This is a genomic window from Streptomyces sp. NPDC002795 (genome assembly GCF_042888725.1).
In the GTDB taxonomy this organism is placed as follows: Bacteria; Actinomycetota; Actinomycetes; order Streptomycetales; family Streptomycetaceae; genus Streptomyces.
Genome location: NZ_JBIAQB010000002.1, coordinates 620,397 through 677,870 on the forward strand (window position 1 = coordinate 620,397; position 57,474 = coordinate 677,870).

Annotated in this window: 49 protein-coding genes (2 of these 49 running past the window's edge); 15 read left to right on the forward strand and 34 right to left on the reverse strand. The window is 70.1% G+C overall.

Annotated features, from left to right (window positions below; translation table 11 throughout):
• The 8 genes from ACFYWS_RS07485 to ACFYWS_RS07520 all read left to right on the forward strand — a co-directional run.
• A protein-coding gene (locus ACFYWS_RS07485) for a sensor histidine kinase (protein ID WP_389270732.1) crosses the window boundary here: on the forward strand, nt 1-1,144 show its 3' portion. 50 nt of this gene lie to the left of the window's left edge; the window shows 1,144 of its 1,194 coding nt (coding positions 51-1,194); its start codon lies off the left edge, out of view; its stop codon occupies nt 1,142-1,144.
• A 145-nt stretch (nt 1,145-1,289) separates the two neighbouring features.
• Entirely contained in the window at nt 1,290-2,696 is a 1,407-nt protein-coding gene (locus tag ACFYWS_RS07490) for a sensor histidine kinase (RefSeq protein ID WP_389270735.1), read from the forward strand.
• Nucleotides 2,697-3,181: 485 nt separating this feature from the next.
• Complete coding sequence (locus ACFYWS_RS07495; RefSeq protein WP_389271753.1) at nt 3,182-3,841, forward strand: LuxR C-terminal-related transcriptional regulator; 660 nt, start codon at nt 3,182-3,184, stop codon at nt 3,839-3,841.
• Between the two features lie 240 nt (nt 3,842-4,081).
• A complete protein-coding gene (locus ACFYWS_RS07500; protein ID WP_389270739.1) occupies nt 4,082-6,028 on the forward strand; it encodes a 2-oxoacid:acceptor oxidoreductase subunit alpha in 1,947 nt (648 codons plus the stop codon).
• A gap of 121 nt (nt 6,029-6,149) precedes the next feature.
• Nucleotides 6,150-7,151 carry a 2-oxoacid:ferredoxin oxidoreductase subunit beta gene (locus tag ACFYWS_RS07505; protein ID WP_389271756.1) on the forward strand — a complete coding sequence of 334 codons (1,002 nt, stop codon included), beginning with the start codon at nt 6,150-6,152 and terminating at the stop codon, nt 7,149-7,151.
• Between the two features lie 222 nt (nt 7,152-7,373).
• Entirely contained in the window at nt 7,374-8,378 is a 1,005-nt protein-coding gene (gene rarD, locus ACFYWS_RS07510) for an EamA family transporter RarD (protein WP_389270742.1), read from the forward strand.
• Complete coding sequence (locus tag ACFYWS_RS07515) at nt 8,375-8,824, forward strand: VOC family protein (RefSeq protein WP_389270745.1); 450 nt, start codon at nt 8,375-8,377, stop codon at nt 8,822-8,824. Before rarD ends, ACFYWS_RS07515 begins: the two co-directional genes overlap by 4 nt.
• Before the next feature lie 244 nt (nt 8,825-9,068).
• Nucleotides 9,069-10,685 carry a hypothetical protein gene (locus ACFYWS_RS07520; protein WP_389270748.1) on the forward strand — a complete coding sequence of 539 codons (1,617 nt, stop codon included), beginning with the start codon at nt 9,069-9,071 and terminating at the stop codon, nt 10,683-10,685.
• 19 nt (nt 10,686-10,704) lie between these two features.
• Here the strand turns inward: ACFYWS_RS07520 and ACFYWS_RS07525 are convergent, their stop codons facing one another.
• The 4 genes from ACFYWS_RS07525 to ACFYWS_RS07540 form a co-directional block, all read right to left on the reverse strand.
• Nucleotides 10,705-11,574 (reverse strand): ABC transporter permease, encoded by an 870-nt coding sequence (locus ACFYWS_RS07525; protein ID WP_389270751.1) that lies wholly within the window; start codon nt 11,572-11,574, stop codon nt 10,705-10,707.
• Nucleotides 11,561-12,505 (reverse strand): ABC transporter ATP-binding protein, encoded by a 945-nt coding sequence (locus ACFYWS_RS07530; RefSeq protein ID WP_389270754.1) that lies wholly within the window; start codon nt 12,503-12,505, stop codon nt 11,561-11,563. The genes ACFYWS_RS07525 and ACFYWS_RS07530 overlap by 14 nt, the downstream gene beginning before the upstream one ends.
• A gap of 73 nt (nt 12,506-12,578) precedes the next feature.
• Nucleotides 12,579-13,850, reverse strand: a complete 1,272-nt coding sequence (locus ACFYWS_RS07535; RefSeq protein WP_389270757.1) for an outer membrane lipoprotein carrier protein LolA — start codon at nt 13,848-13,850, stop codon at nt 12,579-12,581.
• Between the two features lie 244 nt (nt 13,851-14,094).
• Entirely contained in the window at nt 14,095-15,105 is a 1,011-nt protein-coding gene (locus ACFYWS_RS07540; protein WP_389270760.1) for a polyprenyl synthetase family protein, read from the reverse strand.
• 224 nt (nt 15,106-15,329) lie between these two features.
• On the opposite strand from ACFYWS_RS07540, the gene ACFYWS_RS07545 reads away from it, so the two are divergent.
• Both ACFYWS_RS07545 and ACFYWS_RS07550 read left to right on the forward strand, forming a co-directional pair.
• Nucleotides 15,330-16,826 carry a peptide MFS transporter gene (locus ACFYWS_RS07545; RefSeq protein ID WP_389270762.1) on the forward strand — a complete coding sequence of 499 codons (1,497 nt, stop codon included), beginning with the start codon at nt 15,330-15,332 and terminating at the stop codon, nt 16,824-16,826.
• Between the two features lie 9 nt (nt 16,827-16,835).
• Complete coding sequence (locus tag ACFYWS_RS07550; protein ID WP_389270765.1) at nt 16,836-18,860, forward strand: CocE/NonD family hydrolase; 2,025 nt, start codon at nt 16,836-16,838, stop codon at nt 18,858-18,860.
• A 241-nt stretch (nt 18,861-19,101) separates the two neighbouring features.
• Here ACFYWS_RS07550 and ACFYWS_RS07555 read toward each other — a convergent pair whose 3' ends face one another.
• From ACFYWS_RS07555 to ACFYWS_RS07565, 3 genes are all read right to left on the reverse strand, one after another.
• Nucleotides 19,102-19,905 (reverse strand): HAD family hydrolase, encoded by an 804-nt coding sequence (locus ACFYWS_RS07555; RefSeq protein ID WP_389270768.1) that lies wholly within the window; start codon nt 19,903-19,905, stop codon nt 19,102-19,104.
• Between the two features lie 158 nt (nt 19,906-20,063).
• Nucleotides 20,064-21,266 (reverse strand): FAD-dependent oxidoreductase, encoded by a 1,203-nt coding sequence (locus ACFYWS_RS07560; RefSeq protein ID WP_389270771.1) that lies wholly within the window; start codon nt 21,264-21,266, stop codon nt 20,064-20,066.
• Nucleotides 21,267-21,314: 48 nt separating this feature from the next.
• Entirely contained in the window at nt 21,315-22,583 is a 1,269-nt protein-coding gene (locus ACFYWS_RS07565) for an ATP-grasp domain-containing protein (RefSeq protein ID WP_389270774.1), read from the reverse strand.
• 263 nt (nt 22,584-22,846) lie between these two features.
• Between ACFYWS_RS07565 and fahA the strand changes: the two genes are divergently transcribed.
• Nucleotides 22,847-24,139 (forward strand): fumarylacetoacetase, encoded by a 1,293-nt coding sequence (gene fahA / locus ACFYWS_RS07570; protein WP_389270777.1) that lies wholly within the window; start codon nt 22,847-22,849, stop codon nt 24,137-24,139.
• A 59-nt stretch (nt 24,140-24,198) separates the two neighbouring features.
• Here the strand turns inward: fahA and recQ are convergent, their stop codons facing one another.
• The 15 genes from recQ to ACFYWS_RS07645 all read right to left on the reverse strand — a co-directional run bounded on the left by recQ (nt 24,199) and on the right by ACFYWS_RS07645 (nt 42,386).
• On the reverse strand, nt 24,199-26,133 hold the full coding sequence (gene recQ / locus ACFYWS_RS07575) for a DNA helicase RecQ (protein ID WP_389270780.1): 1,935 nt from the start codon (nt 26,131-26,133) through the stop codon (nt 24,199-24,201).
• 183 nt (nt 26,134-26,316) lie between these two features.
• Nucleotides 26,317-27,966: an NADH-quinone oxidoreductase subunit NuoN gene (gene nuoN / locus ACFYWS_RS07580; protein ID WP_389270783.1), complete on the reverse strand. Its 1,650-nt coding sequence runs from the start codon at nt 27,964-27,966 to the stop codon at nt 26,317-26,319.
• Nucleotides 27,963-29,537 (reverse strand): NADH-quinone oxidoreductase subunit M, encoded by a 1,575-nt coding sequence (locus tag ACFYWS_RS07585; protein ID WP_389270786.1) that lies wholly within the window; start codon nt 29,535-29,537, stop codon nt 27,963-27,965. Before ACFYWS_RS07585 ends, nuoN begins: the two co-directional genes overlap by 4 nt.
• 5 nt (nt 29,538-29,542) lie before the next feature.
• The gene (gene nuoL / locus ACFYWS_RS07590; protein WP_389270790.1) at nt 29,543-31,438 is read right to left on the reverse strand and encodes an NADH-quinone oxidoreductase subunit L; all 1,896 of its coding nucleotides are present in this window, start codon (nt 31,436-31,438) and stop codon (nt 29,543-29,545) included.
• A gap of 13 nt (nt 31,439-31,451) precedes the next feature.
• Nucleotides 31,452-31,751: an NADH-quinone oxidoreductase subunit NuoK gene (gene nuoK, locus ACFYWS_RS07595; RefSeq protein WP_389270793.1), complete on the reverse strand. Its 300-nt coding sequence runs from the start codon at nt 31,749-31,751 to the stop codon at nt 31,452-31,454.
• On the reverse strand, nt 31,748-32,590 hold the full coding sequence (locus tag ACFYWS_RS07600; RefSeq protein ID WP_389270796.1) for an NADH-quinone oxidoreductase subunit J: 843 nt from the start codon (nt 32,588-32,590) through the stop codon (nt 31,748-31,750). Before ACFYWS_RS07600 ends, nuoK begins: the two co-directional genes overlap by 4 nt.
• A complete protein-coding gene (gene nuoI / locus ACFYWS_RS07605; RefSeq protein ID WP_389270799.1) occupies nt 32,587-33,246 on the reverse strand; it encodes an NADH-quinone oxidoreductase subunit NuoI in 660 nt (219 codons plus the stop codon). Before nuoI ends, ACFYWS_RS07600 begins: the two co-directional genes overlap by 4 nt.
• Nucleotides 33,239-34,612 (reverse strand): NADH-quinone oxidoreductase subunit NuoH, encoded by a 1,374-nt coding sequence (gene nuoH / locus ACFYWS_RS07610; protein WP_389270802.1) that lies wholly within the window; start codon nt 34,610-34,612, stop codon nt 33,239-33,241. The genes nuoI and nuoH overlap by 8 nt, the downstream gene beginning before the upstream one ends.
• On the reverse strand, nt 34,609-37,134 hold the full coding sequence (locus tag ACFYWS_RS07615; protein WP_389270805.1) for an NADH-quinone oxidoreductase subunit G: 2,526 nt from the start codon (nt 37,132-37,134) through the stop codon (nt 34,609-34,611). The genes nuoH and ACFYWS_RS07615 overlap by 4 nt, the downstream gene beginning before the upstream one ends.
• On the reverse strand, nt 37,131-38,498 hold the full coding sequence (gene nuoF / locus ACFYWS_RS07620) for an NADH-quinone oxidoreductase subunit NuoF (protein WP_389270808.1): 1,368 nt from the start codon (nt 38,496-38,498) through the stop codon (nt 37,131-37,133). Before nuoF ends, ACFYWS_RS07615 begins: the two co-directional genes overlap by 4 nt.
• The gene (nuoE, locus tag ACFYWS_RS07625) at nt 38,498-39,358 is read right to left on the reverse strand and encodes an NADH-quinone oxidoreductase subunit NuoE (RefSeq protein ID WP_389270811.1); all 861 of its coding nucleotides are present in this window, start codon (nt 39,356-39,358) and stop codon (nt 38,498-38,500) included. The genes nuoF and nuoE overlap by 1 nt, the downstream gene beginning before the upstream one ends.
• Complete coding sequence (locus tag ACFYWS_RS07630; RefSeq protein WP_389270814.1) at nt 39,355-40,689, reverse strand: NADH-quinone oxidoreductase subunit D; 1,335 nt, start codon at nt 40,687-40,689, stop codon at nt 39,355-39,357. Before ACFYWS_RS07630 ends, nuoE begins: the two co-directional genes overlap by 4 nt.
• Nucleotides 40,689-41,441, reverse strand: coding sequence for an NADH-quinone oxidoreductase subunit C (locus ACFYWS_RS07635; protein ID WP_389270817.1), 753 nt, complete (start codon nt 41,439-41,441; stop codon nt 40,689-40,691). The genes ACFYWS_RS07630 and ACFYWS_RS07635 overlap by 1 nt, the downstream gene beginning before the upstream one ends.
• Nucleotides 41,438-41,992 carry an NADH-quinone oxidoreductase subunit B family protein gene (locus ACFYWS_RS07640; RefSeq protein WP_016640165.1) on the reverse strand — a complete coding sequence of 185 codons (555 nt, stop codon included), beginning with the start codon at nt 41,990-41,992 and terminating at the stop codon, nt 41,438-41,440. The genes ACFYWS_RS07635 and ACFYWS_RS07640 overlap by 4 nt, the downstream gene beginning before the upstream one ends.
• 34 nt (nt 41,993-42,026) lie before the next feature.
• Nucleotides 42,027-42,386 (reverse strand): NADH-quinone oxidoreductase subunit A, encoded by a 360-nt coding sequence (locus ACFYWS_RS07645; protein ID WP_007383963.1) that lies wholly within the window; start codon nt 42,384-42,386, stop codon nt 42,027-42,029.
• Nucleotides 42,387-43,095: 709 nt separating this feature from the next.
• Here ACFYWS_RS07645 and ACFYWS_RS07650 point away from each other — a divergent pair.
• Nucleotides 43,096-43,926: a C40 family peptidase gene (locus ACFYWS_RS07650; RefSeq protein ID WP_389270822.1), complete on the forward strand. Its 831-nt coding sequence runs from the start codon at nt 43,096-43,098 to the stop codon at nt 43,924-43,926.
• A 242-nt stretch (nt 43,927-44,168) separates the two neighbouring features.
• Here ACFYWS_RS07650 and ACFYWS_RS07655 read toward each other — a convergent pair whose 3' ends face one another.
• Nucleotides 44,169-44,495, reverse strand: coding sequence for a putative quinol monooxygenase (locus ACFYWS_RS07655; RefSeq protein WP_389270825.1), 327 nt, complete (start codon nt 44,493-44,495; stop codon nt 44,169-44,171).
• A gap of 37 nt (nt 44,496-44,532) precedes the next feature.
• Nucleotides 44,533-45,825, reverse strand: a complete 1,293-nt coding sequence (locus ACFYWS_RS07660; protein ID WP_389270828.1) for a geranylgeranyl reductase family protein — start codon at nt 45,823-45,825, stop codon at nt 44,533-44,535.
• A 188-nt stretch (nt 45,826-46,013) separates the two neighbouring features.
• On the opposite strand from ACFYWS_RS07660, the gene ACFYWS_RS07665 reads away from it, so the two are divergent.
• Both ACFYWS_RS07665 and ACFYWS_RS07670 read left to right on the forward strand, forming a co-directional pair.
• A complete protein-coding gene (locus ACFYWS_RS07665; RefSeq protein ID WP_389270831.1) occupies nt 46,014-46,517 on the forward strand; it encodes a GNAT family N-acetyltransferase in 504 nt (167 codons plus the stop codon).
• 106 nt (nt 46,518-46,623) lie between these two features.
• Nucleotides 46,624-46,983 carry a PASTA domain-containing protein gene (locus ACFYWS_RS07670; RefSeq protein WP_389271759.1) on the forward strand — a complete coding sequence of 120 codons (360 nt, stop codon included), beginning with the start codon at nt 46,624-46,626 and terminating at the stop codon, nt 46,981-46,983.
• A gap of 21 nt (nt 46,984-47,004) precedes the next feature.
• On the opposite strand, the gene ACFYWS_RS07675 is transcribed toward ACFYWS_RS07670, so the two are convergent.
• From ACFYWS_RS07675 to ACFYWS_RS07700, 6 genes are all read right to left on the reverse strand, one after another.
• Nucleotides 47,005-47,700 carry a demethylmenaquinone methyltransferase gene (locus ACFYWS_RS07675; protein ID WP_389270834.1) on the reverse strand — a complete coding sequence of 232 codons (696 nt, stop codon included), beginning with the start codon at nt 47,698-47,700 and terminating at the stop codon, nt 47,005-47,007.
• A 1,054-nt stretch (nt 47,701-48,754) separates the two neighbouring features.
• A complete protein-coding gene (locus ACFYWS_RS07680) occupies nt 48,755-49,351 on the reverse strand; it encodes a hypothetical protein (RefSeq protein ID WP_389270837.1) in 597 nt (198 codons plus the stop codon).
• A 7-nt stretch (nt 49,352-49,358) separates the two neighbouring features.
• Nucleotides 49,359-50,558, reverse strand: a complete 1,200-nt coding sequence (gene mqnC, locus ACFYWS_RS07685; RefSeq protein WP_389270840.1) for a cyclic dehypoxanthinyl futalosine synthase — start codon at nt 50,556-50,558, stop codon at nt 49,359-49,361.
• A 78-nt stretch (nt 50,559-50,636) separates the two neighbouring features.
• Complete coding sequence (locus ACFYWS_RS07690) at nt 50,637-51,350, reverse strand: prepilin peptidase (protein ID WP_389270843.1); 714 nt, start codon at nt 51,348-51,350, stop codon at nt 50,637-50,639.
• 9 nt (nt 51,351-51,359) lie between these two features.
• Nucleotides 51,360-52,997 carry a serine/threonine-protein kinase gene (locus ACFYWS_RS07695; protein ID WP_389270846.1) on the reverse strand — a complete coding sequence of 546 codons (1,638 nt, stop codon included), beginning with the start codon at nt 52,995-52,997 and terminating at the stop codon, nt 51,360-51,362.
• A gap of 257 nt (nt 52,998-53,254) precedes the next feature.
• Nucleotides 53,255-54,106 carry a menaquinone biosynthetic enzyme MqnA/MqnD family protein gene (locus tag ACFYWS_RS07700; protein ID WP_389271763.1) on the reverse strand — a complete coding sequence of 284 codons (852 nt, stop codon included), beginning with the start codon at nt 54,104-54,106 and terminating at the stop codon, nt 53,255-53,257.
• A 313-nt stretch (nt 54,107-54,419) separates the two neighbouring features.
• Between ACFYWS_RS07700 and ACFYWS_RS07705 the strand changes: the two genes are divergently transcribed.
• Nucleotides 54,420-54,623 (forward strand): cold-shock protein, encoded by a 204-nt coding sequence (locus ACFYWS_RS07705; protein WP_003998944.1) that lies wholly within the window; start codon nt 54,420-54,422, stop codon nt 54,621-54,623.
• Nucleotides 54,624-54,734: 111 nt separating this feature from the next.
• On the opposite strand, the gene ACFYWS_RS07710 is transcribed toward ACFYWS_RS07705, so the two are convergent.
• The 4 genes in view from ACFYWS_RS07710 to ACFYWS_RS07725 are tightly spaced (at most 5 nt apart) and all read right to left on the reverse strand, a layout consistent with a single transcriptional unit that may run on beyond the window.
• Entirely contained in the window at nt 54,735-55,550 is an 816-nt protein-coding gene (locus ACFYWS_RS07710; protein ID WP_389270849.1) for an ABC transporter ATP-binding protein, read from the reverse strand.
• Entirely contained in the window at nt 55,547-56,545 is a 999-nt protein-coding gene (locus tag ACFYWS_RS07715; RefSeq protein WP_389271766.1) for an ABC transporter ATP-binding protein, read from the reverse strand. The genes ACFYWS_RS07710 and ACFYWS_RS07715 overlap by 4 nt, the downstream gene beginning before the upstream one ends.
• A 5-nt stretch (nt 56,546-56,550) precedes the next feature.
• The gene (locus ACFYWS_RS07720) at nt 56,551-57,393 is read right to left on the reverse strand and encodes an ABC transporter permease (protein WP_389270852.1); all 843 of its coding nucleotides are present in this window, start codon (nt 57,391-57,393) and stop codon (nt 56,551-56,553) included.
• Nucleotides 57,390-57,474, reverse strand: the 3' end of a protein-coding gene (locus ACFYWS_RS07725; RefSeq protein ID WP_389271769.1) for an ABC transporter permease. 884 nt of this gene lie beyond the right edge of the window; 85 of the gene's 969 nt are visible here — the last part of the coding sequence; the start codon falls outside the window, past its right edge; the stop codon is at nt 57,390-57,392. Before ACFYWS_RS07725 ends, ACFYWS_RS07720 begins: the two co-directional genes overlap by 4 nt.

Consider the following 57,474-nt stretch of genomic DNA (forward strand, 5'->3'; position numbering starts at 1 on the left):
ACGACTCGGGTACGACAGCGCCACGTGGAAGGAGATCGCCTATCTCCTGAGCAGCTTCCCGCTGTCCGTCTTCGGATTCGTGTACGCCGTCACGATGGTGGCCCTCGGCGCGGGGCTCACGGTCACGGTGATCGGGCTTCCGCTGATCGCCGCCGGGCTCAGGGGCGCGCGGCTGCTCGGCAAGGCGGAGCGCGGGCGGGCGCGGGCGCTGCTCGGCGTGCGCATCGACGAGCCGAGCCCGCTGCCGGTGCGGCGGGCGGGCGGCTTCTTCGGCTGGCTGTGGACCGGGCTCAAGGACCCGGTGGGCTGGCGCACGGTGCTGTACGAAGTGATCCGGTTGCCGTGGGCAGTGCTGACGTTCGCCCTGACGTTGGTCGGGCTGCTCGTGCTGTGGCCGGTGCTGCCGTTCATCGCGCGCGGCCTGGGCAACGCGGACCGGGCGATGGTGCGGGCGCTGCTCTCCCCCTCCGACGAGTTGGAGCGGCGGATCGAGCAGCTCGAGTCGGACCGGGGCGTCGTCGTCGACACGGCCGCCGCCGACCTGCGGCGCATCGAGCGCGATCTGCACGACGGGGCGCAGGCCCGGCTGGTCAATCTGGCCATGGGCCTCGGCCTCGCGAAGGAGAAGCTCCTGGAGGGCCAGGCCGACGACGCGGTGGCGGCGATGGTCGATGAGGCGCACGGCGAGGTCAAGCTCGCGCTGCAGGAGCTGCGGGACCTGGCGCGCGGCATCCATCCGGCGGTCCTCACCGACCGCGGGCTCGACGCGGCGCTGTCCTCCGTGGCCTCGCGCTGCACGGTGCCGGTGAAGGTGACGGCCGAGCTGCCGGGCCGGCCCGCGGAGGCGATCGAGGGCATCGCGTACTTCACGGTCTCCGAGCTCCTCCAGAACGTGAGCAAGCACAGCGGCGCGCGGTCCGCCTCGGTGGATGTGTGGCGCTCGCAGGACCGGCTGCTCATACAGGTGTGGGACGACGGGCGGGGCGGCGCGAGCCTGGACAAGGGGACCGGTATGTCGGGCCTCGCGGAGCGGCTCGACGCGGTCGACGGCCTGTTCGTCGTGGACTCGCCGGACGGCGGTCCGACCACGGTCACGGCGGAGCTGCCGTGGCGCGACAGGACCGAGCAGATACGGCGGGGGTAGGGAAAACCCCCGGTCGAAGACGCCGACCCGCCGCATGGTCGCGGGACGCGCCCGCGAGGAGGCTTGAAGCAGAACAACGGCTCCCACTGCAGACCTCGCAGACCTGGCAGACCTGAGCAGACCTCAGCAGAACGGACGGACACCGATGGCCACGCACCAGTACGGATACGGCGAGGAACGTGACACGTACGCGTACTCGTCCCCGTCCTCGCCCTCGTACTCCTACGACGAGGACGGTCGCGGCGGCGGTCCCCGCCCGCGTCGGGGCCTGAACCGGCTGCCGGCCGGGCTGCGGGCGCCGATCGAGGGGCGGGCGTGGCGGGAGTTCGGGTATCTGATGCTGAGCCTGCCGCTCAGCATCGTCGGGTTCGTGTGGGCCGTGACGATGACCTCGCTCGGTGTGGGCCTGCTGGTCACGTTCATCGGGGTCCCGGTGCTCGCGGCGGCGCTCGCCGGGGCGCGCGGGCTCGGGGCGTTGGAGCGGGTGCGGGCGCGCGGGCTGCTCGGCGTCCAGGTCGGTACACCGGAGCCGCTGCGGCCGCGCACGGGCGGTCCGATGGGGTGGATCGGGGCGACGCTCAAGAGCGGTGTCTCGTGGCGGCATCTGCTGTACGGGGTGCTGCACATGCCGTGGGCGGTGTTCGGGTTCTCTGTGGGGCTGACCTTCTGGGCGACCGGCTGGACGATGCTCACCTATCCGCTGTGGCGCTGGGTGTTCCCCACGTGGGTGGGACAGGACGGCATTCAGTTGTACGGGGACGCCGGCCACGCCGTGTACCTGGACAACCCCTTCGAGATAGCGGTGACCGCGGGGCTCGGGCTGCTCGTCACGCTGGCCACGCCGTGGGTGATCCGGGCGCTGACGACGGTGGACCGGCTGATGGTGGTGGGGCTGCTCGGCCCCTCGCGGCTCGCGTCACGCGTGGTGGAGCTGGAGTCGGACCGGGGTGTCGTGGCCGACACGGCGGCGGCCGACCTGCGGCGCATCGAGCGGGATCTGCACGACGGGGCACAGGCGCGGCTTGTCAACCTGGCCATGGACCTCGGGGTGGCCAAGGAGAAGCTCGGCGAGGACCCGGTGGCCGCGGCGCGCATGGTGGACGAGGCGCACGGTGAGGTGAAGACGGCGTTGCAGGAGCTGCGGGAGCTGGCGCGCGGGATCCATCCGGCGGTGCTCACCGACCGGGGGCTCGACGCGGCGTTGTCGGCGGTGGCGTCGCGGTGCGCCGTGCCGGTGCGGGTGGAGGTCGACCTGGCGGAGCGTCCCGCGCCGGCCATCGAGGGCATCGCGTACTTCACCGTGACGGAACTCCTGCAGAACGTGAGCGAGCACAGCCGGGCGACGCGGGCGGAGGTCGACGTGTGGCGGTCGCGGGACCGGTTGATGGTGCAGGTGTACGACAACGGGGGCGGCGGAGCGGTGGCCTCCGGCGGGTCCGGGTTGGCGGCGCTGGCCGGGCGTCTCGACGCGGTCGACGGGATCCTGGTGGTCGAGTCGCCTGGGGGCGGGCCGACGCGGGTGACGGCGGAGTTGCCGTGGCGGCGAGCGTGACACAGGGTTGAGCCCGGATCCCGTTGCGCGACACCGTGGCCCCCCCGGCACACCCGTGGCCGGGCCCCTCTTTCCTCGTCACGCCGCACCGTGCTCCGCCTGCCCACCCGTGGCCGGGCCCCTCTTTCCTCGTTGCGCCGCACCGGGGTGCCGCCTTGCCCACCCTGCCGCCCAAGGCGGCAGATTGCCCAAGGCGGGGCGGCATCGGGCGGTGCCGGTAAATCAAGCCCCGCCGTTCGAACGAGAGCCAGCGGGGTCCGGGGCGGAGCCCCGTGGCGTAGGAGCGGCCAGGCCCGGGCGGAGCCCCGTGGCGTAGGAGCGGCCAGGTCCGGGCGGAGCCCGCCCGCCGCCGACAACCCGCCCCCCGAACCCCCCTCGTCCACCCCGCGATCCTGGAATGCTGGGGGTATCAGGATCGATCGATCCCGGCGCGCACCGCGTCGGGACGCTCGTGCGCTGGGGGGCCTAAGAACGTGGAGGACAAGGTGCGGGTCGTCATCGCCGAGGATTCAGTGCTGCTCAGGGAGGGCCTGACCCGGTTGCTCACGGACCGCGGGCACGAGGTCGTCGCGGGTGTCGGCGACGGAGAAGCGCTGGTCAAGACCATCATCGAGCTGGGGGAACAGGACCAGCTGCCGGACGTGGTCGTCGCGGACGTACGGATGCCGCCCACGCACACGGACGAGGGCGTGCGCGCGGCGGTGCGTCTGCGGGCCAGGTTCCCCGACCTCGGGGTGCTGGTGCTTTCGCAGTACGTGGAGGAGCAGTACGCCACCGAGCTGCTCGCCGGTTCGAGCCGTGGCGTCGGGTACCTGCTCAAGGACCGGGTCGCCGAGGTGCGGGAGTTCGTGGACGCGGTGGTGCGGGTCGCCGAGGGCGGCACGGCGCTCGACCCCGAGGTCGTCGCGCAGCTGCTCGGCCGCAGCCGCAAGCAGGACGTGCTGGCGAACCTCACGCCCCGCGAGCGCGAGGTGCTCGGCCTGATGGCGGAGGGGCGTACGAACTCGGCGATCGCCCGGCAGCTCGTGGTGAGCGACGGCGCGGTCGAGAAGCACGTCAGCAACATCTTCCTGAAGCTGGGGCTGTCCCAGAGTGACGGGGATCACCGCCGCGTACTGGCGGTCCTGACCTACCTCAATTCCTGATTACCTGACACCCTGTCAGATACCGGAGCCAAGGAAGTGCCCCGAAGAACCATCGACCGGCCGAGCGCGTCCTCCACAGGGGGAATGACCACACAAATCGGGGCGACCCGCCGTCTCATTTGGCGGTCCACCATGCGAATCGCCTCAGGAAGGCGACCCTTACAGACGTAGGGTGGGGGCCGTGGGAGGGCCGGTGGGACGGCCGTGCCCGCACAGCCGCCTCGAGGGAGGTCCAGTTCAGTGACCAGCCAGGTCAGTAGCACCACCGAGCAGGCCGACGGGACCGACAGCGCTGTTGTCGGCGGGCAGCGCACGTCGGCAGGACAATCGAGCAAGGACGTACGGCGCGTGGACCGGGTGATCATCCGGTTCGCAGGTGACTCCGGTGACGGCATGCAGCTCACCGGGGACCGCTTCACTTCGGAGACCGCGTCGTTCGGCAACGATCTCTCCACGCTGCCGAACTTCCCGGCCGAGATCCGCGCCCCCGCAGGGACGCTGCCGGGCGTGTCCTCCTTCCAGCTCCACTTCGCCGACCACGACATCCTCACGCCGGGCGACGCGCCGAACGTGCTGGTGGCGATGAACCCGGCCGCCCTGAAGGCGAACATCGCCGACGTGCCGCGGGGCGCCGAAGTCATCGTCAACACCGATGAGTTCACCAAGCGGGCGATGCAGAAGGTCGGCTACGACGCCAGCCCGCTCGACGACGGGTCGCTCGACGGGTACCAGGTGCACCCGGTGCCGCTGACGACCCTGACCGTCGAGGCGCTGAAGGAGTTCGAGCTCTCGCGCAAGGACGCGGGGCGCTCCAAGAACATGTTCGCGCTCGGTCTGCTGTCGTGGATGTACCACCGGCCGACCGAGGGCACGGAGAAGTTCCTCAAGGCCAAGTTCGCCAAGAAGCCCGAGATCATGAAGGCGAACCTCGCGGCGTTCCACGCGGGCTGGAACTTCGGGGAGACGACGGAGGACTTCGCGGTCTCCTACGAGGTCGCGCCCGCCTCCACCGCCTTCCCCACCGGCACCTACCGCAACATCTCGGGGAACCTGGCCCTGTCCTACGGGCTGATCGCCGCGTCCCGGCAGGCGGACCTGCCGCTGTACCTGGGCTCGTACCCGATCACGCCCGCGAGCGACATCCTCCACGAGCTCAGCAAGCACAAGAACTTCGGCGTACGCACCTTCCAGGCCGAGGACGAGATCGCCGGGATCGGCGCCGCGCTCGGTGCGGCGTTCGGCGGCAGCCTGGGCGTCACCACCACCTCCGGGCCCGGTGTCGCGCTCAAGTCCGAGACCGTCGGCCTCGCCGTGAGCCTCGAACTGCCGCTGCTCGTCATCGACATCCAGCGCGGCGGCCCCTCCACCGGGCTGCCGACCAAGACCGAGCAGGCGGACCTGCTCCAGGCGATGTTCGGGCGCAACGGCGAGGCGCCGGTCCCGGTCGTCGCGCCCCGCACACCGGCCGACTGCTTCGACGCCGCGCTGGAGGCGGCCCGGATCGCGGTCACCTACCGCACCCCGGTCATGCTCCTCTCGGACGGCTACCTGGCCAACGGCTCGGAGCCGTGGCGCATCCCCGAGGTCGACGAACTCCCGGACCTGCGCGTCCAGTTCGCCTCCGGTCCGAACCACACCACCGAGGACGGCACCGAGGTCTTCTGGCCGTACAAGCGCGACCCGCAGACCCTCGCCCGCCCCTGGGCGGTCCCCGGCACGCCGGGGCTTGAGCACCGCATCGGCGGCATCGAGAAGCAGGACGGCACGGGCAACATCTCCTACGACCCGGCCAACCACGACTTCATGGTCCGCACCCGGCAGACGAAGATCGACGGCATCGAGGTGCCCGACATCGAGGTCGACGACGCCACGGGCGAGGCCCGCACGCTCGTCCTCGGCTGGGGATCGACGTACGGCCCGATCACGGCCGCGGTGCGCCGCCTGCGCACGGCCGGCGAGCACATCGCGCAGGCCCATCTGCGCCACCTCAACCCGTTCCCGCGGAATCTGGGTGAGGTCCTGAAGCGTTACGACAAGGTGGTGATCCCCGAGATGAACCTCGGTCAGCTCGCCACCCTCGTACGGGCGAAGTACCTGGTGGACGCGCACAGCTACAACCAGGTCAACGGAATGCCGTTCAAGGCTGAGCAGCTCGCCACCGCTCTCAAGGAGACCATCGATGGCTGATACGCAGACCAGGGAGTCCCGGGAGGCCGGCGGCCAGGCCGCGGAAGAGGCCACGGGCGAGGCCGGGGACGGCGCGGACACGCTTCTGTCGCTGGTTCCCAAGGCCGAGGCCAAGCAGTCCATGAAGGACTTCAAGTCCGACCAGGAAGTGCGCTGGTGCCCCGGCTGCGGCGACTACGCGGTCCTCGCCGCCGTGCAGGGCTTCATGCCCGAGCTCGGCCTGGCGAAGGAGAACATCGTCTTCGTCTCCGGGATCGGCTGCTCGTCCCGCTTCCCGTACTACATGAACACGTACGGGATGCACTCCATCCACGGCCGCGCCCCGGCCATCGCCACCGGACTCGCCTCCTCCAGGCGGGACCTGAGCGTGTGGGTCGTGACCGGTGACGGCGACGCGCTGTCCATCGGCGGGAACCACCTCATCCACGCCCTGCGGCGCAACGTGAACCTGAAGATCCTGCTGTTCAACAACCGGATCTACGGGCTCACCAAGGGCCAGTACAGCCCGACCTCCGAGGTCGGCAAGATCACCAAGTCGACGCCGATGGGCTCGCTCGACGCGCCCTTCAACCCGGTGTCGCTCGCCATCGGCGCCGAGGCGTCCTTCGTGGCCCGCACCGTCGACTCCGACCGCAAGCACCTCACCTCCGTGCTGCGGGCGGCCGCCGACCACCAGGGCACGGCGCTCGTCGAGATCTACCAGAACTGCAACATCTTCAACGACGGCGCCTTCGAGGTCCTCAAGGACAAGCAGCAGGCCGAGGAGGCGGTCATCCGCCTCGAACACGGGCAGCCGATCACCTTCGGCGCCGACGCGTCGAAGGGGGTCGTGCGCGACACGGCCACCGGCGACCTCAGGATCGTGCCGGTCACGGAGGACAACAAGGCGGACATCCTGGTCCACGACGCCCACGCGGCGTCCCCGACCACGGCCTTCGCGCTCTCCCGGCTAGCCGACCCCGACACCCTGCACCACACCCCGATCGGCGTCCTGCGCGATGTCGAACGGGCCGTCTACGACGTGCAGATGAGCGATCAGCTCGACGCCGCGATCGAGCGGGACGGCAAGGGTGAACTGGGTGCGCTGCTCGCCGGCGGCGACACCTGGACCGTCGTGGGCTGAGCACACCACGGGTGTACGACGAGGTCCGGTCGCGGAGTTCCGCGACCGGACCTCTCGCGTTTCAGAGCAGCCCAGAGCACCCGGCACATCCCGGCGCACCCGGGGCGCATCCCAGCACCGACGTCAGGACCGTATGGCGATACGGGCATGACGGGCGGCGCCCTGCGGCGCTACCTTCGTGGAGGCCGCCGCGGGGCTGCCGGGTGTCACGAGGGAGGGTTCATGCAGGACGGAGCGGGCGAGGCCCGGAAAGAGGCGCGTACGGGTCTCCTCAACGGGTTCGCGGCGTACGGGATGTGGGGCCTCGTCCCCCTGTTCTGGCCCCTGCTCAAGCCCGCGGGCGCCGTGGAGGTCCTCGCCCACCGGATGGTGTGGGCGCTGGTCGTCGTCGGCCTCGCGCTGCTCTTCGTACGGAAGTGGGGCTGGGCGCGCGAGCTGATCCGGCAGCCGAAGCGGCTGGGGCTCGTCACGATCGCCGCGGCCGTCATCACGGTCAACTGGGGCGTCTACATCTGGGCCGTGAACTCCGGCCATGTCGTCGAGGCCTCGCTCGGGTACTTCATCAACCCGCTCGTCTCGATCGCCCTCGGTGTCCTGCTCCTGAAGGAACGGCTGCGGCCCGCGCAGTGGGCGGCCGTCGGGACGGGCGTCGCCGCCGTCCTCGTACTCGCCGTCGGATACGGGCAGCCGCCGTGGATCTCGCTGGTGCTCGCGTTCTCGTTCGGCACGTACGGGCTCGTGAAGAAGAAGGTGAACATGAGCGGCCTGGAGTCGCTCGCCGCCGAGACCACCGTGCAGTTCCTGCCCGCACTCGCCTACCTCCTGTGGCTGGCGGCGCAGGGGCGGTCGACCTTCGGGACGGAGGGCGTGGGGCACGCCGCGCTGCTCGCGTCGTCCGGGCTCATCACGGCCCTTCCGCTGGTGTGCTTCGGGGCCGCGGCCATCCGGGTCCCGCTGTCGACGCTGGGACTCCTGCAATATCTGACGCCCGTCCTCCAGTTCGTGCTGGGGATCTGGTACTTCCACGAGGCGATGCCCGCCGAGCGGTGGGCCGGATTCTCCCTGGTGTGGCTGGCGCTCGCCGTGCTGACGTGGGACGCGCTGCGTACGGCGCGGATCAACCGGGCCCGGCTGGCCGAAGCGGCGACAGAAGCAGCGACAGAGGCGGCGCGCCAGACGCCAACTTCCGCCCCCACGGAGGAAGTTCGGCCTATAACTGGTGCATGACACTGCACTGGAAGCTCGTCATCGACGCCGCGGACCCGCACACCCAGGCCGAGTTCTGGTCGGCCACCCTCGGCTACGAGATCGAGGACAACGCCGCACTGATCGAACGGCTCCTCGGGTTCGGAGCGGTGAGCGAGGCCGACACCGTGACGCGATGGGGCCGCCGGTCCTTCCGTGACCTGGTCGCCGTGCGCCACCCCGACGACCCGGTGGACGCGGACACCGGCACCGGACTCGGCCGCCGCATCCTCTTCCAGCGGGTGCCCGAGGCCAAGAGCGGCAAGAACCGGCTGCACATCGACGTACACGCCGAGGCCGGGCAGCGGGCGGCCGAGGCCGAGCGGCTCACCGGGCTCGGCGCGCGCGTCCTGAACGAGGTGAAGTCGCAGGGCGGGGAGTGGCTGCTGATGGCCGACCCCGAGGGGAACGAGTTCTGCGTCCAGTGATCAGGGACCGCCCGTCGAGCCGGCGGGCGGTCGGTCACCAACTCTTCGCTGAATCCCCCCTGTTCACTTCGCAGCACTCCTCCTAACCGTCGGTAACGTGTGTTCGACCGTCCGGGTGGTCGATGCCGATCTCGCGTCCCGCCCGCGCCTTCGCCACTCGTTCTGCTCCTGGAGGAGCCTTGTATTACGGACGCCTCCTGGGCGCCTTCACCGGACCGTGCCCGGCCCACGGGGGCGGTGCGTGATGGGGGACTTCAGCGCCCTCCTGGTCGCCCTGCTGCTGTTCCTGCTCTTCATCGGCGCCTGCCTGTTCCTGTCGATGTGGGCCAGTCCCGACCTCCGCGTCGGGGACGAGTTCTTCCGCGTCGGCGGGGACAACCGGCTCAGCACCCGGATGACCGGGTTCGCCTACTCCGGCGACATCGCGAACGCCGCCGCCGTCATGTACCTCGTCGGGGTCGTCGCCGTCGCCGGCGGGGACGGCCTGTTCGTCGCCCTGGCGGCGGCGCTGTCACCCCTGCTGATGCGGCAGTGGCTGGCGAAGCGTCTCGCGGGCGTCGGCGGACGGTCGTTCGGCGAGACCGTCGCCCGCCATCTGCCGCCGGGGCCCGGCCGCCGCGCCGCCGGTTTCGCCCTGCTGGCCGCGACGGTGCCGCTGCTGACCGCCCAGTTCCAGCCCCTCGGCGACACGGCCCAGATGGTCGGCATCAACGACCTCGGGACCCGGCAGCTGCTCATCGTGCTCATGGGCGCCCTGATCGTCTCCTGCGCGGCGATCGGCGCCACCCGCGGCGCGACCGTGCTGCAAATGGCCAAGATCGCCGGTCTGATGCTCATCGCTCCGCTCCTCGGCCTGCTGGTCCTGATCAGGTTCAGCGGGGACTTCGGCGCGATCTTCGACGCCGCCGACCGGCAGCGGTCCGGATCCGGCGGCTCGGGCAGCTATCTGGAGCTGGGCCAGCTCTTCGGCAACGGCCCCGTCGGGTTCATCGACCTCGCCGCCTTCTGCCTCTGCGTGCTGACCGGCGCGGCCTTCATGCCGTACCTCATCGCGCGCTTCACCGACGCCCCGAAGCCGGCCGACGCACGCCGCGTCGCGGGCGTGGGCTTCGTCGTCATCGCCCCGCTGTGCGCCCTGGCGGCCCTCATCGGCTTCGGCGCGGCGGCCCTCGTGCCCCAGGAGAAGCTGGTCGCGCACGGGCAGTTCGGCGGAAACATCATCGCCCGCCTCGCCATCGCCCTGGACGGAGGCGAGGACGGGCTCGGCAAGTGGCTGCTGTTCGTGCTCTGCGCCACCTTCCTCATGGTCCTCGCCGCTGCCGCAGTCCTCCTGCTCTCCGCGGCCGCCTCCGTCGTCCGCGACCTCAGTGCGGGCGGCGCGGTGGCCAAGCCGGAGGGGCTCAAGGCCGACGGCACGACGAGCGTCAGCGCGGGCCGCGCCCGTCTCACCATGGTCGCCATCGGCGGCGTGAGCATTCTGCTCGCCGCCCTCACCCCCGATGTCACCCCGCAGTTCTGGCTGATCGTGTCCTACACGATGACGACCTCGTCGGTCCTCCCGCTCGTCATCCACGGGCTGCGCAGCGACGGCCCCATGACCGCGGCGGCCATGAAGCGCTGCGTCTACGGGAGCACGGCGGCGATCCTGCTCGTCACCTTCTTCTCCCCCTCGGTCTCGGGCACCCCGTACGCGCTCTTCCCCGACCTGGACTGGAACTACTGGCCCTTCCACTCCTCGGTGCTGATCGGCGCCCCCGTCGGCTTCCTCCTCGCCCGGCCGCGGCGCGGCGACCGCCCCACGCGGGGCGCCGCGGCGCCCAGGGCCGAGGCGGAGACCCCGTTCCCCACCAGGGCCGGCTGACAGGCGACCCCGGCGCGGTTCACGACGTGATGTCCTTCGCCGTGAACCGCGCCCACGCCGCAGAGCCGAACACCGCCGCGTACAGGGCCTGGAGTTCGAGGTTCTTGACCACGTCGTCCCAGTACACCGGTGCTCGCATCAGGTCGGCGAAGGACAGCCACTGGTGTGAGAACAGGTAGGGCTGGATCGCGTGCAGCTGCGGGATCTGGTCGAGGATCTGGACGGTGATCAGCAGGCCCACCGTCGTCGCCATCGCCGCGATGCCGCTGCCCGTGAGCGTCGAGACGAACAGCCCGACGGCCGCGACGCCGACCAGGGAAGCCGCGACCACGAGCGCGATCAGGAACGCCCGCCACAGCCCTTCGCCGAAGCCGATCCGCGTGCCGGAGATGGTGACCAGGTCGCCGAGCGGGAACAGCAGCGCCCCGGTGAGCAGCGCGGAGACCGCCACCACCAGCGTCGCCAGCAGGCAGAAGGCGAGCACCGTCGCGTATTTGGTGAGCAGCAGGCGGGTCCTGCCCGCGGGGGCGACCAGCAGATAGCGCAGCGTCCCGGCGTTCGCCTCGCCCGCCACGGCGTCGCCCGCGATGACGCCGACCGACATGGGCAGGAAGAACGGGAGCGTCGCGGCGAGCGCCGTGAACACCAGGAACAGGCCGTTGTTGGTGATCTGCGCGATGAACGCGGGGCCGCCGCCCCCGCCGCCCGAGCCGTCCCCGCTCGTCTCGATCCTCACGGCCACACCGATCAGGACCGGCACGCCGGCGAGGACCGCGAGCAGCGCGAGCGTGCGCCAGCGGCGCAGGGTCACGCTCAGCTCGCTGCGCAGCAGACCGAGGGTCCACAGAGGGTTCGTCCTGGGCGTCTGAAGTACCTCAGCCCGCGACATCGAAGCCCTCCCCCGTCAGTGCGACGAACGCGTCCTCCAGCGAGGCCCGCTCGACGCCGAAGCCGCGCACGCGCACGCCCGCGGTGACCAGCGCCGCGTTCAGATCCGCCAAGTCCGTTTCCACAGGCGGCGGTTCGGCCGTGACCCGCTCGTCCTCCGTGTCGAGGACGGTCAGCCCGTGTTCCTTGAGGACGCGGGCGGCGTCGGCCGGGTCCGGGGTCGTGACGGCGAGCTTTCCGCGCACCCCCGCGGCGAGTTCGGCGACAGGCCCCTGGGTGAGGAGGCGGCCCTTCGCCATCACCGCGGCGTGCGTACAGACCTGCTCGATCTCGTCGAGAAGGTGCGAGGAGAGAAAGACGGTGGCGCCGTCGGACGCCAACTCCCGTACCAGGCTTCGGATTTCACGCATGCCCTGCGGGTCGAGTCCGTTCGTCGGCTCGTCGAGGACGAGCAGCCGACGGGGTGTCAGCAGAGCGGCGGCGAGGCCGAGCCGCTGCTTCATACCGAGCGAGTACGCCTTGGCCTTCTTCGCTGCGGCGGCCGTCAGGCCCACCCGGTCGAGGGCCTGCCCGACCCGCTCCTTGCGCGTACGGGGATCGGCGGTCGGGTCGGCGGAGTCGTACCGCAGCAGGTTGTCCCGCCCGGTAAGGAAGCCGTACAGCGCGGGCCCCTCGATCAGCGCGCCCACCTGCGGCAGCACGGTCCGCACCGCGCGGGGCATGGGGTGGCCGAGGACCCGGGCGTCCCCCGAGGTCGGCTCGATCAGGCCCATCAGCATCCGGATGGTGGTGGTCTTGCCTGAGCCGTTCGGCCCGAGGAAGCCGAAGACGGAGCCGCGCGGGACACTCAGACTGAGCCCGTCGACGGCGAGCTGCCCACCCCGGTACCGCTTGCTGAGCTCCCGCGTCTCAATGACCGGCTGCTCCTCCATGCCCCTCCTACGTCCTCCGCATACGGGTGAGGGGGCGGTGCGCACCGCCCCCTCACCGTCAACTACCGCTGCTTCAGCCGGCGTTCGCCGCCTTCACCAGCGCGTCCTTGGTGACCGCGCCCGCGTACGCCTTCCCGTCCTCGGTGACCAGTACGTTCACGAGGCGGGTCGAGTACACGGTTCCGGAGCCGAACTCACCCTTGACCTGATCGCCCAGGGAGCTCAGGAACTTACTGGCCTCGGGCGGCATGTCGGCCGAGCCCTTGCCCGCGGCCAGGCCACCGGCCTCCTTCGGCAGCTTCAGCTCGGCGATCGAGGTCCAGCCCTTGCCGATGACATTCAGGTCGTCGAGGCCGCCGGCCTTGAGCTCATCGGCCTTGAGGTCCTTGGGCTTGACGGAGCCCTCGTGCCGCGGCGCCTTCTTCAGCTCGTCCGCCTCGGTGACCTTCGTGCCCTTCGACGGCTTGAAGTCGAAGGTGGAGGCGGCCGGCTTCGCGAAGTCGACCTTGGTGAAGCCCGCGTCGACCACGGCCGCGCCGCCGCCCGCCGGGGTCAGGCTGAACTTGAGCGGCGTACCGGTCTTCGCGTCCACGGACACGGTGACCGCGCCGACCGTCGAACCGGACTGCTTCGGCTTGATCTGCAGCCGGTACGCGTCCCGGCCCGCGACCTGCGAGGTGCCGTCGACCGAGAACGACGTGGTGTCGCCGCCGGCCTTGAGGATCTCGTCCGTGAGCTCCTTCGGCGTGGCCGGAACGCCCTTGGGGGCCTTCTTCGCGTCGTCGCCCGAGCCGTCGGAGCCGTCAGTGCCGTCTTCTGAGTGCGCGCCCTGCTTCTGCTTCGCGTGGTACGCCTCGTCCGACTTGCTGTCGTAGGCCCACACGTCGTCGCCGTTGTGGATCACGCTGTACTCGGACGTGTCGTCGAGGACCGACAGCTTCTGCCGGTCCGGGCCGTCCGCCGCGACGCGCAGCGTGTGCGAGCCGGTGGCCAGCTCGGTCAGCTTCGACTGCGGGTCGGCCGAGGACCCGCCGCCCTCGTGCTCCCCGCCACCCATGAGGCCGCCGCCGGCGGCGCCGCCGGCGGCGCCGCCGAGCGAGGGCAGGCCCAGGTCCGTCGAGATCTTCACGGTGCCGGAGAGCTGCTCGGTGTCCGACTTGGCGATCTTCTCGATGAGCTGACGTGCGGTGATGTCGGGCAGGTCCGGGTCGCCTGAGCTGGCGAGCGCCGGAACGAGCCCGATCGTCGCCGCGGCCACCCCCACCACGGCGACGGGGACCGCGTAGCGCACGGCCTTGCGGCGGCGCGCGCCGCTCTCGCTGTCTTCGGATGCGTACGGTGCCATCTTCTTGCCCTACCTCCGTGATCGGCGGCGGCTTACCGTCCTGTGCACTCGTCAAGTCTGCGTCCACCCCGAGCCGCCATTCTCACCCGGATTGGTCTGGAGTGGTGTACCCAATCTGACCAAACCGGCACCAAGGAAGCGTCAGACCCCGGGATCAACTCCGCGTACGCCTACGGGATGACACCACGCGACGGCGCGACCTCCTACCCGTAGGGGACCCGTAGGGGGCGCCTTCCGGAGGGGGTCAACCCGCCCGGTGCACCACCGCGTCGCACAACTCCAGCAACGCCACCTTCGCCTCGCACTCCGCGAGCGGGGCCAGCGCCGACCTCGCCTCCTCCGCGAAGCGGACCGTGTCGCGGCGGGCCTGCTCCAGCGCCGGATGAGCCCTCAGCCGCGCGACCGCGTCGGCGAGCCGCTCGTCGTCCCCGAGGTCCGAGTCCAGGAGCTCGACCAGCTCCTTGTCCTCGGCCAGTCCGAGCCGGTCGGCCCGCTCACGCAGCCGCAGCACCGGGAGCGTGGCGATGCCCTCGCGCAGGTCGGTACCCGGCGTCTTGCCGGACTCGTGCGAGTCGGAGGCGATGTCGAGGACGTCGTCGGCGAGCTGGAAGGCGACGCCGAGCCGCTCCCCGTACTGCGTCAGCACATCCACGACGGTCTCGTCGGCCCCGGACATCATCGCGCCGAAACGACACGCCACGGCGATCAGCGAGCCGGTCTTGCCGCCCAGCACGTCGAGGTAGTGGTCGACGGGGTCGCGGCCGTCGGCCGGGCCCGCCGTCTCCAGGATCTGGCCGGTGACCAGGCGCTCGAACGCCTCCGCCTGGATCCGGACGGCGTCGGGGCCGAGGTCGGCGAGGATGTGCGAGGCGCGCGCGAAGAGGAAGTCGCCGGTGAGCACGGCCACCGAGTTGCCCCAGCGCTGGTTGGCGCTCGGCACCCCGCGCCGCACGTCCGCCTCGTCCATCACGTCGTCGTGGTACAGCGTCGCGAGGTGGGTGAGCTCGACGACGACGGCGGAGGGCACGATGCCCGGCGCATACGGGTCGCCGAACTGGGCCGCGAGGGACACGAGCAGCGGCCTGAACCGTTTGCCCCCGGCGCGCACCAGGTGCTGGGCGGCCTCCGTGATGAAGGGAACCTCGCTCTTGGTGGCTTCGAGCAGTCCCTCCTCGACAGCCACCAAACCAGCCTGGACATCAGCCTCGAGGGCCTGGTCCCGCACGCTCAGACCGAAAGTCCCGACGACGGTCACGAGAGGTTCTCCTGTCTGCTGACGATCACGACGCTCACATGGCGAACTCGGTCGATCATTCGGTCGATGACACGGTTTGTCGATGTGTCGCTGCCATCACTCAAGTCAGCGTATCCGGTCGCGTTTCGATCACAGGTGCCGCCCGCCCGAACACCCCGGACCAGGCGGCTTCGCGACACCACCGGTATGTTCTTGATCAGCACAGACGACCTGGAGTACGCACTTTGTCCCGCACCGAGAACGACACGGGCAGCGCACCGCCCCCTGGTGACGACACGGCCTTTTTCGGCCAGCCGAAGGGCCTGCTGACCCTCTCCGGCCTGGAAGTCTGGGAACGTTTCTCGTTCCTCGGCATGCAGGCGATCCTCGTCCTGTACTTCGCCGACACCGTCGCGCACGGCGGCATGGGCATGGACCCCGCGAACGCGGCCTCGGTCTCGGCGGCGTACGGCACGCTCGTCTACCTCGTCTCGGTCGCGGGCGGCTGGCTCGCCGACCGGATCCTCGGCTCGTACCGCGCCGTCCTGTGGGGCGGCATCCTCATCGCCTGCGGACATTACTCGATGGCGGTGCCGACACCCACGATGACGTGGGTCGGGCTCGGTCTGATCAGTGCCGGTACCGGCCTGCTCAAGCCGAATGTCGCCTCGATGGTCGGCAAGCTCTACCGGACCGCCGACGAACGCCGCGACGCCGGCTTCGCGCTCTACTACATGGGCATCAACATCGGCGCGTTCGCGGGACCGCTGATCACCGGCTGGCTCGGTGACCACAAGGGCTGGCACTGGGGTTTCTCGGCCGCCGCCATCGGCATGACGTTCGGCCTGATCCAGTACGTCGCCGGTCGCCGTCACCTGGCCGGGCGCACGGACGCCGCCGAATACGCGCTGCCGCCCGAGGGGATGCGCAGGGCGGTCCGGCTGATGATCGCGGGCGCGATCGTGGTGGCCGCGCTCGCGGTGGTCCTGGGCACGGCCGGGTGGCTCACCATGGGCCGCTTCGTCGACATCCTCACGTACATCTCGGTGATCGCGCCGGTCGTGTACTTCGTGGTGATGTTCAGGAGCCCGCGGGTCACGGCGGAGGAGCGCGGCCGCCTCAAGCCCTATCTGGTCCTCTTCATCGCCTCCGTCGCCTTCAACTTCATCCTGTTCCAGGCGTACTCGACGATGATGCTGCTGGCCGCCTCGAACGCCGAGACGACCATCCTCGGCTTCGAGTTCCCCGTCAGCTGGTACGCCTCCGCGCTCGGCGCCTTCGAGGTCGCCCTGGCGCCGGTGGTGGCGGGCCTGTGGGTACGCATGGGGCGGCGCCAGCCGCACGCCTCCAACAAGATCGCGATCGGTGTGATCCTGGGCGGCCTGTCGTTCGTGCTGATGGCGCTGCCGACGTCCGGCCACAGCGACGACACGTACAAGATGGCCGCCTGGTGGATCGTCGGCTCGTATCTGCTGCTCGGCCTCGGCGACATCCTCGTGGAGACGTCCGGCATGTCCGCGACGACCAAGCTCGCCCCGCAGGCCTTCGCCAGCCAGACCATGGCCCTGTGGTTCCTCTCGCTCGCACTCGCGAACGGGATCCAGGCCCAGGTCGTCAAGCTCTACGGCGAGGTCTCCAACCCCGCCTACTTCGGCGTCAACGGCGCGATCGCGGTCGCGGTCGGTATCGCCGTCATCGCCCTGGCGCCGTGGCTGCGCCGCACCATGCACCCCGTTCACTGAGGTTTCCCCATGACTTCCACGACCCCCCAGCCGAATGCGCCGACGATCCGGACCGAGTTCCCGTTCGGAACGGTCCGCGAGGACATCCGCGTACCCCTCTCCGACGGGACGACGCTCTTCGCGCGCGTCTGGCGCCCCGTGACCGAGGAACCGGTCCCCGTCCTCCTCGAATACCTCCCGTACCGGCTCTCCGACTGGACGGCGCCGCGCGACTGGCAGCGGCACCCCTGGTACGCGGGCCATGGCTACGCCTCCGTGCGCGTGGACGTGCGCGGCCACGGCAACAGCGAGGGCCTGCCGACCGACGAGTACTCCGAGACGGAGCTCGCCGACGGCGTCGAGGTCGTGAACTGGCTCGCCGCGCGGCCCTGGTCCTCCGGCAAGGTCGGCATGTTCGGCATCTCCTGGGGCGGCTTCAACTCCCTCCAGATCGCGGCCCTCGCCCCCGAGCCGCTGAAGGCGATCGTGACCGTCTGCTCGGCGGACGACCGCTACGACAACGACGTGCACTACATGGGCGGCTCCGTGCTCGCCGTGGACATGCACGCGTGGGCGGCGACGATGCTGGCGTTCGTGTCGCGGCCGCCGGACCCGCAGTTCGTGGGCGACGGCTGGAAGGACATGTGGACGAAGCGCCTCGACGCCGTCGACCCGTTCATCCACACGTGGCTCGACCACCAGACCCGCGACGACTACTGGCGGCACGGCAGCGTCTGCGAGGACTACTCCGCGATCAAGGCGGGCGTGCTCGCGGTCGGCGGCTGGCACGACCCGTACCGGGACACCGTGCTGCGCCTCGCCGAGCACCTCCCCGACGAGCAGATGCGCGGCATCATCGGCCCCTGGTCGCACCAGTACCCGGACCGCGGCCTGCCGCCGGGCCCGGCCATCGGCTTCCTCCAGGAGACGCTGCGCTGGTGGGACCACTGGCTCAAGGGCGACGAGAACGGGGTGATGCAGGAGCCCAAGCTCCGCTCGTACATCAGCGACTCGCACCCGCCGGCCACCGTCTACGAGACGCTCCCGGGCCGCTGGGTCGGCGACCCGTCGTGGCCGTCCCCGAACGTCTCCCCCCTCTCGTACGCACTCCAGGGCCCGCCCCAGATCGTGCGCTCGCCGCAGCACACGGGGCTCGACGCGGGCCGCTACTTCCCGTTCGGGAACGACGCGGACCTGCCGCCCGACCAGCGCGAGGAGGACGCGAAGTCGGCGTGCTTCGAGTTCGAGGTGCCGCAGGAGCTACGGGTGCTGGGCCGGCCGCGCGTGACGCTGCGGCTGACGTGCCCGGTGGAGCGCGGGCAGGTCGTGGCGCGGGTGTGCGACGTGGCGCCGGACGGCTCCTCGACGCTCGTGACGCGCGGCGTCCTCAACCTGTCCTCCCGACACGGCCGTTCCGAGAACGTGCCGTGGGATCCGGACACGACCGAGGACGTCACCTTCGAACTGAACGGCATCGGCCACGCCTTCCCCGCCGGGCACCGCATCCGGCTCGCGGTCTCGTCCGCGTACTGGCCGTGGATCTGGCCGCAGGCCGGCTCGGAGGCCGGTTTCACGCTCGACCCGGTGGGCAGCTCGCTCGAACTGCCGGTGCGCGGTGCGGAACCGGGTGGGGACATCACCTTCGGCGGCCCGGAACAGTCGGAGCCGCTCGGCGTGGTCTACCCGGAGACGCTGGAGGGGCCGCGCCCCGAGCGCCTCGTCGTCCGCGACGTGGCCAAGGGCGAATGGCGCATGGAGGTCGACCCGCGCTACGGCGGCACGCGCCTGTACCCGGACGGCCTGGAGTTCACCGAGGACGCGCTGGAGACCTACGTCATCAACGAGAACGACCCCCTGTCCGCCCACACCCGCTCCGACTGGACGATCCGCCTCCACCGCCCGGACACGGGCTGGGACACCCACGTGGAAACCCGCTCCGAAATCACCTGCACGGCAACGGAGTTCCTCACGTCGAGCGAGGTGGTGTGCCGGGACGGCGCGGAGGTGGTCTTCCACCGGACCTGGGAACACCGAATCCCCCGAACGGCGGGCTGATCAACCCCTGCGACGGGTAGCCAAGTCAATCCCTGCGACGGAGAGCCAAATCAATCCCTGCGGCGGGGGAGCCAATCAAGCCCCTGCGGCGGGTGAGCCGATCAAGCCCCTGCGGCGGGGGAACCAAATAAGCCCCTGCCGCGGGTGAGCCAATCAAACCCCTGCCGCGGGTGAGCCATTCAAGCCCCTGCGGCGATTGAGCAGCGGGGTCCGGGGCGGAGCCCCGAGGCCGGAGGACGGACTACCGGAAGAGGCGGTCCAACACCACCGCCACCCCGTCCTCCTCGTTCGACGAAGTCACTTCGTCGGCCACAGCCTTGAGCTCAAGATGCGCATTGCCCACCGCAACCCCCCACCCCGCCCACCCGAACATCGGCACATCATTCGGCATATCGCCGAAGGCAATCGTGTCGGAGGCCCCCGCCCCGAGCCGCCCCGCGGCAAGACTGAGCCCCGTCGCCTTGGTCACGCCGCGCGGCTGAAGCTCGACCGTCCCCGGCCCCGACATGGTGACCGTGGCGAGCGGCCCCACCGCCGCTCTCGCCACCGCCGCCAACTCGTCGTCGGACAGCGACGGGTGGCGCAGCAGCACCTTGCTGATGGGCCGGGCCCAGAGCGCGGCACGCCCCCGGACCCGTACGGCGGGCAGCGTCGGGTGCGGCATGAGGTAGCCGGGCTCGATGAGCGTGAGGCCCTCCACCCCGTCCTGGTCGACGGCCGCGTACACCTGCCCGACCTCGGCCTCGATCTTCCCGAGGGCCTGCTCGGCGAGGTCCCGGTCGATCGTCAACGACCACAGCAGCCGGTCCCGCACGCCGTCGTACAGCTGCGCCCCCTGCGCGCACACGGCGAGCCCACTGCCGCCGAGGTCGTCGAGGATCGGCTTCACGCGGGGCGCGGGCCGTCCCGTCACCACGATGTGCCGGGCGCCCGCGGCGCCGGCCGCCGCCAGGGCTTCGCGGGTCCGGTCGGAGACCGTGTCGTCGCCGCGCAGCAGCGTGCCGTCCAGGTCGGTGGCGATGAGTGCATATGCGGGTGCGGACATGATCCGAAGAATACGGACCGTCCGCGCCCCCGAACCGTCGGGTACCGGCCGCCCTGGCGAGGTACGGCCGGTCACGACGAGGCGATGTCATCTGTTCGAGTTACCCCCCGGTGTGGTCAACCAGGTTGGCCACACCGGTAGTTGCCGGCGGCACCCGGTCACCCGTGCGCCGCCGCCAGATGCCCGGCGAGCCGCGGCGAGGCGAATTCCGTGCCGCAGACGAAGCGCATGACAGGACCGTACGAGGACCCGCCCAGCATGCCCGTGAAGTACAGGCCGGGGACGGAGGACACATAGCCGGCGCCGAGCCGCGGCGTGCCGCGGCTGGTGACGAGCCGCGTGCGCAGCCCCTCCCCCAGGAACGGCATCGCCGCCAGGTCCACCCGGTATCCCGTCGCCGCGATGACATGGTCGGCGGACAGGTCGTCGGCGCGGCCGCCGAGCGTCCGCACACTCAGGACGGGCGCCCCCCGCGACACCGTCACCCGCTCGATCCCCGCGACGTCGCGCACCGCGACCTTGCCCTCGAACCGCTCCTTCAGCCACCACGCCCCCAGCGGCCCGAGCACCCGCCTGACCAGGAAGTGCCGTGCCTGCGGCGGGAGATGACGGTACGGGTGCGGGTAGTACGTGAGCGCGTAGAGCGACCACGCGTTGCCGAACGGGGTCTGTGGGCGGAACCTCGGCTGGTGCCACGGCGGCGCCCCGAAGCGCACCCGGCCCTTGCCGCGCGCGACCACCTTCACGCTCGCGCCCGCCTCCGCCGCGAGCGCCGCCGTCTCCAGGGCGGACTGGCCCGAACCGACGACGATCAGCTCCTTGCCGGCGAACCGGGACAGGTCGTGGTGCTGCGCGCTGTGCGAGACCGGGCCCGTGGGGGCGGGTCCGTCCGGCACGGCCGCGGCGAATTCTCCCGGCAGGTACTCCAGACCGGACAGGCCGGTGGCGACGACCACCGCCCGCGCCGTGAACTGCTCGCCCGAGTCCAGCTTCAGCTCGAAGCCCTCGCGCCCGCGCCGGTCCACGGAGACGACCCGCACCCGCTCCAGGTCGGGCACCAGCCTCTTCTGGAACCAGTCGCCGTACTCCACGAACGTGTCGGCGGATATCAGGTCCTCGTCCGTGACGAGCCGCTTGATCCCTGCCGCGTCGCAGTAGTCGACCAGCTTGTGTCCGCGCTGCGGCGCGTCGATGTTCGACGCGGACGGCACCGACTTGAGGATCATGCCTTCGGGCATGTGCGAGCGCCAGCTCACCATGGGTTCCCCGAAGACCCTGACGGGTATCCCGCGCGCCCTCAAATGCGCCGCGGTGGACAGGCCGTAGGGACCTGCCCCTATGACTGCTACCGGATGATTCACGAAGCCCCTCCCCAGGACGACGACGCGTCACTACTCCGCTTGCTTCCGTCAGGTCCGGCCGCCGCGTCCGCCGCCCGAACCGGTGCTGCTGCCACGGCGATTGGCCCGCCACAGCTGATAGAGATGCTTGACCCCCGGCCGTACGAACCGGGCGAGCATCGTGAAGAACGGCCGCGGATCGTCGGCCGCCCACCACGCCAGCTCCGTGCCGCTCGCGCGGGACGGGGCGTGCGGGGTCGTATAGCCGCTGCGCCGGTACGCCAGCAGGGCCGGCAGGTCGATGTTCTCGACGACGTAGCGGTGTCCCGCCCGCTGTTCCCCCTCCGGAACGGTGCGGCCGGTGAGTGCGAGGTGCATGGCACGGACGACGTCGACGCCCGCCTCGTTCTCGAAGAGGCGGAACTGGGCGCCCGTCCGCGGATTGAAGTCGAGCAGCTTGTACTGTCCGTCGCGCCGGTCGAAGCGCAGGTCGAGGTCGATGATTCCGGTGAAGCCGATCTGTTTGATGAAACGTGCGGCGACGTCCGCGAGTTCCGGATTGTCGACGACATACGCGTTCGCCGTCATGCCCGCGTGCGGCGGCCAGGAGCGGACCTTGACCCCGGTGAACATCGCGAGCGGCGTGGAGTACTGGTCGAAGTACGCGTGCACGATCCAGTCCTCGGCGTCCTCGCGCGGCAGATACTCCTGGAGGATCACACCGGGCTTCTCGCCCCAGTCGAGGGCGAGTTGGCGCAGCCCCTCCGGCGTCTCGATCTTCGTGGTCCCGTTGACGGCGGGCCGCGAGCGCCGCGTGAACGCCTCCCGGTTCTTCGCCACGACCGGAAACCGCGCCCGCACCGCGAACTCCTCGATGTCCGCGTACGACGCCGGGAACGCGGCCGTCGGCGACGGGACACCGTGCTCCACGCACAGTTCGTGCAGGCCCTGCTTGCTCGCGAGGCGGCGCGGCAACTCCCCCTCCACGCGCGGGAAGAGCAGGCCCGCGGCGGCGAGCGGGTCCTGGTGCTCGGCGATGAGGACCGCCGCCTCCTCGTCCGTCGGGATCAGCACCGTCGGCCGGCCGATCCGGCGGGCGACGCGCAGCAGACCGTCGACCAGCCGCTCCGGCTCCTCCGTCCCCGTCGTACGCCAGGGGAAGGCGCGGCGCAGATAGCGCGAGGCCGCCGCGGGCGTGTACCGGTCCTCGGTGATCGCGTACATCGGCACGCCGAGACGCCCCAGGCTGCGGATCGCGCCCACCCCTCCGTGGTGCAGCGGGTAGTCGCCGAACTTGACGATCAGGCCCGGGACTTCACAGTCCACGGCGAACGGCACACTCCCAGCACTTCCAGCGCTTCCCGCACTGCTGGCACTCCCGGTACTCCCGGCCACGGGTCCCCCCACGTGTCCCCCCTTGGACCCGGACCTTGAATACGGGCTCCAGCCCCGTCCGTGCCCACCGGACAATGACGCTAAGCCGGAACCCATCACTCCATCAACGGGTCATTCGGACATTGCGAACTCTTTAGGCACTGCCGCAAACCGGCACCTCCCCCGTAACGTGTGGCACACCCGAATGGAAAGTGAGGCCCGCAGGCATGGCACCCGCAGCCACCTCCGAGTCCGCGTCCGAGCACACCCCGCTCGACCGTCTCGACCCACTCGACCTTCCCGAAGGCCACCCCTTCGGCCCGCACAACCTTCCGTACGGAGTCTTCTCCCTCACCGACGACGCCTCGGGGGCCGGCGAACGCTCCGTGGGCGTCCGCATAGGGGACCACGTCCTGGACGCGGGCGCCGCCGCCGCGGCCCTCGGCTCCCCGTACGTCACGGTCCTGGCCCGCCCGAGCCTCAACTCCCTGCTGGCGGCCGGCCGTACGACCTGGTCGGACGTGCGCCGCGCCCTGACGGCCTGGGTCACAGTCCCGTCCCACCGCGAGGCCGTGCGCCCCTTCCTGCACCCCCTCTCCTCGGTCACCCTGCACCTGCCGTTCGAGGTCGCGGACTATGTCGACTTCTACGCGTCCGAGAACCACGCCTCCAACCTCGGGCGCCTCTTCCGCCCCGACGAGGAGCCCCTGAAGCCCAACTGGAAGCACCTGCCGGTCGGTTACCACGGCCGCTCCGGCACGGTCGTCGTCTCCGGCACGGACGTCGTGCGTCCCTCGGGCCAGCGCAAGGCCCCGACCGACCCGGCCCCCGTCTTCGGCCCGTCCGTCCGCCTCGACATCGAGACGGAGGTCGGCTACGTGGTCGGCGTCCCGTCGCGGCAGGGCACACCGGTCCCGCTCTCCTCCTACCGGGACCACGTCTTCGGCCTCTGCCTCCTCAACGACTGGTCGGCGCGCGACATCCAGAACTGGGAGACGGTGCCGCTCGGCCCGCACCTCGGCAAGTCGTTCGCGACGTCGATCTCCGCGTGGATCACCCCGGTGGAGGCCCTGGACACGGCCCGCGTGGGCCCGCCGGAGCGGACGGTGCCGCTGCTGCCGTACCTGGACGACAGCGGCCCCGAGGCGGCCGCCGACCCGGCCGGCTACGACCTGCGTATCACGGTCACCCTCAACGGCCAGGTCATCTCCGAACCCCCCTTCTCCGGTATGTACTGGACAGGCGCCCAGATGCTCGCCCATATGACGGTCAACGGCGCCTCCCTGCGCACCGGCGACCTCTACGGCTCAGGCACGGTCAGCGGCACGCAGGACAACGAACGCGGCTCCCTGATCGAGATGACCTGGAACGGTCAGCAGCCGCTGGACCTCCCCGACGGCAAGCGCGGCTTCCTGGAGGACGGCGACGTGGTCACCCTCTCGGCCTGGGCCCCCGGCCCGAACGGAGCGAGAGTCCACTTGGGCGAGGTCACAGGCCGCATCGCGCCTACGGCGTTTTGAGCCCCTGCGGCGCTTGAGCAGCGGGGTCCGGGGCGGAGCCCCGAGACGCCCACCCCGTGCTACCAGTCCACATCCTCCGGCACCGACTCATCCTCCGGCGGCGGCTCCTGGCCCACATAGTCGGGCCAGGACTCGCCGCCCTGCGACGCCGCGTCACCCCTGAGACCCGCCAAAACCCCCAGCACTCCTTCCCCCCACGTCGCCAGCTTCTTCTCCCCGACCCCGCCGATCGTGCCCAACTGCCCCAGCGACGTGGGCTGTTGCAGCGCGATCTCGCTGAGCGTCGCATTCTGGAAGATGACGTACGCTGGCACCCCGTGCTCCTTCGCCTGCGCCCCGCGCCAGGCCCGCAGCGCCTCGAAGACCGGCGCCACCTCCGCCGGCAGCTCCACCGCGGGCGACTTCGCCTTGCGATCACGGGCCACCGCCGCACGCGGCGCCGGCTTCGGCTCCTTGCGCAGCCGCACCTCCCGCTGCCGCCCCAGCACGGTGCCGCTCTCCTCGGTGAGCACCAGCGTCCCGTACTCGCCCTCGACCGCGATGAGGCCCTGCGCCAGCAACTGCCGCACCACGCCCCGCCATTCGGCCTCGGCCAGCTCTTCTCCGATACCGAAGACGGAGAGCTGGTCGTGGTCGAACTGGATGACCTTGGCGCTGCGCTTGCCCAGCAGGATGTCGATGACCTGGCCCGCGCCGAACTTCTGCCGCCGCTCTCTCTCCAGGCGCACCACGGTCGACAGGATCTTCTGCGCGGCGACCGTCCCGTCCCACGTCTCGGGCGGCGACAGGCACGTGTCGCAGTTGCCGCAGGACGATGCGGCGCCCTCCTGCCCGAAGTACGTGAGCAGCTGGGCCCGGCGGCACTGCGCCGTCTCGCACAGTGCCAGCATCGAGTCGAGGTGGGCGGAGGCGCGGCGCCGGAACGCCTCGTCCCCCTCCCCCATGTTGATCAGCTTCCGCTGCTGGACCACGTCCTGCAGCCCGTACGCCATCCATGCCGTCGACGGCATGCCGTCACGCCCGGCGCGGCCAGTCTCCTGGTAGTAGCCCTCGACGGACTTCGGCAGGTCGAGGTGGGCGACGAACCGTACGTCCGGCTTGTCGATGCCCATGCCGAACGCGATGGTCGCGCAGACGACGAGGCCCTCCTCCCGCAGGAACCGCGACTGGTGCCTCGCACGCGTCCCCGCATCCAGGCCCGCGTGGTACGGAACGGCCTCGATCCCATTGCGGCTGAGGAACTCGGCCGTCGCCTCCACGGACTTGCGGGACAGGCAGTAGACGATGCCCGCGTCGCCCTCGTGCTCCTGCTTGAGGAAGCCGAGCAGCTGCTTCTTCGGGTCGGCCTTGCCGACGATCCGGTACTGGATGTTGGGCCGGTCGAAGCTCGCCACGAAGTGCTTGGCGTCCGGCATGCCGAGGCGCTGGGTGATCTCCTGGTGCGTGGCGTGCGTCGCCGTCGCGGTCAGGGCGATGCGCGGCACGTCGGGCCAGTTCTGGCCGAGCACGGACAGGGTCAGATAGTCGGGGCGGAAGTCGTGGCCCCACTGCGCGACACAGTGCGCCTCGTCGATCGCGAAGAGGGAGACCTTGCCGCGCGACAGCAGCCCGAGCGTGGAGTCGAGGCGCAGCCGCTCAGGCGCCAGATAGAGCAGGTCGAGCTCGCCCGCGAGGAACTCGGCCTCCACGAGGCGGCGCTCCTCGAAGTCCTGCGTCGAGTTCATGAACCCGGCGCGCACCCCGAGCGCCCGCAGCGCGTCCACCTGGTCCTGCATCAGCGCGATCAGCGGCGAGACGACGATCCCCGTACCGGCTCTGACCAGCGCCGGAATCTGGTAGCAGAGCGACTTTCCGCCGCCGGTCGGCATGAGTACGACAGCGTCCCCGCCGCCCACCACGTGCTCGATGATCGCTTCCTGCTCACCGCGGAAGGCGTCGTACCCGAAGACCCGGTGGAGCGTGGCTAGCGCCTCGCTCCCGGTCACCTCGCTCATACCCTGTGTCCCGTCCATCGCCCTGCCCCCGTGCGTCCAGCTCGTCTCGACTTCTCCAGTAACGATAGGGGTCCGGACTGACACTCCGGAAAGTTATCCACAGGCTGGGGGTTCTCCGCACGCAAATGGAGGCCCGGCCCTCATCGGGCCGGGCCTCCACCACGCGCGACGGCGGCGTTGCCGCTACCTCACGAACACCCCGGCCTGGCCCGCCAGATCCAGGAAGTACTGCGGCGCGACCCCCAGCACGACCGTGACCGCGACGCCCACCCCGATCGTCGTCATGGTCAGCGGCGACGGCACGGCCACGGTCGGGCCGTCCGCCTTCGGCTCACTGAAGAACATGAGGACGATGACGCGGATGTAGAAGAACGCGGCGATCGCCGAGGACACGACACCGACCACGACGAGAACGCCCGCGCCGCCCTCGGCCGCCGCCTTGAACACGGCGAACTTGCCCGCGAACCCAGAAGTGAGCGGAATGCCCGCGAACGCCAGCAGGAAGACGGCAAAGACCGCTGCCACCAGTGGGGATCTGCGCCCGAGCCCCGCCCACTTCGACAGGTGCGTCGCCTCGCCTCCCGCGTCGCGCACCAGCGTCACCACGGCGAAGGCACCGATGGTCACGAAGGAGTACGCGGCCAGGTAGAACAGGACGGACGAGACCCCGTCGGGCGTCGTCGCGATGACACCGGCCAGGATGAAGCCGGCGTGCGCGATCGAGGAGTACGCGAGGAGCCGCTTGATGTCGGTCTGCGTGACCGCGACGATCGCACCGCCGAGCATCGTGACGATGGCGATGGCCCACATGACAGGACGCCAGTCCCAGCGCATGCCCGGCAGGACGACGTACAGCAGACGCAGCAGCGCCCCGAAGGCCGCGACCTTCGTGGCCGCCGCCATGAACCCGGTCACCGGCGTCGGCGCGCCCTGATACACGTCCGGCGTCCACATGTGGAACGGGACGGCGCCGACCTTGAACAGCAGGCCCATGCCGACCAGCGCCATGCCGATGAGCAACAGCGCGTCGTTGCCCATGGTGTCGGCGAGGGCCGGGTCCACGTTCTGGATCGAGCCGTCGACGACGCTCGCGATCGTGGCGTACGAGACCGAGCCCGCGTAGCCGTACAGGAGCGCGATGCCGAACAGGGTGAAGGCGGACGCGAAGGCGCCGAGCAGGAAGTACTTGACCGCGGCCTCCTGCGACATGAGCCGCTTGCGGCGGGCCACGGCGCAGAGCAGGTACAGCGGGAGCGAGAAGACTTCCAGGGCGATGAACAGCGTCAGCAGGTCGTTCGCCGAGGGGAAGACCAGCATTCCGCCGATCGCGAAGAGCGCCAGCGGGAACACCTCGGTAGTGGTGAACCCGGCCTTTATGGCCGCCTTCTCGCTGTCGCTGCCCGGCACGGACGCGGCCTGCGCGGCGAACGAGTCGACGCGGTTTCCGTGCGCCTCCGGGTCGAGCCGGCGCTCGGCGAACGTGAAGATCGCGACGAGGCCGGACAGCAGGATGACCCCTTGGAGGAACAGCGCCGGGCCGTCGACGGCGATCGCGCCCATGGCCGCGATGTGCGCCTTCGTCGTCCCGTACCCGCCGGCCGCGAGCCCCACGACCGCCGCGAAGGCGGCCGCGAGCGCGACGACGGCGAGGAACACCTGCACGTAGTAGCGGGAGCGGCGCGGCACCAGGGCCTCGACCAGGATCCCCACGACGGCGGCACCGATGACGATCAAGGTCGGCGACAATTGCGCGTACTCGATCTTCGGTGCGTCGATCTTGGAGATCGGGTCCGCCGCAGTTGTCCACAGACTGTGGACGGCTGACGTAGTCACTTGTGAGCCGCCTCCACTTCCGGCTTCGGGTCCTTCTTGTGGACGTCGGACAGGGTGTGCTTGACCGCCGGGTTCACCAGCTCGGTGAGCGGCTTCGGGTAGACGCCCAGGAAGATCAGTACGCCGATCAGCGGGACCACGACCGCGAGCTCACGCACTCGCAGATCCGCGATGCCCTCGGTCGACGGCTTCACCGGGCCCGTCATGGTGCGCTGGTAGAGGACCAGCGTGTAGAGCGCGGCGAGCACGATGCCGAAGGTGGCGATGATGCCGATCACCGGGTAGCGCGTGAACGTGCCGACCAGGACCAGGAATTCGCTCACGAAGGGCGCGAGGCCCGGCAGCGAGAGCGTCGCCAGGCCGCCGATCAGGAACGTGCCGGCGAGCACCGGGGCGACCTTCTGGACGCCTCCGTAGTCCGCGATGAGCCGCGAGCCGCGCCGCGAGATCAGGAACCCGGCGACCAGCATCAGCGCCGCCGTCGAGATCCCGTGGTTGACCATGTAGAGCGTCGCGCCGGACTGGCCCTGGCTGGTCATCGCGAAGATGCCCATGATGATGAAGCCGAAGTGCGAGATCGACGCGTAGGCGATCAGTCGCTTGATGTCGCGCTGGCCGACCGCGAGCAGCGCGCCGTAGACGATGCTGATCAGGGCGAGCACCAGGATCACCGGCGTCGCCCACTTGCTCGCCTCCGGGAAGAGCTGGAGGCAGAAGCGGAGCATCGCGAACGTGCCGACCTTGTCGACAACTGCCGTGATGAGTACGGCGACCGGGGTGGTGGCCTCCCCCATCGCGTTCGGCAGCCAGGTGTGCAGCGGCCACAGCGGGGCCTTCACCGCGAAGGCGAAGAAGAAGCCCAGGAAGAGCAGGCGCTCGGTGTTGGTCGCCATGTCGAGCGAGCCGCTCGCGCGGGCTTCCGCGATCTCCGAGAGCGAGAAGGTCCCCGCCACTACGTAGAGGCCGATGACGGCCGCCAGCATGATGAGGCCGCCGACCAGGTTGTAGAGGAGGAACTTGACGGCCGCGTACGAGCGTTGGGTCGCGGCCTCCTTCTCGCCGTGCGGGCCGGCCCGGTCCCCGAAGCCGCCGATGAGGAAGTACATCGGGATGAGCATGGCTTCGAAGAAGATGTAGAAGACGAAGACGTCCGTGGCCGCGAAGGAGATGATCACCATCGCCTCGACCAGGAGGATCAGGGCGAAGAAGCCCTGCGTCGGCCGCCACCGCGTGTTGCCGGTCTCCTGCGGGTCGGCGTCGTGCCACCCGGCGAGGATCACGAACGGGATCAGCAGCGCGGTCAGCGCGATGAGCGCCACCCCGATGCCGTCCACGCCCACCTCGTAGCGGACCCCGAAGTCGGCGATCCACGCGTGGGATTCGGTGAGCTGGAAGCGTCCGCCGCCCGGGTCGAAGCGGACCGCGACCACCGCCGCGAGCACCAGGGTGGCGAGTGAGAACAACAGCGCGAGCCACTTGGCCGCGGTGCGCTGCTTCGCCGGCACGGCGGCCGTGGCGATCGCGCCCACGGCCGGCAGTACCGCCGTCGCTGTCAGCAAGGGAAAAGACATCGGTATCAGACCGCCCTCATCAGCAGGGTCACTGCGGCGATGACCGCCGCGCCGCCGAACATCGAGACGGCGTACGAGCGCACGTAGCCGTTCTGGAGTTTGCGCAGCCGACCGGAGAGGCCGCCGACCGAGGCCGCCGTCCCGTTGACCACCCCGTCGACCAAGGTGTGGTCGACGTATACGAGGGAGCGCGTCAGGTGCTCGCCGCCGCGCACCAGAACGACGTGGTTGAAGTCGTCCTGGAGCAGGTCACGCCGTGCGGCGCGGGTGAGCAGCGAACCGCGCGGGGCGACGACGGGAACCTCTCGGCGCCCGTACTGGACCCAGGCGAGACCCACACCGATCACCAGGCACACCATGGTGGCTCCGGTGACCACACCCGCGCTGATGGGCGCGTGCCCGTGGTCGTGCCCGGTGACGGGCTCCAGCCAGTGCAGGAAGCGGTCGCCGATGGAGAAGAAGCCACCGGCGAAGACCGAGCCGACCGCGAGCACGATCATCGGGATCGTCATGGAGGACGGGGACTCGTGCGGGTGCGGCTCATGGCCCTGCGCGTCCGGCTGCCAGCGCTTCTCGCCGAAGAAGGTCATGATCATCACGCGGGTCATGTAGAACGCGGTGATCGCCGCGCCGAGCAGGGCGACGGAGCCGAGGATCCAGCCCTCGGTGCCGCCCTTGGCGAACGCCGCCTCGATGATCTTGTCCTTGGAGAAGAAGCCGGACAGGCCGGGGAAACCGATGATCGCCAGATACCCGAGCCCGAACGTCACGAAGGTGACCGGCATGTACTTCCGCAGTCCGCCGAACTTCCTCATGTCGACCTCGTCGTTCATGCCGTGCATGACCGAACCGGCGCCGAGGAACAGGCCCGCCTTGAAGAAGCCGTGCGTGACCAGGTGCATGATCGCGAAGACGTAGCCGATGGGGCCGAGGCCCGCGGCGAGGATCATGTAGCCGATCTGCGACATCGTCGAGCCGGCGAGCGCCTTCTTGATGTCGTCCTTCGCACAACCGACGATCGCACCGAACAGCAGCGTGACCGCGCCGACGATGGTCACGACGAGCTGCGCGTCCGGCGCCCCGTTGAAGATCGCGCCGGAGCGGACGATCAGGTAGACGCCCGCGGTCACCATGGTCGCGGCGTGGATGAGGGCCGAGACCGGGGTCGGGCCCTCCATCGCGTCCCCGAGCCAGGACTGCAGCGGCACCTGGGCCGACTTGCCGCACGCGGCGAGCAGCAGCACCAGGCCGATGGCGGTGAGCTTGCCCTCGCTGGTGTCACCGACGCTGCCCAGGACATCGCCGAAGGCGAAGGTCCCGAACGTCGTGAACATCAGCATGATCGCGATCGCCAGGCCCATGTCGCCGACCCGGTTGACCAGGAACGCCTTCTTCGCGGCGGTGGCCGCGCTCGGCTTGTGCTGCCAGAAGCCGATCAGCAGGTACGAGGCGAGGCCCACGCCCTCCCAGCCGACATACAGGAGCAGGTAGTTGTCGGCGATGACCAGGAGGAGCATCGCGGCGACGAACAGGTTCAGGTAGCCGAAGAAGCGGCGGCGCCGCTCGTCGTGCTCCATGTAGCCGATCGAGTACAGGTGGATCAGCGTGCCCACACCGGAGATCAGCAGGACGAACGTCATCGACAGCTGGTCCAGCTGGAAGGCGACGTCCGCCTGGAAACCCTCGACGGGGATCCAGCTGAACAGGTGCTGGCTGAGCGTGCGGTCCTCCGGACCCATGCCGAGCATGTCGGTGAAGAGCACGACGGCGATCACGAAGGAGACGGCCGCGAGCAGCGTGCCGAGCAGATGACCCACCCGGTCCAACGCCCGCCCGCCGCACAGCAGTACGGCCGCTCCGAGCAGTGGCGCCGCTACCAGCAGCGCAATGAGATTCTCCACTGGTTACGACCCCTTACAGCTTCATCAGGCTGGCGTCGTCGACCGAGGCCGAGTGGCGGGAACGGAACAGCGACACGATGATCGCGAGCCCCACCACGACCTCGGCGGCGGCGACGACCATCGTGAAGAACGCGATGATCTGGCCATCGAGATTGCCGTGCATGCGGGAGAACGCGACGAACGCGAGGTTGCACGCGTTCAGCATCAGCTCGATGCACATGAACACGACGATCGCGTTCCGCCTGATGAGCACGCCGGTGGCGCCGACCGTGAACAACAGGGCGGCGAGATACAGGTAGTTGACCGGATTCACTTCGACGCCTCCTCGGCCCGGTCGCGATCCGAGCGCTCCAGGCGGTCGGACGACCGCTGCTCCAGAGCCTTCAGATCGCTCATCGCCTCACCGGAGACATCCCGGATCTGACCGCGCTCGCGCAGCGTCTGCATGACCGTGAGCTCCGAGGGGGAGCCGTCGGGCAGCAGGCCTGCGATGTCCACCGCGTTGTGCCGGGCGTAGACACCCGGGGCGGGCAGCGGCGGGAGGTGCTTGCCCTCGCGCACCCGCTCCTCGGCCAACTCGCGCTGCGTCTTGGCCCGTTCGGTGCGCTCGCGGTGCGTGAGCACCATCGCGCCGACGGTGGCCGTGATCAGCAGGGCGCCGGTGATCTCGAAGGCGAAGACGTACTTGGTGAAGATGAGGGCCGCCAGGCCCTCCACGTTCCCCCCGGCGTTCGCCTTGCCGAGTCCGTTGAACTGCGTCAGCGACGCCTGGCCGATCCCCGCGATCAGCAGCACCCCGAAGCCGAGCCCGCACAGGGCGGCGAGCCAGCGCTGCCCCTTGATGGTCTCCGTCAGGGAGTCGGCCGCGGTGACGCCGACGAGCATCACCACGAAGAGGAACAGCATCATGATCGCGCCCGTGTAGACGACGATCTGCACGATGCCGAGGAAGTACGCCCCGTTGGCCAGGTAGAAGATCGCCAGAATGATCATGGTGCCGGCCAGGCACAGGGCACTGTGCACGGCCTTCTTCATCAGGATCGTGGACAGGGCGCCGATGACGGCGACCGTGCCGAGGATCCAGAACTGGAAGGCCTCACCGGTGGAGGTGCTCGCGGCGAGCGTGGCCACCGAGGCGAGCTGCGCGCTCATACGTCCACCCCCGCCGCCTTCTCAGAGGCTTCCTCAGAGACTTCCTCAGGGGCTTCATCAGAGGGCTTCTCGCCCTTGGAGACGGCCACTTGGCGCTCCGTGCCGGGCGCCGCTTCGGTGACGAGACCCCGGTAGTAGTCCTGCTCGTCCGTGCCGGGGAAGATCGAGTGCGGGCTCTCGACCATGCCCTCGTCGAGCCCGGCGAGCAGCTGCTCCTTGGTGTAGATGAGGTTGGCGCGGCTGCTGTCGGCCAGCTCGAACTCGTTCGTCATCGTCAGCGCGCGCGTGGGGCACGCCTCGATGCACAGTCCGCACAGAATGCAGCGGGCGTAGTTGATCTGGTAGACGCGGCCGTAGCGCTCACCCGGCGAGTAGCGCTCCTCTTCGGTGTTGTCCGCGCCCTCCACGTAGATCGCGTCCGCCGGGCAGGCCCAGGCGCACAACTCGCAGCCGATGCACTTCTCCAGGCCGTCCGGATGGCGGTTGAGCTGGTGCCTGCCGTGGAAGCGGGGAGCAGTGGTCTTCGGTTGCTCCGGGTACTGCTCGGTCAGCCGCTTCTTGAACATGGCCTTGAAGGTCACACCGAAGCCGGCGACGGGGTTCTGGAACCCCGGCTCGGTGTCCTTCTGCTGGCCGGAGTCGGTCTCTTCAGCCATCGGACGCCTCCTTTCCTTCTCGCGCTGCGCCAAGTGACTCGTCACTCGCAGTATCGGGGCCACCACTGACAATCAACTCCCGCTGCCGACGGGAGGGCCTGCGCGGCACGGGCGGTGGGGTCTGTCCTGGCAGCGGTGGCACGGGGAATCCGCCCGCCATCGGGTCGAAGGCGGCGGGCTCTTCGGCGGCCTCGCGCTGCTTGGCCCCTCGGTCGCGGAAGATGTCCACGACGAACGACAGGATCAGGACCACAAGGATCGCGGCGCCGACGTACAGGGCGATGGAGGCGAAGTCGTAGTTCTCGTTGCGCAGCGTCCGCACGGTCGCCACCAGCATCAGCCACACCACGGAGGCCGGGATGAGGACCTTCCAGCCGAGCTTCATCAGCTGGTCGTAGCGCACGCGTGGCAGCGTGCCGCGCAGCCAGATGAAGAAGAACAGCAGTAGCTGGACCTTGATGACGAACCAGAGCATCGGCCACCAGCCGTGGTTCGCGCCCTCCCAGAACGTGGAGACGGGCCAGGGTGCGCGCCAGCCGCCCAGGAAGAGCGTCACGGACACCGCCGAGACCGTCACCATGTTCACGTACTCGGCGAGCATGAACATCGCGAACTTGATGGACGAGTACTCGGTGTTGAAGCCGCCGACGAGGTCGCCCTCGGACTCCGGCATGTCGAACGGTGCGCGGTTGGTCTCGCCGACCATCGTCACGATGTAGATCAGGAACGACACCGGAAGCAGGACGATGTACCAGCGGTCGTGCTGCTGGGCGACGATCTCCGAGGTCGACATCGAGCCCGAGTAGAGGAACACCGAGGCGAACGCGGCGCCCATCGCGATCTCGTACGAGATCATCTGCGCGCAGGACCGCAGCCCGCCGAGCAGCGGATACGTGGATCCGGACGACCACCCGGCGAGGACGATGCCGTAGATGCCGACGGAGGCGACCGCGAGGATGAAGAGCATCGCGATCGGCAGGTCGGTGAGCTGCATCGTCGTACGTTGGCCGAAGATCGAGACCTCGTTGCCCGCCGGGCCGAACGGGATCACGGCGATCGCCATGAAGGCGGGGATCGCGGCGACGACAGGCGCGAGGACGTAGACCACCTTGTCCGCGCGCTTGACGATCACGTCTTCCTTGAGCATCAGCTTGATGCCGTCGGCGAGCGACTGGAGCATGCCCCAGGGGCCGTGCCGGTTCGGGCCGATGCGCAGCTGCATCCAGGCGACGACCTTGCGCTCCCACACGATGGAGAACAGCACGGTCACCATCAGGAAGGCGAAGCAGAAGACCGCCTTGACGACGACGAGCCACCAGGGGTCGCGGCCGAACATGGAGAGGTCTTCCAGAGCGAGCGCGTTCATGACTGCACCTCCGGGGCTCCGGCGGCGACGGCCGGGCCGATCTTCACCAGGTCGCCGGGGACGGCACCCGTGTCCGAAGCGACGCCGCCGCCCTCGGAGTTGAGCGGCAGCCATACGACACGGTCGGGCATCTCGGTGACCTGGAGCGGGAACGCGACGCTGCCCAGTGCCCCGGTGACCGTCAGGACGTCGCCGTCCTTCACGCCCGCCTCCGCGGCGGTCGTGGCGGACACGCGCGCGTGGGCGGCGTGCCGGGTCCCGGCGAGTGCCTCGTCGCCCTCCTGGAGGCGGCCCAGGTCGAGCAGCAGCCGGTGTCCGGCGAGGACGGCCTCTCCGGAGGAGGGCTTCGGCAGCTGGCCCGCTGTCCCCAGCGGCTCGGTCGCGTGCGGTCCGTCCCAGTTGCTCAGGCGGTCCAACTCTCCGCGCAGCGAGCGCAGATCGGGGAGCCCCAGGTGGACGTCCATGGCGTCCGCCACCATCTGCAGCACGCGCGCGTCCGTGGGCGCGACGCGCCGCGTCATCTGGTCGGGCTTCAGGGCGGCCTCGAACATCCGGGCGCGCCCCTCCCAGTTGAGGAACGTGCCCGCCTTCTCGGCGACCGCGGCCACCGGAAGGACGACGTCGGCGTGGTCGGTGACCTCGCTGGGCCGCTGTTCCAGGGAGATCAGGAAACCCACCTCGTGAAGGGCTTCACGCGCGCGTGTCGGGGCGGGAAGGTCGGCGACCTCGACCCCGGCCACCACAAGGGCCTGCAGTTCGCCGGTGGCCGCGGCCTCCACGATCTGCCCGGTGTCCCGCCCGAAGCGGTGCGGCAGTTCGGCCACACCCCAGGCGGCGGCGACCTGGTCCCGCGCGCGCGGGTCGGTCGAGGGCCTGCCGCCCGGCAGCAGCGACGGCAGCGCGCCCGCCTCGACGGCGCCGCGCTCACCGGCCCTGCGCGGGATCCACACCAGCTCGGCCCCGGTCGCGGACGCGGCCCGTACGGCGGCGGTGAGACCGCCCGCCACGGCCGCGACCCGCTCGCCGACGACGATCACGGCGCCTTCGCCACGCAGCGCCTGCGCGGCGTCCGCTCCCCCACCTTCGAGACCGACACCGGAAGCGAGCGCGTCGAGCCACTCGGGCTCGGTGCCGGGAGCGGCCGGCAGCAGCGTGCCACCCGCCTTCTCCAGGCCACGCGTCGCATGCGTAGCGAGCGAGTAGACCTTCTGTCCGTGTCCCCGCCACGCCTTGCGGAGCTTGAGGAAGACGCCGGGCGCCTCCTCCTCCGACTCGAACCCGACAAGGAGGACCGCGGGCGCCTTCTCAAGGGCCTTGTACGTGACTCCGCTGCCGTCCAGGTCGCGGCCTCGACCGGCGACACGTGCCGCCAGGAAGTCGGCTTCCTCGCTGCTGTGCACGCGCGCGCGGAAATCGATGTCGTTCGTGTCGAGTGCGATGCGCGCGAACTTGCTGTACGCGTAGGCGTCCTCGACGGTGAGGCGGCCACCGGTGAGCACACCCGTGCGACCACGGGCGGCGGCGAGCCCGCGCGCGGCGGTCTCCAGCGCCTCCGGCCAGGAAGCGGGCCGCAGTTCACCGCTCTCCGCGTCCCGTACGAGGGGGTGGGTGAGCCGGTCGGGCTTCTGCGCGTAGCGGAAGCCGAAGCGGCCCTTGTCGCAGATCCACTCCTCGTTGACCTCGGGGTCGTTGGCCGCGAGGCGACGCATGACCTTGCCGCGCCGGTGGTCGGTGCGGGTCGCGCAGCCGCCGGAGCAGTGCTCGCACACGCTCGGCGACGACACGAGGTCGAAGGGGCGGGAGCGGAACCGGTACGCCGCCGAGGTCAGCGCGCCGACCGGGCAGATCTGGATCGTGTTCCCGGAGAAGTACGACTCGAAGGGGTCGCCCTCACCCGTGCCGACCTGCTGGAGCGCGCCGCGCTCGATCAGCTCGATCATCGGGTCGCCCGCGATCTGGTTGGAGAACCGGGTGCAGCGCGCGCACAGCACGCACCGCTCGCGGTCGAGCAGCACCTGCTTCGAGATCGGGACCGGCTTCTCGTAGGTCCGCTTCTTGCCCTCGAAGCGGGAGTCGGACTGGCCGTGCGACATGGCCTGGTTCTGCAGCGGGCATTCGCCGCCCTTGTCGCAGACCGGGCAGTCGAGGGGGTGGTTGATGAGCAGCAGCTCCATGACCCCCTTCTGCGCCTTCTCGGCGACCGGGGAGGAGAGCTGGCTCTTGACCACCATGCCGTCGGTGCAGGTGATGGTGCAGGACGCCATCGGCTTGCGCTGGCCCTCCACCTCAACGATGCACTGCCGGCAGGCGCCTGCCGGGTCGAGCAGCGGGTGGTCGCAGAAGCGCGGGATCTCGATGCCGAGCATCTCGGCGGCCCGGATGACCAGAGTCCCCTTGGGGACGCTGATCTCGATGCCGTCGATCGTCAGGGACACGAGGTCCTCGGGCGGAACCGCCGCCTCGCCGCCCCCGGAGGAGCGCCCCGCGGCGGAGCCGCCGGTCGAATGCTGCGTCACAGTCATGCGTTCACCTCCGTGCGGTGCTTGTCGCCCCGGCCGGCCCAGAGCGTGGACCTGGCCGGGTCGAAGGGGCAGGCCTTGCCCGTGATGTGCTGCTCGTACTCGTCGCGGAAGTACTTGAGCGAGGAGAAGATCGGCGAGGCGGCGCCGTCGCCGAGGGCGCAGAACGACTTGCCGTTGATGTTGTCGGCGATGTCGTTCAGCTTGTCGAGGTCGGACATCGTGCCCTTGCCCGCCTCGATGTCCCGGAGCAACTGCACGAGCCAGTACGTTCCTTCACGGCACGGTGTGCACTTGCCGCAGGACTCGTGGGCGTAGAACTCGGTCCACCTTGTGACCGCGCGCACGACGCAGGTCGTCTCATCGAAGCACTGCAGCGCCTTGGTGCCGAGCATCGATCCGGCGGCGCCGACGCCCTCGTAGTCGAGGGGCACGTCGAGGTGTTCCTCGGTGAACATCGGGGTCGAACTGCCGCCGGGCGTCCAGAACTTGAGGCGGTGGCCCGGACGCATGCCGCCGCTCATGTCGAGCAGCTGGCGCAGCGTGATGCCGAGCGGGGCCTCGTACTGGCCGGGGCTCGCGACGTGGCCGCTGAGCGAGTACAGCGTGAAGCCGGGCGACTTCTCGCTCCCCATCGATTTGAACCAGTCCTTGCCCCGATTGATGATTGCGGGAACCGACGCGATGGACTCGACGTTGTTCACCACAGTGGGGCAGGCGTAGAGGCCCGCGACGGCAGGGAAGGGGGGACGGAGTCGCGGCTGACCACGGCGGCCTTCGAGCGAGTCCAGGAGTGCGGTCTCCTCACCACAGATGTACGCGCCCGCGCCGGCGTGCACGGTGAGTTCAAGGTTGAGACCACTGCCCAGGACGTTCTGCCCGAGATACCCCGCGGCGTAGGCCTCGCGCACGGCCTCGTGCAAGCGCCGCAGTACGGGGACCACTTCACCGCGCAAGTAGATGAACGCGTGCTCGGAACGGATCGCGTAACAGGCGATCACGATGCCCTCGATGAGGCTGTGCGGGTTCGCGAAGAGGAGCGGGATGTCCTTGCAGGTCCCCGGCTCCGATTCGTCGGCGTTGACAACTAGATAGTGCGGCTTGCCGTCTCCCTGCGGGATGAACTGCCACTTCATCCCGGTCGGGAATCCGGCGCCACCACGCCCGCGGAGCCCCGCGTCCTTCACATACGCGATCAGGTCGTCCGGCGCCATGGCGAGGGCCTTGCGCAGCCCCTCGTATCCCTCGTGCCGGCGGTACACATCCAAGGACCAGGACTTGTCCTGGTCCCAGAAGGCCGACAGGACCGGAGAGAGCAGCTTCTCCGGGCTGGTGTCGTTGTTCTCGATCTCTGCTGCCAAGGTCATCACTCCCCCTCCTCGGCGGTCGGTCCCGCTGGGTGCTGCGGGTCGGAGGCCGACGTGTCCTGCGGCGCGTCGTGCGAGCTCAAGTGCTCGGTGGGCGAAGGGTCGTGGGGCGGTTCGCCCTCGATGTTCTCGCCGCGCGGGTGGACCACGCGCGGGGACTCCGTCTCGCCCTTGGCCAGGCGGAGTCCGACCAGTGAGGCGGGCCCCGCGCTGCCGCCGGCCTCGACGGCACCGGCGCGCTCGTCGGGGAACCCGGCCAGGATGCGCGCGGTCTCCTTGAAGGTGCACAAGGGAGCGCCGCGCGTGGGTGACACCTCGGCGCCCGTGCGCAGGTCGTCGACGAGCTGCCTGGCGGTCTCGGGCGTCTGGTTGTCGAAGAACTCCCAGTTGACCATCACCACGGGAGCGAAATCACAAGCGGCGTTGCACTCGATGTGCTCCAGCGTGATCCTGCCGTCGTCCGTAGTGCCGTTGTTGCCGACGCCGAGGTGCTCCTGGAGCGACTCGAAGATGGCGTCGCCACCCATGACGGCGCACAACGTGTTGGTGCAGACGCCCACTTGGTAGTCGCCGCTCGGCTTCCTGCGGTACATCGTGTAGAAGGTCGCGACGGCCGTGACCTCGGCGGTGGTCAGGCCGAGCACGTCCGCGCAGAACTGCATTCCGGTGCGCGTGACGTGCCCCTCCTCCGACTGCACGAGGTGCAGCAGCGGAAGTAGCGCCGAGCGGGAGCCGGGGTAGCGGGAAATGATCTCCTTCGCGTCGGCCTCCAGGCGGGTTCGGACGTCGTCCGGGTACGCGGGCGCGGGCAGCTGTGGCATGCCCAGACTCACGCCCTGCTCAGAAGAACTGGTGGTCACCGGTCGACGCCTCCCATCACGGGGTCGATGGACGCGACGGCGACGATGACGTCGGCGACCTGGCCGCCCTCGCACATCGCCGCCATGGCCTGAAGGTTGGTGAAGGACGGGTCGCGGTAGTGGACCCTGAACGGGCGGGTGCCGCCGTCGGACACGGCGTGCACGCCCAGCTCGCCCTTGGGCGACTCCACGGCCGTGTACGTCTGTCCCGGCGGGACGCGGAAGCCCTCGGTCACCAGCTTGAAGTGGTGGATGAGGGCCTCCATGGAGGTGCCCATGATGTTCTTGATGTGGTCGAGCGAGTTGCCGAGACCGTCCGGGCCGAGGGCCAGTTGGGCGGGCCAGGCGATCTTCTTGTCGCCGACCATGACCGGGCCCGGCTCCAGACGGTCCAGGCACTGCTCGACGATGCGCAGCGACTGGCGCATCTCCTCCAGGCGGATCAGGAAGCGCCCGTAGGAGTCGCAGGTGTCGGCGGTCGGGATGTCGAACTCGTAGTTCTCGTAGCCGCAGTACGGCTGTGCCTTGCGCAGGTCGTGCGGCAGTCCCGCGGAGCGCAGGACCGGGCCCGTGGCGCCGAGGGCCATGCAGCCCGCGAGGTCGAGGTAGCCGACGTCCTGCATACGGGCCTTGAAGATGGGGTTCCCGGTGGCGAGCTTGTCGTACTCGGGAAGGTTCTTCTTCATCTTCTTCACGAACTCGCGGAGCTGGTCCACCGCGCCGGGCGGCAGGTCCTGGGCGAGTCCGCCGGGCCGGATGTACGCGTGGTTCATCCGCAGGCCAGTGATCAACTCGAAGACGTCGAGAACGAGTTCACGATCGCGGAATCCGTAGATCATGATCGTGGTCGCGCCGAGCTCCATGCCGCCGGTGGCGATGGCCACCAGGTGCGAGGACAACCGGTTCAGCTCCATGAGGAGCACGCGGATGATGCTGGCGCGGTCCGGGATCTCGTCCTCGATGCCGAGGAGCTTCTCGACGCCGAGGCAGTACGCCGTCTCGTTGTAGAACGGCGTGAGGTAGTCCATGCGCGTCACGAACGTCGTGCCCTGGGTCCACGTGCGGTACTCGAGGTTCTTCTCGATGCCGGTGTGGAGGTAGCCGATGCCGCAGCGGGCCTCGGTGACCGTCTCGCCGTCGATCTCCAGGATCAGGCGCAACACCCCGTGTGTGGACGGGTGTTGGGGCCCCATGTTGACGATGATGCGCTCGTCGTCGGACTTGACCGCGGCCTCGGCGACCTCGTCCCAGTCACCTCCGGTGACCGTGTAGACGGTGCCTTCGGTGGTCTCGCGCGGCGATGCGGAGGGAGCAGAAGGAGTGGAAGACATCAGCTGTACGACCTCCGCTGGTCCGGAGCCGGGATCTGGGCGCCCTTGTACTCGACGGGGATGCCGCCGAGGGGATAGTCCTTGCGCTGCGGGAAGCCCTGCCAGTCGTCCGGCATCATGATCCGCGTCAGCGCGGGGTGGCCGTCGAAGACGAGCCCGAAGAAGTCGTACGCCTCGCGCTCGTGCCAGTCGTTGGTCGGGTACACCGGGACCAGTGACGGGATGTGCGGGTCCGCGTCGGGCGCGGAGACCTCGAGGCGGATCAGCCGGTTGTGGGTGATCGAGCGCAGGTGGTACACGGCGTGCAGCTCGCGGCCCTTGTCCCCGGGGTAGTGCACCGCCGAGACACCCGTGCACAGTTCGAAGCGCAGGGCCGGGTCGTCGCGCAGGGTGCGGGCGACGCGGACCAGGTGCTCGCGCTCGATGTGGAAGGTGAGCTCGTCGCGGTCGACGACCGTCTTGTCGATGGCGTTCTCGGGGACGAGGCCCTGTTCCTCCAGGGCGCCCTCCAGCTCGTCCGCCACCTCGTCGAACCAGCCGCCGTAGGGCCGGGAGGATTCGCCGGGCAGCCGGATCGAGCGGACGAGGCCGCCGTAGCCGGAGGTGTCGCCGCCGTTGTTGGCGCCGAACATGCCGCGCTGGACGCGGATCTCCTCACCCTGATCGCCGCGCTGCCCCGGGAGGTTGGAAGCGCTGAGGTCCTTTTCGGGGTTGACCCCGTTCGATCCCTTGTCGCTGTGCGCGTCGCTCACCGCAGCAGCCCCTTCATCTCGATCGTCGGGAGCGCCTTGAGCGCCGCTTCCTCCGCCTCACGGGCCGCCTCCTCGGCGTTGACGCCGAGCTTGGAGGTCTGGATCTTCTGATGGAGCTTGAGAATCGCGTCCATCAGCATCTCGGGCCGGGGCGGGCAGCCGGGCAGATAGATGTCGACCGGGACGACATGGTCGACGCCCTGCACGATCGCGTAGTTGTTGAACATCCCGCCGGAGGATGCGCAGACGCCCATGGAGATGACCCACTTGGGGTTCGGCATCTGGTCATAGACCTGGCGAAGGACGGGCGCCATCTTCTGGCTCACCCGCCCGGCCACGATCATCAGGTCCGCCTGGCGTGGCGATCCGCGGAAGACTTCCATGCCGAACCGCGCCAGGTCGTAGCGGCCCGCGCCCGTCGTCATCATCTCGATGGCGCAGCAGGCGAGCCCGAACGTGGCGGGAAAGACGGACGACTTGCGCACCCAGCCCGCGGCCTGCTCGACGGTGGTCAGCAGGAATCCGCTCGGCAGCTTTTCTTCGAGTCCCATTGGTCTGTGGCTCCTGGTCTCCCCTATACGGGGCTCAGTCCCATTCCAGGCCGCCGCGCCGCCATACGTACGCGTACGCGACGAAGACGGTGAGCACGAAGAGCAGCATCTCTACGAGCCCGAACACCCCAAGGGCGTCGAAGGTGACGGCCCAGGGGTAGAGAAAGACGATCTCGATGTCGAAGACGATGAAGAGCATCGCCGTCAGGTAGTACTTGATGGGGAAGCGCCCGCCACCGGCCGGCGTGGGGGTCGGCTCGATCCCGCACTCATAAGCCTCTAGCTTGGCCCTGTTGTACCGCTTTGGACCGATAAGCGTGGCCATGACCACGGAGAAGATCGCAAAGCCTGCCCCGAGGGCTCCCAGTACGAGGATGGGCGCATAAGCGTTCACCGCTCCTCGCTCCTCTCAGTCGGCACTGACTGCTGGCGGTTGCATGAGCTCGCGGCCACTTCCCACGTCCTGCGAACGGTCGAAGATCGCCGACATGTGAAGCGGGTCACAAGCCCAACTTGCCCCGCATCCTATGCCTGCAACTCTGTGATCTGCGACACGGGGTGCGCCAACTACTTTGTGATCTCCACCACCTGACGAAGGATCATGAAGTCGGATGAGCAGTGATCTTCACACGCGAAGCACCTGAGTGATCACCAGTGGTGACAACTTGACGCGTTACCCCTGGTCGGAGAGGTGCGTTCACTATCAAGGCATGGAGACAGCAAGCAAATTGGCGCTGGACGCGGTTGGCTGATAGTGGACGTCGTTCACACGTTGGAGGGATGGGTGTGAATGGAAATGGACGCGAGATGTGTTCATGACGTGTGCACCGCACCCCCTAGGGGGCGGCTTGTGACCTGCGTCACGCATCGGGCGGACCGTCAGAAACCGGGCTTGGCCAACTGCCTCAACGGGTGGTAAGCGTCGGGCAATTCGGGCGTATTGCGGAAAACCCATGCTCAGGGCCGCGCGAAGGGCTGTCCGCTTTGCCCGTTACGGCGTCAATAAAGCCTGTCGGGCCCGGGTTTCGACCCCCAGCTTCACAACTGTGGCGCACCACACGTTTCTTGAAGGGATCGGGGAGGCCCTGATACCGGTTGGTCTCATGTCCCACACCGCTCACATACCCAGCCACCGGAAGCCCCGTCGCAGCGCCTCGAAGATGGCCCTGCGCGCCGGAGTTACCGGTGGCGTCCTCAGCACCCTGGCAGTCGCTGGTGCGGCCGGCCCGGCCAACGCCGCCGAGCCGGTGGCGCAGACCATCGAGATGCCCACGCTCACCACCGACCTCTCCACCCAGGTAGCCCAGTCCGCGGACGCCACCCAGCAGGCCGCGGCCAACTACCAGGTCCAGGCCGAGCGCGACGCCGCGTTCGACAAGGCCGCGGACCAGGCGAAGAAGGACCAGGTCGCCGCCGAGAAGAAGGCCGAGGCCAAGAAGAAGGCCGAAGCCAAGGCCGAGGCCGAGGCCGCCGCCAAGCGCGAGGCCGCCGAGAAGGCCGCCGCCTCCCGCTCCAGCGAGCGCACCACGCTGCAGGCGACCACCGCGTCCTCCTCCGACGAGGCCCCCGCCCCGGCCAGCGGCTCCGCCGCCGCCGTGGTGTCGTTCGTCAAGTCGCACATCGGTGACGCCTACGTGTCCGGTGGCACGGGCCCCAGCTCCTGGGACTGCTCGGGTCTGGTGCAGGCCGCGTACAAGCAGGCCGGTGTCGACCTGCCGCGCGTCTCGCAGGACCAGTCGACGCAGGGCACCCAGGTCGGCCTCGACAACCTGCAGGCCGGCGACATCCTCTACTGGGGTGGCTCCGGCAGCGCCTACCACGTCGCGATCTACGTGGGCGGCGGCAAGTTCGTCGGCGCGCAGAACTCCTCGACCGGTGTCGTCGAGCAGCCGCTCTCCTACGACCAGCCGACCGGCGCCGTCCGCGTTCTCTGAGTGCCCCTCTGAGGGCCCGGTGAACTCCCGGGCCCCCAGGGACCCCTGCGGCCCCCACGGGCCGTACACAGCCGCCTGAAGCCCCTCAGGGCCTTCACGGCGACTCCCCAGCGCGCACACCGAAGGCCGCCGCTCCCCTCGCGGGGTGCGGCGGCCTTCGGTGTTTGTCCGGAAAAACCGGGACAGCGCTGCCTCGGACTACGTCCGGACTTCGACTCCGGACTTCGACTCCGGACTACGGCTCAGGCCTGCGGCGCGAGCTCGCCCATCTCGCCCCAACCCTCGTTCGGGATGTCGGCGTTGATGATCTCCGGGGTGGCGGCGATGAGCGGCGCCATGGCGTCCAGGCCCGCCTTGAAGTGGTCGGAACCGACGTGCGCGGCGCCGGCGTCGCCGTCCCGGAAGCCCTCCAGGAGCACGAACTGGTTCGGGTCCTCGACGCTGCGGGACCAGTCGAAGAAGAGGTTGCCCTCCTCGGCGCGGGTGGCCGCGGTGAACGCGGCGGTCTTCTCCAGCCACGAGTCGGCGTGCTCGGGGCGGGCGGTGAACTTCACGGCGATGAAAATCATGGGTCCACCCTGCCCCGAGCCGACCTGCCCGGCAAAGTCAGGACTTGGGCGCGACCTTGGTCAGACCGTTGATGACCCGGTCCATCGCGTCGCCGCCCGTCGGGTCCGTCAGGTTCGCGAGCATCTTCAGCGTGAACTTCATCAGCATCGGGTGGGTCAGACCGCGCTGCGTCGCGATCTTCATGACCTTCGGGTTGCCGATGAGCTTCACGAAGGCGCGGCCCATCGTGTAGTAGCCGCCGTAGGTGTCCTTGAGGACCTTCGGGTAGCGCTGGAGCGCCAGTTCGCGCTGGGCGACGGTGGCACGCGCGTGGGCCTGCACGATGACGTCGGCCGCGATCTGGCCGGACTCCATGGCGTACGCGATGCCCTCACCGTTGAACGGGTTGACCAGGCCGCCCGCGTCGCCGACCAGGAGCAGGCCCTTGGTGTAGTGCGGCTGGCGGTTGAAGGCCATGGGGAGGGCGGCGCCGCGGATCGGCATCGTCATGTTGTCCGGGGTGTACCCCCAGTCCTCGGGCATCGACGCGCACCAGGCCTTGAGGACCTCGCGCCAGTCCAACTCACGGAAGGCCTTCGAGGAGTTGAGGATGCCGAGGCCCACATTGGACGTGCCGTCGCCCATGCCGAAGATCCAGCCGTAGCCGGGGAGCAGCCGGTCCTCGGCGCCGCGCCGGTCCCACAGCTCCAGCCAGGACTCCAGGTAGTCGTCGTCGTGGCGGGGCGACGTGAAGTACGTACGGACGGCGACGCCCATGGGGCGGTCCTCGCGGCGGTGCAGGCCCATCGCGAGGGACAGCCGCGTGGAGTTGCCGTCGGCGGCGACCACCAGCGGGGCGTGGAAGGTCACCGGGGTCTTCTCTTCGCCCAGCTTCGCGTGCACGCCCGTGATGTTGCCCGTGCGCTCGTCGATGATCGGGGCGCCGACGTTGCACCGCTCGTACAGGCGGGCGCCGCCCTTCTGGGCCTGCCGCGCGAGCTGCTCGTCGAAGTCGTCGCGCTTGCGAACGAGGCCGTAGTCCGGGTACGAGGCGAGGTCGGGCCAGTCGAGCTGGAGGCGGACGCCGCCGCCGATGATGCGCAGGCCCTTGTTGCGCAGCCAGCCGGCCTCCTCGGAGATGTCGATGCCCATGGAGACGAGCTGCTTCGTGGCACGCGGGGTGAGGCCGTCGCCGCACACCTTCTCGCGCGGGAAGGCCGTCTTCTCCAGCAACAGGACGTCGAGGCCGGCCTTGGCGAGGTAGTAGGCGGTCGTCGAACCGGCGGGTCCGGCCCCGACGACGATCACGTCCGCGCTGTGTTCGGAGAGGGGCTTGGGCTGCTCGGTCACGGCGGGTTCTCCCCAGGCTCGAAAACGGTGTGCCGTCCGGCACGGACATGGGCAGTCTATTCACCGCAGGTCGCCGATCCTTGGTCGGTCCTCGCCCCCGACGGCCTGCTTGTCCGGCCGGGGGTCCGGGGGTTGCCCCCCGGGAGAATGCAACAGCGACTGTGATCACCCAGCCGAAGGGCCAGCCCATGAGTCGAGTTCTGCCCGCCGTGGATCTCCGCGTCCCCACCCATGAGGACGCGCTCGCCTGGCACAGGGTGTTCGACCACCCCGATGTCATGGAGTTCCACGGAGGCGCGTCGGCGGAGCTCTCCGTGTACGAGGAGCTGACCGCGCGGCAGCGCAGACACGAGGCGGAGCGCGGTTTCTGCCTGTGGACGATGACCAACGGCGCGGGGGACGTCATCGGGTTCACGGGCGCGCAGCCCTGGCCCGGCACCTGGGGCCCGGTCGGCGAGATAGAGATCGGCTGGCGGCTCGGGCGCGCGTACTGGGGGCAGGGGTACGCGACAGCGGCCGCGCAACTGACGCTGGATCAGGCACGGGCGGCGGGCCTGCCCAGCGTCGTCGCGATGGTCGACGCCCGCAACGAGCGCTCGATCGCGGTGACCCGGCGCCTGGGCATGGAGCTCGCGGAGACGTTCGTGACGCCGACCGGGAGGCAGGGCCACTGCTTCCGTTTGGAGCTCTGAACCCGGCTCGGAGGGCCGGCCGGACCTTCCGGGCAGCGCACCCCAGGGGCTACCCTTCCGGTACCTCCTGGGGGTGACATCTGTGGTGAAGACACCCAAGGCGCCCATGCCGGATGCCGGGCCGCCGGACGTTCCCGTGCCGAAGCTCGTCGGCCTGATGGCGGTCGACGCGCGGCAGGCGGCCCGTGAGAACGGCGTGCTGATCGTGGCGGCGGACCGGGACGACTTCGAGCGGGTGGCGGTGGAGTACGTGGTGCGCCAGTACCCGCTGCCCGGCGTCGAGGTGCCGCGGGACGCCGTCGTCACGGTCTGGTTCGACCTCGGTGACGGCGAGGGCGGTGGTGGCGGCGGCGCGGGCGTGCGCGTGCCGCGGACGCCGGGGCCGCGGGGCGGCGGCATGCGCAGGGAGCTCGGCGCACCGGACGAGCCGCCGACGCGCACCGGGTCGTTCAGCCCGTGTCCGTGACGCGGTCGGCGCCCGTCGTTGTCACGCCTTCTTGTAGCCCCGGTGGAGCGTGACGATGCCGCCGGTGAGATCCCGCCAGGCCACCCGCTGCCAGCCGACGTTCTGCATCAGCGCGGCCAGTTCGGGCTGCGTGGGCCAGGCGCGGATCGACTCGGCGAGGTAGACGTACGCGTCCGGGTTCGAGGACACCGTGCGTGCGACCGGCGGCAGGGCGCGCATCAGGTACTCGGTGTAGACGGTGCGGAAGGGGGCCCACGTCGGGTGGCTGAACTCGCAGATGACGACGCGGCCGCCGGGCTTGGTGACGCGGTGCATCTCGCTCAGCGCGGCCTCGGTCTCCTGGATGTTGCGCAGCCCGAAGGAGATGGTCACGGCGTCGAACGTGTCGTCCTTGAACGGCAGTTTCGTGCCGTCGCCCGCCGTGAACGGCATCCAGGGGTGGCGCTGCTTGCCCACGCGCAGCATGCCGAGGGAGAAGTCGCAGGGCACGACGTACGCGCCGGCCTGTGCGAAGGGCTGTGAGGAGGTCGCGGTGCCGGCGGCGAGGTCGAGGACCTTCTGCGCGGGGCGGGCGTCGACGGCCTTGGCGACTTCCTTGCGCCACAGTCGGGTCTGCCCCAGGGACAGCACGTCGTTGGTGAGGTCGTACTTCTCCGCCACGTCGTCGAACATCGAGGCGACTTCGTGGGGCTGCTTGTCCAGGGATGCACGGGTCACCCGGCCATTGTGGCAGGCGGCTCCCGGGTGCGGTCGGACGGCATCGGGTGGGTGGGCTGTGCCGGGGTCGGGGCCTGTCGTTCTGTGCGCGCGGCGCCGGGGTTGTGGACCGTGTCGGGGTCGACGCCTGTCGTCCTGGTTGCGCGGCACCGGGGTCGTGGACCGTGCCGGGGTCGACGCCTGCCGTCCTGGTTGCGCGGCACCGGGGTGCCGCCTTGCCCACCCTGCCGCCCAAGGCGGCAGATTGCCCAAGGCGGGGGCGGCGTCGACCGGGATGAGCGGGGGCCGGGGCTGGCGGCGGACTGCCTGAGGCGGGGGCGGCGTCGACCGGGACGGGCGGGGAGTTGGGGCCGGCGGCGGACTGCCTGAGGCAGGGCGGCGTCGACCGGGACGGGCGGGGAGTTGGGGCCGGCGGCGGACTGCCTGAGGCAGGGCGGCTTCGACCAGGACGGGCGGGGAGTTGGGGCCGGCGGCGGACTGCCTGAGGCAGGGCGGCTTCGACCAGGACGGGCGGGGAGTTGGGGCCGACGGGGGACTCTGCCTGAGGCGAGGCGGCGGCGACCGGGACGGGCGGAGATCGAGGCTAGCGGCGGATTGCCCGATGTGGGGTGGCGTGGATCGTGACGGGTGGGGGTTCGCCCGAGGGGGGTGCGGTACCCCGTGAGGCCGACGCACCCGGAGGGGGCGGGTGGGAGTTGGGCGGTGGCAAGGCCATCGTCTGGGCAGGCAGGCGGGGCATTCCGGGCCCCTGCGGCAGGCGGGTGGGCACCTCAAGCCCCTGTGGGCGGGCACCTCAAGCCCCTGTGGGCGGGCGGGCATCAATGCCCTGCGGCGGACGGGTAGGCACATCAAGCCCCTGCGGCGATTGAGCAGCGGGGTCCGGGGCAGAGCCCCGCGGGCGCAACGCCGGTGCGGCGAATGAAGCCACGCGCCCGTAACGCCGGTGCCGCCATTTCAAGCCCCTGCGGCGATTGAGCAGCGGCGCAACGCCGGTGCGGCGAATGAAGCCACGTGGCCGTGACGCCGGTGCCGCGGAACAAGCCCCGCGGCCCGGTCACCGCCCCCGGTACACCAGACGCCCACCGACCACCGTCGCCACACACGTGGACGCCCCCTTGGCGACCAGGTCCGCGCGGTCCGCGACGTCGAACACCGCGAAGCGGGCCGGCCCGCCCACCGTCAGCCCCGGCAACAGCACCATCGGCTTCGGCGACAGGGACACCGGCCCCGGCAGCCGGTCGGGCCGTCCGCCGAAGACGAGCCCGGACCGCTGTGCCACCTCAAGGACCGGCTTGGCGCGCAACTCGCCCGCCAGAGCCACCGTCCCGTGCGCGAACAGCCGCTGCACGCCCCGCCGTGCACTCGCCCCCAGCCGGGACGGATCCGCGCGGAAGATCTCCCGCGCCCGCTCCCCGCCGATCGGCACCGTCCCGTACGTGTCCGCCTCACGCGGATCCGGGTGGTACGTGTGCTCAAGGATCTCGGGACCGTACGGATTGAGGAGGCCCGGCGTGAGGATGCCGGGCCAGCGTCGCACCCGCGCCTGCGGGTGCGCGGCGGCCAGCTCCTCGTACGAGCCGAGCGCCTTGACGGTCTCGCCCTCGACGAGGACGCCCGCCCCGTCGGCCTCGGTGACGTGAAGTGTCGTCAAGACGCGCTCAGTTGGTGGAGACGAGCTTCAGCTCCGGGTGAGCCGTCCCGCCGTCGATCGCCGTCGACGAGATGTGCGAGGAGACGCGGTCGTCGACCGGGTCGTTCGCCGGGTCGTCGTGCACGACCAGGTGCTCGTAGGTCGTGGCGCGCTGCGCGGGGACGCGGCCGGCCTTGCGGATCAGCTCGATGATCTCCATGCGGTTGGAGCGGTGCTTGGCACCGGCCGACGAGACGACGTTCTCCTCCAGCATGATCGAGCCGAGGTCGTCGGCACCGTAGTGCAGCGACAGCTGGCCGACCTCCTTGCCGGTGGTCAGCCACGAACCCTGGATGTGCTGGACGTTGTCCAGGAAGATCCGGGCGATCGCGATCATCCGCAGGTACTCGAAGAGCGTCGCCTGCGTGCGGCCCTTCAAGTGGTTGTTCTCCGGCTGGTACGTGTACGGGATGAAGGCGCGGAAGCCGCCCGTCTTGTCCTGCGTGTCACGGATCATGCGCAGGTGCTCGATGCGCTCGGCGTTGGTCTCGCCCGTGCCCATCAGCATCGTGGACGTGGACTCGACGCCCAGCCGGTGCGCCGTCTCCATGATCTCCAGCCAGCGCTCGCCGGACTCCTTCAGCGGGGCGATCGCCTTGCGCGGCCGCGCGGGCAGCAGCTCCGCGCCGGCGCCCGCGAAGGAGTCGAGCCCCGCGGCGTGGATCCGCTGGATCGCCTCTTCGACCGACACCTTGGAGATCCGCGCCATGTGCTCGACCTCCGACGCCCCCAGGCTGTGGATGACGAGCTGCGGGTACTCCTTCTTGATGGCGCCGAAGTGCTCCTCGTAGTACTCGACGCCGTAGTCCGGGTGGTGCCCGCCCTGGAACATGATCTGCGTGCCGCCCAGCTCGATGGTCTCGGCGCAGCGACGCAGGATGTCGTCGAGGTCGCGGCTCCAGCCCTTCTTGGTGTCCTTGGGGGCCGCGTAGAAGGCGCAGAACTTGCACGCCGTGACGCACACGTTCGTGTAGTTGATGTTCCGCTCGATGATGTACGTCGCGATGTGCTCGATGCCCGCGTACTTACGGCGGCGGATCGCGTCGGCGGCGGCGCCGAGCGCGTGCAGCGGGGCGTCGCGGTAGAGGGCGACGGCCTCTTCGGGGGTGATCCGCCCACCGTCGGCGGCGCGGTCGAGGACGGACTGAAGCGCGGCCTTCTCGGTCACCGGGCGAGCCCCTTTCGGAGGATTCCGCCGAGTCCGAGCTGGAACCTCGACGAGTCTGAGCTGAAATCTCAGCGTACGTCAGGCCCCCAGGCCGCCCAGCAGAACCCCCGCGAGCGCGCCCAGAATCATGAAGGGGCCGAAGGGGATCTCGCTGCCCCGTCCCGCCCGCCGCGTGACGACGAGCACGAGGGCGTACAGACCGTTGAAGAGCACGCCCGCGAACGCGCCCACGAACAGCACGCCCCACCCGTACCAGCCGAGCGCCGCCCCGAGCCCCACCGCCAGCTTCACGTCCCCGAAGCCCATCCCCTTCGGGTAGATGAGCAGGAGGAGCAGATATCCGCCGCCGAGGCCGAGCGCGCCCCACAGCGCGCCGGTCCACGCCCCGCCCGCCTCCGGCAGCAGCGCCGCCCCGCCGAGCGCGAGCACGGCGATCCCGGCGAGCGGCAGCGTGAGCACGTCCGGCAGCCGCTTCACCGCGAAGTCGACGGTGGCCAGGAGCACGCCGAGCGGCGCGAGCAGAAGCCACGCACCGAGCTCGGGCCGGGTGTCGGTGGTGGTGGCGAGCAGCGCGCAGACGACCGCGGTGACGGCGGCGAGCCCGACGGGCCCCGGCCCCGGCCGGACGCCCAGCCAGCCGCGGGCCGGGCGCCACGACTCCCCCGGTTCGACGGACAGCCGGTATGCGGGCCGCGGCAGGAGCAGCCCGCAGGCCGCGCCCCACAGGGCGGCGAGCGCGACCAGCACGCCCGGCGTTCCGGCCTCGGTGGCGATCAGCGGGGCCCCCTGCATCACGCCCCCTCAGCCGCTCTTGACCCGGTCGAGGTCCGCCGTGGGATTGCCGGCGGCCGGGTACTGCGAGGTGTATGCGAGGGACGCGTCGTTCCGGGTGAGGCGCACGGTGTGCGGTCCTGTCGCGCAGGTGCCCGGGTTGCCGGGCGCCGCCTTGCCCGTGGTGACCAGCGCCCTGCCGTCCGCGGACTTCAGGGTCAGTACGTCGACGCACTGGATGCCCAGCGGGTCCGTCGACGTCACCTTGCCGACCTGCTTGCCGACCCGGGCCTGCTTCAGGTCGACGCGGAACGTGCCGAAGGAGATCCCCGCCTGCTTCGCGGGCCCGTCCCACGACCCGATGTAGAACTTCGGCACGCCCGGCGCCCTGGACGCGGCGGACGATGTGGGCCCGGCATCGCTGGCGCTGCCCTGGTCGCCGCCGCCGTCGCCCTGCAGCACGTTGAGCAGGACCACCCCGCCGACGGTCACCGCCGCCAGCGAACCCGCCACGGCGAGCGCCAGCGTGCAACTGACCCGGCGGCCCCGCCCGTTCGGCTTGTCGGGGGTCGAGCTCGCCGTCACGGACACCGACAGGCGCCCCGGTGCGGCGTCCTGCGGGGTCCCCTCGGTGGGCGGCCCCTCCGTACGCGGCGTGGGCACGCGCGCGTACGCGGGATCCGGCGGCCCGAAGACGCCCGCGGGCAGCGAACTCCCGGAGACGGCAGGGCTGCTGAAGTCCATGGGCCCCGAGTGCGGGACATCGCCGGGCGCGCCCTCCAGGTCCAGGAGCCGCACCGCGCCGCGCGAGACCTCCTCCACCATCGGGCCCGGCAGCCACCCCGCCTGTACGAGACGTGCCGCGCCCTCCGGTGCGAGGCGCCGGGCGACCTCCTCCGGAGTGGGGCGCGCGGCCGGGTCCTTCGAGAGGCAGGCCGCGGCGACCTCGCGCAATTCCCCGGTCAGCGAGCCCAGTTCGGGCTCCTCGTGGACGACCTTGTAGAGCAGCGCGGCCGACGAGTCACCGGGAAAGGGGGACGACCCCACCGCCGCGTACACGAGCACCGCGCCGAGCGAGAAGACGTCCGCGGCGCTCGTGACGCCCTTTCCGAGGATCTGCTCGGGCGACATATAGCCGGGTGAGCCGATGGAGACGCCGGTGGAGGTGAGCGAGGCCGTGCCGTCGGTGGCGCGGGCGATGCCGAAGTCGATGAGCCGCGGCCCGTCCAGGGTCAGCAGCACGTTCGACGGCTTCACGTCGCGGTGTACGAGCCCCAGGCCGTGCACCGCCGCGAGCGCTTCGGCGAGGCCGGCCCCCAGGACCCGTACGGAATGCTGGGGCAGGCCCGCGCCGTCGCCCGCGGCCTGGGTGAGCGAGGGGCCCGCGACGTAACCCGTCGCCACCCACGGCACCTCGGCGTCCGGGTCGGCGTCGAGCACCGGCGCCGTCCAGGCCCCGCCGACCCGGCGGGCCGCCTGCACCTCACGCTTGAAGCGCGCCCGGAATTCCTCGTCGAGCGCGAAGTGCGGGTGCACGATCTTGACGGCGACGGTGCGCCCTCCGGCGCTGCGGCCCAGATACACCCGGCCCATGCCGCCCGAACCGATCCTGCCGAGCAAGCGGTAGGGCCCCACCGTCGTGGGTTCGCCGGTCTGAAGCGGCTGCATGATGCGGACCTCCCCCGTGTGCACACACGCACCGGCAGCGTAGCCCCGCGCGTCGTCCGCGCACACACCTCTCGAACGCTCCGGAACACATGTGGAACGCATCCGGAACACATCGGGAGCACAGGGTGGATCACTGTGAATTCATGCCGAATTCACCCACCGACGCGGAATTCCCTTACAAGGTTCCGGGAATCCCGCGTCGGAGAACACCGAAGTACGCCGAAGTACACCGGCCCACGAGCGCACTAAGGGGGAATTCACGACATCAGCAGCTCGACCCGTACATCAGCGGGAAATCCCGTCGTGGGGCCGACCCGCCGCGCGAACTCCGTGACGCCTTCCAGCTGCGCGGGCCCGAAGCGGAAGTCGAGCGTCGTGAAGTACTCCTCCAGGATCTTCTCGTCGAAGACCTCCCAGCGCGCCGCCTGCTCGGCGACCTTGGTGACCTCCTCCAGGGAGAGGTCGCGCGAGGCCAGGAACGCCTCGTGCACCTTCTGGGTGATCTGCGGTTCACGCTCCACGTACTCCTTGCGCGCCGCCCACACCGCGAAGACGAACGGCAGCCCCGTCCACTCCTTCCACAGCGCACCCAGGTCGTGCACCTCAAGACCGAGCCGCGGGGCGTCGTGCAGATTGGCCCGCAGCGCCGCGTCCCCGATGAGCACGGCCGCTTCCGCGTCCTGCATCATCAGGCCCAGGTCGGGCGGGCACGTGTAGTAGTCGGGCTGTACGCCGAAGCGCTCGGCCAGCAGCAGCTGCGCCAGCCTGACCGACGTGCGGGAGGTGGACCCGAGGGCCACGCGCCGGCCGTCGAGCTGGTCGAGGGGGACCTGCGAGACGATCACGCAGGACATCACCGGGCCGTCGCAGCCCACGGCGAGATTCGGGAACGCGACGAGGTCGTCGGCCGCCTTGAGGAACTCGACGAGGGTGATGGGACCGATGTCGAGGTCACCGTTCACCAGCTGCTCGCTCAGCTTCTCCGGCGTGTCCTTCGTCAGCTCGAAGTCCAGGAGCGAGCCCGTCCTGGCAAGTCCCCAGTACAGAGGCATGCAGTTCAGGAACTGGATGTGGCCCACTCGCGGACGAGTGCGCCGCGCGGCCTTCAGGGTCTCGGGAGAATTGTCCACATCGCGACACTAAACCCCATGCGGTACGGTGCAGGATCCGGGTCCGGTACGCCCTCCGGTCAACCCCCCACAGAGACCCCGTCAAACCTGCGAGTGACGTGATCTTGCCCTCTATTGCTTTCGGCTGCCTGCGTGCTAGGCTCGCCGCAAGTTGCAGTTTGGTTTCCCTTGCAGTACAGAGCCTGCGGAGCATGTGACCGCGGGCTCTCGTCGTTTTCAGACTTTTGCAGTTGTTCGCAAGTGCATTTGCAGGTTCTGGAGCAGGGCGACCCTATGGCCCATAGGAGGGCTTATGGCTACCGGAACCGTGAAGTGGTTCAACGCTGAAAAGGGCTTTGGCTTCATTGCCCAGGAAGGCGGCGGCCCGGACGTGTTCGTCCACTACTCCGCGATCAACGCAAGCGGCTTCCGCTCCCTCGAGGAGAACCAGGCCGTGAGCTTCGACGTCACGCAGGGTCCGAAGGGCCCGCAGGCGGAGAACGTCACCCCCGTCTGATCGTTCGCGATCACACGGTGGTAGTTGCCGTGTTCTGATCCGGAACCTAGCGCAGTACCCAAGGAGCCCCGCGCCTTATGGCAGCGGGGCTCCTGCCTTTCTCCGTGCGTTCTACGTGAGTGCGGCGCGGGCCGCGACCGCGTCCGCCGGATCCCAGCCCCGGCCCGGCACCGAGGCGAGCAGCAGCCGTGTGTACGGGTCGGTGGGCTCGCTCAGGACGCGGCGCGTGGGCCCCCGTTCGACCACCTTGCCCCGCCGCATCACCAGGACCTCGTCCGTGACGTGCTGGACGACCGCCAGGTCGTGGCTGACGAAGACCAGGGCCACTCCGGTGTCCCGGCGGATCTCGTCGAGGAGCCGCAGGATCTGCGCCTGGATGGAGACGTCGAGCGCGGCGACCGCCTCGTCGAGGACCAGGACGCGGGGGTCGACGGCCAAGGCGCGGGCGATGGCCAGGCGTTGGCGCTGTCCGCCCGAGAGATGGCGGGGGCGGGCCGTGGCCTCCCGTGCGCCGAGGCCCACCTGGTCGAGGAGGGCGGACGCGGTGGATTCGTCGCGGCCGTGCAGCCGCAGGGCCGAGCGCAGGCACTGCTCGGCGGTGAGGCGGGGGTCCAGGGAGACGTACGGGTCCTGGAACACCATTTGGATCTGGCGGGCCCTGGCCAGGCGGGGGGCCTTGCCGCGCGGGGGTTTCGCGGGTCTCGGGGTGCCGTCGACGTTGATCGTGCCGTGGTCGGGGCGGACGAGGCCGACGAGCATGCGGGCGACGGTGGTCTTGCCGGAGCCGGATTCTCCGACGATGCCGAGGGCTCCGCCGGGGGTGAGGGTGAAGGTGATGGCGTCCGCGGCGGTGTGGCTGCCGCCGCCGGGGAGCGGGTAGGTCTTGCGGAGGTCCGTGGCTTCCAGGAGTGGTGGTTGCGTGGTCACTTGTGGCTGACCCCCTCGGTCTCGTTGCGCGGCACCGGGGGCCGCCTTGCCCACCCTGCCGCCCAAGGCGGCAGATTGCCCAAGGCGACTCGGCGGCACTCCACCGTTGCGCCCTCTGATGCGTATGCCTTTGGTTGCCAGGTGTGGCAGTCGGCCTCCGCGTCCCCGCACCTGGCCACGAACGGGCAGCCCTCGAACGTGTCCGACAAGGACGGTGGTTTGCCCGGGATGGGGGCGAGGGGACGGGACTCGCCCAGTGTGGGGGAGCAGGCGAGGAGGCCGCGGGTGTAGGGGTGGGCCGGGGTGGTGAACAGGGCGTTCGCCGTGCGGTGTTCGACCACGCGGCCCGCGTACATGACGTGGACCCGGTCGCAGTAGGCCGCCGCGAGGTGCAGGTCGTGCGTGATGAAGAGGAGTCCCGCGCCCCGGGATTCGCGGGCCTCGCGGAGCTGCGTGAGGATCTCCGCCTGGGTCGTCACGTCGAGCGCGCTGGTCGCCTCGTCGGCGAGGAGGAGACGGGGGCGGGCCGCCAAAGCGCCCGCGATGACGACGCGTTGGAGCATTCCGCCGGAGAGTTCGTGCGGGCGCTGGCGAAGGTGCCTGGCGGGGTCGGGCAGGCCGACCGCGGCGAGCAGATCGAGCGCCTCGTCCTTCGTCGCGCCGCGTTCGGTCAGGAAGTCGCCGATGCGGCGGACCGGGTTGAGGGCGGCGCGCGGGTCCTGGTGGATCATCGCGACGGTGGCCGACCTGTGCTGCCGCAACTGTTCGCCGCGCAGGGCCAGGACGTCCGTGCCGTCGACCCGGACCGTTCCCGTGGTCGTCGAACCCTCCGGCAGCAGGCCGAGCGCCGCCTTCGCCGTCGTCGACTTGCCCGAGCCCGACTCCCCCACCAGGCCGACGACTTCGCCCTCGGCGACGTTCAGGGAGACCGATTCGAGGAGGGGGCGGGCGGCGCCGGGGACCGTGACCGTGAGGTCCTCGATCGAGAGCAGCATCGTCATCAGTCCTGCTTTCCGAGGCGGTCGGCGGCCCACACCCCGACGACGTTGAAGGACACGACGACCAGGGCGATGGCCGTGCCGGGGACGAGGGCGGGCAGGAGCGCGCCCTGGACGATCGCGGCCTGGCCCTCCTGGACCATCAGGCCCCAGTCGGAGGACGGGGGTTGGGCGCCGAAGCCCAGGTAGGAGAGGGTCGCGAGGGACATGAGGGCCTCGCCGAAGAGGACGACCAGGTAGCCGAGGATCGACCGGCCGAGGTTCGGGACCAGGTGCAGCGCGCAGATCCGGGCGCCGCCCATGCCCTGGACCCGGTACGCGTCGACGTACGGCTTGCGGGCCTCGGACAGGGCGAGGGAGCGGGTGTACTTGGCGATGGTCGGGGTGAAGGCGAGGCCGAGGGCGAGGATCGCCGTCGTCATTCCGGCGCCGAACACGGCGATGATCAGAACCGTGAAGAGCAGTCCTGGGAAGGCGTACATCACGTCGGTGAGGCGGGAGACGAGTGTGTCCACCCAGCCGCCCCGCCAGGCGGCGAGCACCCCGAGCGTGACGCCGAGCACCGCGGCCACGGCGAGCAGCGCGACCGGTGCGACGAGGCTGGACCGGGCGCCATAGAGCACCCGGGACAGCAGGTCCTGGCCGGAGGAGTCGGTGCCGAGGAGGTGGTCGGAGCCGGTGCCGACGAGGGAGGCGGAGAGGTCGATGGCGTCGGGCGCGTAGGGCGCGAGCAGGGGCGCGGCGAGCGCCGCGAGGACGACGAGTGCGAGCACCGCTCCGGCGAGGGTGACGCCCAGCGGGCGCCGCGTGGTCGTGACCGGGGTCAGGCTGAGGGCCGCCGTCATGCGTGGGCCTCCTTCACTCTCGGGTCGAGGAGGGGGTGGACCAGGTCGACGAGCGTCGTCACGACCACGTATCCCGTGACC

What these genes read in the sequence shown, in the direction of transcription:
- ACFYWS_RS07490 (WP_389270735.1), top strand. Translation starts at nt 1,290, where the DNA reads ATGGCCACGCACCAGTACGGATACGGCGAGGAACGTGACACGTACGCG.
- ACFYWS_RS07505 (WP_389271756.1), top strand. Translation starts at nt 6,150, where the DNA reads ATGAAGGACTTCAAGTCCGACCAGGAAGTGCGCTGGTGCCCCGGCTGC.
- rarD (WP_389270742.1), top strand. Translation starts at nt 7,374, where the DNA reads ATGCAGGACGGAGCGGGCGAGGCCCGGAAAGAGGCGCGTACGGGTCTC.
- ACFYWS_RS07515 (WP_389270745.1), top strand. Translation starts at nt 8,375, where the DNA reads ATGACACTGCACTGGAAGCTCGTCATCGACGCCGCGGACCCGCACACC.
- ACFYWS_RS07520 (WP_389270748.1), top strand. Translation starts at nt 9,069, where the DNA reads ATGGGGGACTTCAGCGCCCTCCTGGTCGCCCTGCTGCTGTTCCTGCTC.
- ACFYWS_RS07525 (WP_389270751.1), bottom strand. Translation starts at nt 11,574, where the DNA reads ATGTCGCGGGCTGAGGTACTTCAGACGCCCAGGACGAACCCTCTGTGG.
- ACFYWS_RS07530 (WP_389270754.1), bottom strand. Translation starts at nt 12,505, where the DNA reads ATGGAGGAGCAGCCGGTCATTGAGACGCGGGAGCTCAGCAAGCGGTAC.
- ACFYWS_RS07535 (WP_389270757.1), bottom strand. Translation starts at nt 13,850, where the DNA reads ATGGCACCGTACGCATCCGAAGACAGCGAGAGCGGCGCGCGCCGCCGC.
- ACFYWS_RS07550 (WP_389270765.1), top strand. Translation starts at nt 16,836, where the DNA reads ATGACTTCCACGACCCCCCAGCCGAATGCGCCGACGATCCGGACCGAG.
- ACFYWS_RS07555 (WP_389270768.1), bottom strand. Translation starts at nt 19,905, where the DNA reads ATGTCCGCACCCGCATATGCACTCATCGCCACCGACCTGGACGGCACG.
- fahA (WP_389270777.1), top strand. Translation starts at nt 22,847, where the DNA reads ATGGCACCCGCAGCCACCTCCGAGTCCGCGTCCGAGCACACCCCGCTC.
- recQ (WP_389270780.1), bottom strand. Translation starts at nt 26,133, where the DNA reads ATGAGCGAGGTGACCGGGAGCGAGGCGCTAGCCACGCTCCACCGGGTC.
- ACFYWS_RS07585 (WP_389270786.1), bottom strand. Translation starts at nt 29,537, where the DNA reads ATGTCTTTTCCCTTGCTGACAGCGACGGCGGTACTGCCGGCCGTGGGC.
- ACFYWS_RS07600 (WP_389270796.1), bottom strand. Translation starts at nt 32,590, where the DNA reads ATGAGCGCGCAGCTCGCCTCGGTGGCCACGCTCGCCGCGAGCACCTCC.
- nuoI (WP_389270799.1), bottom strand. Translation starts at nt 33,246, where the DNA reads ATGGCTGAAGAGACCGACTCCGGCCAGCAGAAGGACACCGAGCCGGGG.
- nuoH (WP_389270802.1), bottom strand. Translation starts at nt 34,612, where the DNA reads ATGAACGCGCTCGCTCTGGAAGACCTCTCCATGTTCGGCCGCGACCCC.
- ACFYWS_RS07615 (WP_389270805.1), bottom strand. Translation starts at nt 37,134, where the DNA reads ATGACTGTGACGCAGCATTCGACCGGCGGCTCCGCCGCGGGGCGCTCC.
- nuoF (WP_389270808.1), bottom strand. Translation starts at nt 38,498, where the DNA reads ATGACCTTGGCAGCAGAGATCGAGAACAACGACACCAGCCCGGAGAAG.
- ACFYWS_RS07630 (WP_389270814.1), bottom strand. Translation starts at nt 40,689, where the DNA reads ATGTCTTCCACTCCTTCTGCTCCCTCCGCATCGCCGCGCGAGACCACC.
- ACFYWS_RS07640 (WP_016640165.1), bottom strand. Translation starts at nt 41,992, where the DNA reads ATGGGACTCGAAGAAAAGCTGCCGAGCGGATTCCTGCTGACCACCGTC.
- ACFYWS_RS07650 (WP_389270822.1), top strand. Translation starts at nt 43,096, where the DNA reads ATGTCCCACACCGCTCACATACCCAGCCACCGGAAGCCCCGTCGCAGC.
- ACFYWS_RS07655 (WP_389270825.1), bottom strand. Translation starts at nt 44,495, where the DNA reads ATGATTTTCATCGCCGTGAAGTTCACCGCCCGCCCCGAGCACGCCGAC.
- ACFYWS_RS07665 (WP_389270831.1), top strand. Translation starts at nt 46,014, where the DNA reads ATGAGTCGAGTTCTGCCCGCCGTGGATCTCCGCGTCCCCACCCATGAG.
- ACFYWS_RS07670 (WP_389271759.1), top strand. Translation starts at nt 46,624, where the DNA reads ATGCCGGATGCCGGGCCGCCGGACGTTCCCGTGCCGAAGCTCGTCGGC.
- ACFYWS_RS07690 (WP_389270843.1), bottom strand. Translation starts at nt 51,350, where the DNA reads ATGCAGGGGGCCCCGCTGATCGCCACCGAGGCCGGAACGCCGGGCGTG.
- ACFYWS_RS07695 (WP_389270846.1), bottom strand. Translation starts at nt 52,997, where the DNA reads ATGCAGCCGCTTCAGACCGGCGAACCCACGACGGTGGGGCCCTACCGC.
- ACFYWS_RS07705 (WP_003998944.1), top strand. Translation starts at nt 54,420, where the DNA reads ATGGCTACCGGAACCGTGAAGTGGTTCAACGCTGAAAAGGGCTTTGGC.
- ACFYWS_RS07715 (WP_389271766.1), bottom strand. Translation starts at nt 56,545, where the DNA reads ATGCTGCTCTCGATCGAGGACCTCACGGTCACGGTCCCCGGCGCCGCC.
- ACFYWS_RS07720 (WP_389270852.1), bottom strand. Translation starts at nt 57,393, where the DNA reads ATGACGGCGGCCCTCAGCCTGACCCCGGTCACGACCACGCGGCGCCCG.